Source organism: Bacteroides sp. AF25-38AC, assembly GCF_003602995.1.
Classification (GTDB): Bacteria; Bacteroidota; Bacteroidia; order Bacteroidales; family Bacteroidaceae; genus Bacteroides; species Bacteroides uniformis.
Map to the genome: position 1 here is coordinate 65,916 of NZ_QTMD01000013.1, position 57,671 is coordinate 123,586.

The 57,671-nt window shown below is 49.4% G+C and carries 40 protein-coding genes and 3 tRNA genes; 18 read left to right on the plus strand and 25 right to left on the minus strand.

Features of this window, described 5'->3' with window-relative positions; all coding sequences use genetic code 11:
• Positions 1-38 precede the first annotated feature (38 nt).
• The 5 genes from DWY55_RS10660 to DWY55_RS10685 form a co-directional block, all read right to left on the minus strand.
• Positions 39-122: transfer RNA gene (locus DWY55_RS10660), tRNA-Leu, on the minus strand.
• Between the two features lie 43 nt (positions 123-165).
• Positions 166-247: transfer RNA gene (locus DWY55_RS10665), tRNA-Leu, on the minus strand.
• Between the two features lie 28 nt (positions 248-275).
• Positions 276-348: transfer RNA gene (locus DWY55_RS10670), tRNA-Gly, on the minus strand.
• 111 nt (positions 349-459) lie between these two features.
• Positions 460-1,605, minus strand: a complete 1,146-nt coding sequence (gene nspC, locus DWY55_RS10680) for a carboxynorspermidine decarboxylase (RefSeq protein ID WP_117681539.1) — start codon at positions 1,603-1,605, stop codon at positions 460-462.
• A 141-nt stretch (positions 1,606-1,746) separates the two neighbouring features.
• Entirely contained in the window at positions 1,747-4,101 is a 2,355-nt protein-coding gene (locus DWY55_RS10685; protein WP_120172646.1) for an ATP-dependent helicase, read from the minus strand.
• Positions 4,102-4,245: 144 nt separating this feature from the next.
• Here DWY55_RS10685 and DWY55_RS10690 point away from each other — a divergent pair, with 144 nt between their 5' ends.
• Both DWY55_RS10690 and DWY55_RS10695 read left to right on the plus strand, forming a co-directional pair.
• Positions 4,246-4,866, plus strand: coding sequence for a superoxide dismutase (locus DWY55_RS10690; RefSeq protein ID WP_005828364.1), 621 nt, complete (start codon positions 4,246-4,248; stop codon positions 4,864-4,866).
• 166 nt (positions 4,867-5,032) lie between these two features.
• A complete protein-coding gene (locus DWY55_RS10695; RefSeq protein ID WP_117681537.1) occupies positions 5,033-5,641 on the plus strand; it encodes a thiamine phosphate synthase in 609 nt (202 codons plus the stop codon).
• A 21-nt stretch (positions 5,642-5,662) separates the two neighbouring features.
• Here DWY55_RS10695 and DWY55_RS10700 read toward each other — a convergent pair whose 3' ends face one another.
• Positions 5,663-6,547, minus strand: a complete 885-nt coding sequence (locus DWY55_RS10700) for a sensor histidine kinase (RefSeq protein WP_119992770.1) — start codon at positions 6,545-6,547, stop codon at positions 5,663-5,665.
• A 167-nt stretch (positions 6,548-6,714) separates the two neighbouring features.
• A complete protein-coding gene (gene ppdK / locus DWY55_RS10705) occupies positions 6,715-9,435 on the minus strand; it encodes a pyruvate, phosphate dikinase (protein WP_120178081.1) in 2,721 nt (906 codons plus the stop codon).
• A gap of 203 nt (positions 9,436-9,638) precedes the next feature.
• On the opposite strand from ppdK, the gene rlmD reads away from it, so the two are divergent.
• Together rlmD and DWY55_RS10715 are read left to right on the plus strand one after the other, a co-directional pair.
• Positions 9,639-11,060 carry a 23S rRNA (uracil(1939)-C(5))-methyltransferase RlmD gene (gene rlmD / locus DWY55_RS10710; protein ID WP_119992775.1) on the plus strand — a complete coding sequence of 474 codons (1,422 nt, stop codon included), beginning with the start codon at positions 9,639-9,641 and terminating at the stop codon, positions 11,058-11,060.
• Between the two features lie 60 nt (positions 11,061-11,120).
• Positions 11,121-12,032, plus strand: a complete 912-nt coding sequence (locus DWY55_RS10715) for an RluA family pseudouridine synthase (protein ID WP_008663283.1) — start codon at positions 11,121-11,123, stop codon at positions 12,030-12,032.
• Between the two features lie 65 nt (positions 12,033-12,097).
• Here the strand turns inward: DWY55_RS10715 and DWY55_RS10720 are convergent, their stop codons facing one another.
• The 6 genes from DWY55_RS10720 to DWY55_RS10745 all read right to left on the minus strand — a co-directional run bounded on the left by DWY55_RS10720 (position 12,098) and on the right by DWY55_RS10745 (position 16,652).
• A complete protein-coding gene (locus DWY55_RS10720) occupies positions 12,098-12,511 on the minus strand; it encodes a hypothetical protein (protein ID WP_005836471.1) in 414 nt (137 codons plus the stop codon).
• A gap of 10 nt (positions 12,512-12,521) precedes the next feature.
• The gene (locus tag DWY55_RS10725) at positions 12,522-12,956 is read right to left on the minus strand and encodes a hypothetical protein (RefSeq protein ID WP_117589043.1); all 435 of its coding nucleotides are present in this window, start codon (positions 12,954-12,956) and stop codon (positions 12,522-12,524) included.
• A 57-nt stretch (positions 12,957-13,013) separates the two neighbouring features.
• Positions 13,014-14,156: an MFS transporter AraJ gene (araJ, locus tag DWY55_RS10730; protein WP_120178082.1), complete on the minus strand. Its 1,143-nt coding sequence runs from the start codon at positions 14,154-14,156 to the stop codon at positions 13,014-13,016.
• Positions 14,157-14,260: 104 nt separating this feature from the next.
• Complete coding sequence (locus DWY55_RS10735) at positions 14,261-15,130, minus strand: aldose 1-epimerase family protein (protein ID WP_057098103.1); 870 nt, start codon at positions 15,128-15,130, stop codon at positions 14,261-14,263.
• A gap of 16 nt (positions 15,131-15,146) precedes the next feature.
• Positions 15,147-15,476 carry a PAS domain-containing protein gene (locus tag DWY55_RS10740; RefSeq protein ID WP_022401044.1) on the minus strand — a complete coding sequence of 110 codons (330 nt, stop codon included), beginning with the start codon at positions 15,474-15,476 and terminating at the stop codon, positions 15,147-15,149.
• 93 nt (positions 15,477-15,569) lie between these two features.
• Positions 15,570-16,652 carry a hypothetical protein gene (locus tag DWY55_RS10745; protein ID WP_120178083.1) on the minus strand — a complete coding sequence of 361 codons (1,083 nt, stop codon included), beginning with the start codon at positions 16,650-16,652 and terminating at the stop codon, positions 15,570-15,572.
• 270 nt (positions 16,653-16,922) lie between these two features.
• On the opposite strand from DWY55_RS10745, the gene DWY55_RS10750 reads away from it, so the two are divergent.
• The 5 genes from DWY55_RS10750 (at position 16,923) to DWY55_RS10770 (ending at position 24,439) form a co-directional block, all read left to right on the plus strand.
• Entirely contained in the window at positions 16,923-17,552 is a 630-nt protein-coding gene (locus tag DWY55_RS10750) for an HU family DNA-binding protein (RefSeq protein WP_120178084.1), read from the plus strand.
• A 27-nt stretch (positions 17,553-17,579) separates the two neighbouring features.
• Positions 17,580-18,791 carry an exonuclease SbcCD subunit D gene (locus DWY55_RS10755; RefSeq protein WP_120178085.1) on the plus strand — a complete coding sequence of 404 codons (1,212 nt, stop codon included), beginning with the start codon at positions 17,580-17,582 and terminating at the stop codon, positions 18,789-18,791.
• A gap of 15 nt (positions 18,792-18,806) precedes the next feature.
• Entirely contained in the window at positions 18,807-22,229 is a 3,423-nt protein-coding gene (locus DWY55_RS10760; protein ID WP_120178086.1) for an AAA family ATPase, read from the plus strand.
• Between the two features lie 101 nt (positions 22,230-22,330).
• On the plus strand, positions 22,331-23,185 hold the full coding sequence (map, locus tag DWY55_RS10765; protein WP_005828329.1) for a type I methionyl aminopeptidase: 855 nt from the start codon (positions 22,331-22,333) through the stop codon (positions 23,183-23,185).
• Positions 23,186-23,206: 21 nt separating this feature from the next.
• On the plus strand, positions 23,207-24,439 hold the full coding sequence (locus DWY55_RS10770) for a DNA recombination protein RmuC (RefSeq protein ID WP_022401050.1): 1,233 nt from the start codon (positions 23,207-23,209) through the stop codon (positions 24,437-24,439).
• A 263-nt stretch (positions 24,440-24,702) separates the two neighbouring features.
• On the opposite strand, the gene nqrF is transcribed toward DWY55_RS10770, so the two are convergent.
• From nqrF to DWY55_RS10805, 7 genes are all read right to left on the minus strand, one after another.
• Entirely contained in the window at positions 24,703-25,977 is a 1,275-nt protein-coding gene (gene nqrF, locus DWY55_RS10775) for an NADH:ubiquinone reductase (Na(+)-transporting) subunit F (protein ID WP_016272690.1), read from the minus strand.
• Positions 25,978-25,994: 17 nt separating this feature from the next.
• Positions 25,995-26,621, minus strand: a complete 627-nt coding sequence (gene nqrE / locus DWY55_RS10780; protein ID WP_005828321.1) for an NADH:ubiquinone reductase (Na(+)-transporting) subunit E — start codon at positions 26,619-26,621, stop codon at positions 25,995-25,997.
• 113 nt (positions 26,622-26,734) lie between these two features.
• Positions 26,735-27,373, minus strand: coding sequence for an NADH:ubiquinone reductase (Na(+)-transporting) subunit D (locus DWY55_RS10785; protein WP_005836455.1), 639 nt, complete (start codon positions 27,371-27,373; stop codon positions 26,735-26,737).
• Between the two features lie 4 nt (positions 27,374-27,377).
• Entirely contained in the window at positions 27,378-28,067 is a 690-nt protein-coding gene (locus tag DWY55_RS10790) for a Na(+)-translocating NADH-quinone reductase subunit C (protein ID WP_044468080.1), read from the minus strand.
• Between the two features lie 14 nt (positions 28,068-28,081).
• Positions 28,082-29,251 carry an NADH:ubiquinone reductase (Na(+)-transporting) subunit B gene (locus DWY55_RS10795; protein WP_005828314.1) on the minus strand — a complete coding sequence of 390 codons (1,170 nt, stop codon included), beginning with the start codon at positions 29,249-29,251 and terminating at the stop codon, positions 28,082-28,084.
• A 53-nt stretch (positions 29,252-29,304) separates the two neighbouring features.
• Positions 29,305-30,654: a Na(+)-translocating NADH-quinone reductase subunit A gene (locus DWY55_RS10800; protein ID WP_005828312.1), complete on the minus strand. Its 1,350-nt coding sequence runs from the start codon at positions 30,652-30,654 to the stop codon at positions 29,305-29,307.
• A 213-nt stretch (positions 30,655-30,867) separates the two neighbouring features.
• Positions 30,868-32,268, minus strand: coding sequence for a C1 family peptidase (locus DWY55_RS10805; protein WP_117680791.1), 1,401 nt, complete (start codon positions 32,266-32,268; stop codon positions 30,868-30,870).
• 159 nt (positions 32,269-32,427) lie between these two features.
• On the opposite strand from DWY55_RS10805, the gene DWY55_RS10810 reads away from it, so the two are divergent.
• The 3 genes from DWY55_RS10810 (at position 32,428) to DWY55_RS10820 (ending at position 37,775) form a co-directional block, all read left to right on the plus strand.
• Positions 32,428-33,630 carry a BamA/TamA family outer membrane protein gene (locus DWY55_RS10810; protein WP_117878203.1) on the plus strand — a complete coding sequence of 401 codons (1,203 nt, stop codon included), beginning with the start codon at positions 32,428-32,430 and terminating at the stop codon, positions 33,628-33,630.
• Between the two features lie 247 nt (positions 33,631-33,877).
• On the plus strand, positions 33,878-35,068 hold the full coding sequence (locus DWY55_RS10815) for a glycosyltransferase family 2 protein (RefSeq protein WP_005828306.1): 1,191 nt from the start codon (positions 33,878-33,880) through the stop codon (positions 35,066-35,068).
• Positions 35,069-35,084: 16 nt separating this feature from the next.
• Positions 35,085-37,775 carry an ATP-binding protein gene (locus tag DWY55_RS10820; protein WP_005828305.1) on the plus strand — a complete coding sequence of 897 codons (2,691 nt, stop codon included), beginning with the start codon at positions 35,085-35,087 and terminating at the stop codon, positions 37,773-37,775.
• A 23-nt stretch (positions 37,776-37,798) separates the two neighbouring features.
• On the opposite strand, the gene DWY55_RS10825 is transcribed toward DWY55_RS10820, so the two are convergent.
• Both DWY55_RS10825 and DWY55_RS10830 read right to left on the minus strand, forming a co-directional pair.
• Positions 37,799-39,574 carry a biotin/lipoyl-binding protein gene (locus tag DWY55_RS10825; RefSeq protein WP_025835515.1) on the minus strand — a complete coding sequence of 592 codons (1,776 nt, stop codon included), beginning with the start codon at positions 39,572-39,574 and terminating at the stop codon, positions 37,799-37,801.
• A 144-nt stretch (positions 39,575-39,718) separates the two neighbouring features.
• Entirely contained in the window at positions 39,719-40,222 is a 504-nt protein-coding gene (locus DWY55_RS10830) for an RNA polymerase sigma factor (RefSeq protein ID WP_005828302.1), read from the minus strand.
• A 272-nt stretch (positions 40,223-40,494) separates the two neighbouring features.
• On the opposite strand from DWY55_RS10830, the gene DWY55_RS10835 reads away from it, so the two are divergent.
• A complete protein-coding gene (locus DWY55_RS10835; protein ID WP_005828298.1) occupies positions 40,495-43,398 on the plus strand; it encodes a M16 family metallopeptidase in 2,904 nt (967 codons plus the stop codon).
• A 188-nt stretch (positions 43,399-43,586) separates the two neighbouring features.
• On the opposite strand, the gene DWY55_RS10840 is transcribed toward DWY55_RS10835, so the two are convergent.
• Entirely contained in the window at positions 43,587-44,213 is a 627-nt protein-coding gene (locus DWY55_RS10840) for a trimeric intracellular cation channel family protein (RefSeq protein ID WP_005836440.1), read from the minus strand.
• Between the two features lie 152 nt (positions 44,214-44,365).
• Between DWY55_RS10840 and DWY55_RS10845 the strand changes: the two genes are divergently transcribed.
• From DWY55_RS10845 to DWY55_RS10865, 5 genes are all read left to right on the plus strand, one after another.
• Positions 44,366-45,460 carry a UDP-N-acetyl glucosamine 2-epimerase gene (locus DWY55_RS10845; protein WP_022401058.1) on the plus strand — a complete coding sequence of 365 codons (1,095 nt, stop codon included), beginning with the start codon at positions 44,366-44,368 and terminating at the stop codon, positions 45,458-45,460.
• Positions 45,461-45,759: 299 nt separating this feature from the next.
• On the plus strand, positions 45,760-48,345 hold the full coding sequence (locus DWY55_RS10850) for a DUF5686 and carboxypeptidase-like regulatory domain-containing protein (RefSeq protein ID WP_117878205.1): 2,586 nt from the start codon (positions 45,760-45,762) through the stop codon (positions 48,343-48,345).
• Between the two features lie 12 nt (positions 48,346-48,357).
• Positions 48,358-49,629, plus strand: a complete 1,272-nt coding sequence (locus DWY55_RS10855) for a replication-associated recombination protein A (RefSeq protein WP_005828284.1) — start codon at positions 48,358-48,360, stop codon at positions 49,627-49,629.
• Positions 49,630-49,719: 90 nt separating this feature from the next.
• Positions 49,720-50,676 carry a D-2-hydroxyacid dehydrogenase gene (locus tag DWY55_RS10860; protein WP_061411854.1) on the plus strand — a complete coding sequence of 319 codons (957 nt, stop codon included), beginning with the start codon at positions 49,720-49,722 and terminating at the stop codon, positions 50,674-50,676.
• Between the two features lie 9 nt (positions 50,677-50,685).
• Positions 50,686-51,771 (plus strand): endonuclease/exonuclease/phosphatase family protein, encoded by a 1,086-nt coding sequence (locus DWY55_RS10865; protein ID WP_044467293.1) that lies wholly within the window; start codon positions 50,686-50,688, stop codon positions 51,769-51,771.
• 99 nt (positions 51,772-51,870) lie between these two features.
• On the opposite strand, the gene DWY55_RS10870 is transcribed toward DWY55_RS10865, so the two are convergent.
• Both DWY55_RS10870 and DWY55_RS10875 read right to left on the minus strand, forming a co-directional pair.
• A complete protein-coding gene (locus tag DWY55_RS10870) occupies positions 51,871-55,272 on the minus strand; it encodes a TonB-dependent receptor (RefSeq protein WP_055288401.1) in 3,402 nt (1,133 codons plus the stop codon).
• Positions 55,273-55,380: 108 nt separating this feature from the next.
• Positions 55,381-57,657, minus strand: a complete 2,277-nt coding sequence (locus DWY55_RS10875) for a PAS domain-containing sensor histidine kinase (RefSeq protein WP_044467298.1) — start codon at positions 57,655-57,657, stop codon at positions 55,381-55,383.
• Positions 57,658-57,671: the final 14 nt, after the last annotated feature.

Below are 57,671 nucleotides of genomic sequence, written 5' to 3' on the forward strand. Positions count from 1 at the left end.
CTCTACCAACTGAGCTATTTCCGCAATGTATAAAAGCGTGAAGAGAAGGAGACTCGAACTCCCACGACATAATTGTCACTACCCCCTCAAAGTAGCGCGTCTACCAATTCCGCCACCTCTCCAACTTACTTTCAACAATTCAAAGAACCGACTGCTTTACCTTTGTGCCCAGAACAGGACTCGAACCTGCATGCCTCTCGACACACGCACCTGAAACGTGCGCGTCTACCAATTCCGCCACCTGGGCATAGGTAATTGCAATCTAAACTGCGTTGAGCGGAAAACGAGACTCGAACTCGCGACCCTAACCTTGGCAAGGTTATGCTCTACCAACTGAGCTATTTCCGCGATTGCGGATGCAAAGGTAGATATTTTCCTTAAACCTGCAAACATTCCGCAGACTTTTTTCACACAGAAAAGTGTACATTTTCGCCAGGCATACAAGCAGACTTTTGATTATCAACTCATTCGCCCACGATAATCTTCATAAGAAAATTGCTTGAAAACTTCAGCTTTTCCTTCTTTTGTCCACATTGCAATGGCCGGATGGTGAATTCCATTGAACATATTCGTCTTTACAGTGGTGTAATGTATCATGTCCTCAAAGATGATTCTCTCCCCTATCTGCAGCTCATGGTCGAAACTCCACAGTCCCATATAGTCGCCGCTTAGGCAGGAGTTTCCTCCAAGACGATAGACATAAGGACCCGCATCACCCATCTCCGCTCCACGCACTGCAGGCTGATAGGGCATCTCCAGGCAATCCGGCATGTGGCACGTAAAGCTAACGTTGAGAATGGCAGTACGAATGCCGCGGTTTTCCACGATGTCCACTATCTCCGAGCTCAGCACACCGGTCTGCCAAGTGAAAGCGGAACCGGGCTCAAGAATGATTTGAAGATGCGAATAGCGCCCCTTCAAGCCTTGCAACAGACGGACAAGATGCTCTACATCATAATCCTTACGCGTCATCAGATGCCCGCCTCCTAAATTCAACCACTTAATCTGTGAGAACCAGCGGGAGAATTTTCCTTCCAAGTGCTCCAATGTGTGTTCCAGTTCGTAGGAAGAAGACTCGCAATGACAATGACAGTGAAAACCTTCAATACCCGCCGGAAGTTCTTCGGGAAGCTGGTCGGCCATTACACCGAAGCGGGTACCGGGTGCGCAGGGATTATAAAGCTCCGTTTCCACCTCAGAGTATTCGGGATTGATGCGGATACCGCAGGAAATGCCGCTTCCCTCCGCCACCACTACCGGATAAAAGCGGTGGAACTGCGAAAGCGAATTGAAAGTGATATGACTGCTGCACCGCATTATCTCCGGAAAATCGGCCTCGGTATAGGCCGGTGAGTACGTATGCGCCTTACTTCCGAACTCCTCCAATGCCAGACGGGCTTCGTAGACGGAACTTGCCGTAGAGTGGTCTATATACTCCCTGAAAATGGGAAAGGAACGCCACATGGCAAATGATTTGAAAGCGAGGATTATCTCCACACCTGCGCGGTCGGCCACACTTTTTATCAGTGCGAGGTTCTTTCTCAGCAATCCTTCTTCCATAATATAGCAGGGAGAAGGGAAAAGGGAAAAGTCTTTATTTGTCATTCTTCTATCTATATTTACTATTCTAAATTGTCCGTATGTATCGTTCTAACTGTCTTTTTTTAAGATACCACGGTCCTACACTTATGCCATCATCCTCTTACAAATATCCCGTTTCTGTGTGAGACAAAAGATGCGACTATCCTATGACAGCACTTTAAAACGCGCGAAGCGCAGCAAAAGTTGTTTGTCTCCCGCATTCTTGAAGCGGATGGTGGCTTTCGCATTGTCTCCTTCGCCCTCCACTTTCAAAACTTCACCCAGGCCGAAACGTTCGTGCTCTATCAGTTGTCCCTGCTGTACACGATTGGCAGACCCGCCGGCAGAAGGCGATGTACTTGCCGTATTTGCAGAAGGCGCCACCCGTTTCAGATTACGTGGAACGGTCGGCGCAATAATCTGCTGTTTCGGTCGTACAGACACACGCTCTTTTCCTCCATACGGAGCATCTTCCCTATCAGGCGCAAAACCTCTGGCGTTCTCCCTGCGGAAAGCGGCGGCTTCCTCCTCTACCCTGCGGAACATTCCCGCATCCTGAGGCAGACGCAGGAAACGTATATCTATATCCTTCAGGAAACGGCTGGGACTGCCAAACTCCATCTTGCCATATCGGAAACGCGTCTTTGCATACGATAGGAAACAGTGTTCTTCGGCACGTGTGATGGCTACATAGAACAGCCGCCGTTCTTCCTCCAATGCCCGGGGAGAGTCACCCACCATGCCGCTGGGAAAAAGATTCTCCTCCATCCCCACTACAAACACATTCTTGAACTCCAATCCCTTGGCCGAATGTACAGTCATCAGGGTTATCTTCTCATCGTCCCCATCCTTATCCGAATCCTGGTCGGTAAGAAGGGAAATTTCCGAAAGGAAGTCACCCAACAACACGTTCGGGTTTCCTTCCTCCTGCCGTTGGGCACAAAAATCACTCATACCGTTCACCAGCTCCTCTATATTCTCCTTACGGCTCAGATTCTCGGGAGAGTTGTCCTGACACACATCATTGATGATGCCCGATTGGCGAATAATGTCGGCACCGATCTCGTAGGCATTCTTCTCCGCAGCATCTGTGATAAAGGCGGATATAAGTTCGCGGAATGCCTGCAACTTTCCCACCGTACCTTTATTGAAGTTCAAGCCATACGCCAACGGCTCACAAAGCACGGTCCACAAACTTACATTGTGCCCGGTGGCGGCAGCAATGATTTTTCCCACTGTCGTATCTCCGATACCCCGTGCAGGATAATTGATAATACGTTTGAAAGCCTCTTCATCATTGGGATTCACTATCAGACGGAAGTAAGCAATAACATCTTTGATTTCCTTGCGTTGATAGAACGACAAGCCTCCGTAAATACGGTAAGGCATACTGCGTTTGCGCATGGCTTCCTCAAAGATACGGCTCTGCGCATTGGTACGGTAGAGTATCGCAAAATCAGAGTAGGCATAGCGCTTTTCACGCCGCAGTTCAGCTATCTTATTCACCACAATATCCCCTTCTTCCACATCACTGTATGCCTGGTACACACCAATGGCCTCTCCCTTCTCCTTTTCCGAGAACACTTCCTTGCGTATCTGCCACTGGTTCTTTTCTATCAGGCTGTTGGCCGCGCGGACAATGGTCTGGGTGGAACGGTAATTCTGCTCCAGCTTGAAGACCTTCGTATCGGGATATACTTTCGTAAAGTAGAGAATATTGTCAATATCGGCACCACGGAAGGAGTAGATACTCTGTGCATCATCCCCCACCACACAGACATGCTGATGGTTCTTGGCAAGTTGCAGCACGATGCTGTGCTGTGCAAAATTGGTATCCTGATACTCATCCACCAGAATGTAACGGAACTGCTCCTGATAACGCGCCAACACCTCGGGGTGGTCCCGGAACAGCAGGAATGTGTAGAACAGCAAATCGTCGAAGTCCATCGCATCTGCCTGCCGGCAACGCTCCCAATATCTCTGGTAGATGTCGCGAAGCGCCGGAACCTTGGCTGCACGGTCTCCTTCGTAAGCCTCCTTGTTGTTGGCATAGCCTGCCGGAGAAACCAGATGATTCTTGGCATTCGAGATACGCGCCTGCACCATCCCCGGCTTGTACACTTTCTCATCCAGCCCCATTTCCTTGATAATGGAACGTATCAAGCTTTTACTGTCTGCCGTATCGTAAATGGTAAACTGCGAAGTGAAGCCGATATGCCCGGCCTCGACATGCAGAATGCGCAGGAACATGGAGTGAAAGGTTCCCATCCACAGATGGCGCGCCCTCTCCGGCCCTACCTGACGGGCTATACGCTCCTTCATTTCGCGCGCCGCCTTGTTGGTAAAGGTCAATGCCAGAATGTTCCAAGGCTGGTAGCCATTCTCCAGCAGATAAGCAATCTTGTAGGTCAGCACGCGCGTCTTTCCCGAACCGGCACCGGCTATCACCAGTGACGGACCGTCATTGTATAACACCGCGTTCCGTTGTCCTTCGTTCAGTTCCTCTATATAATCGGGCATATCCGTATAATCTTAAAATGATGATATTTTTTCTTCCTTTGTTTTTACGGAGGCAAAGATAAAAAAAGCTTCGGAGACGTACGAACATTTCTATAGGTTATAGTGTTTATATAGTAAAGTTCCAAAATTAAATAATTGAAACTTATGAATACAATATTAACGATTTTAATGATAACAGTTATGACTTACGAAATGCCAAAACTTCCCTACACCAACAATGCACTGGAACCTGTAATCAGTCAGCAAACCATAGATTACCACTACGGTAAACATCTGCAAACCTACGTGAACAACCTCAACAACCTCGTTCCGGGAACGGAATTTGAAGGCAAAGACCTGGTAACCATTGTTGCCACAGCACCGGACGGTGCCATCTTCAACAATGCAGGACAAGTGTTGAACCACACATTATACTTCTTACAGTTTGCTCCGAAGCCTGCCCACAGCGAGCCTACCGGCAAGCTGGCAGAAGCCATCAAACGCGACTTCGGCAGCTTTGAGAATTTCAAGAAGGAATTCAACGCGGCAGCTGTCGGCTTGTTCGGCTCCGGATGGGCTTGGTTGTCTGCCGACAAGAACGGCAAACTCCACATCACCAAAGAAGCCAACGGTAGCAATCCGGTACGCGCCGGTCTTGTTCCGCTACTCGGATTCGACGTGTGGGAACATGCCTACTATCTTGATTACCAGAACCGCCGTGCCGACCATGTGAACGAACTGTGGAGCATCATCGACTGGGATGTAGTAGGTAAAAGACTGAAATAAGCAACAAGGTCCCACTAAACATGTTAATGACGCATTCTTGAGCAACTAAGGTTCAAGAATGCGTTTTCTTGTTTAAAATAGCCATCTAACATATTTTAAAGAAATTCTTTGGCTTCTACCATAAGTATTCATTAACTTTGCTAAACTTAAAAGTTAAACAAAAGAAATGAAACTCATCGTAGTAACAGCACCCACATTTTTTGTGGAAGAAGACAAGATTATCACGGCACTATTCGAAGAGGGGCTGGATATTCTACATCTGAGGAAGCCGGAAACTCCCGCCATGTATTCAGAACGGCTTTTAACGCTGATACCCGAAAAATACCATAAGCGCATCATTACCCATGAGCACTTCTACCTGCAGGAAGAGTTCAGCCTGATGGGGATTCATCTAAACACCCGCAATCCCAAAGAGCCCCACGACTATTCGGGCCACATCAGTTGCACCTGCCATTCACTGGACGAAGTGCAGAACAAGAAGCATTTCTATGACTATCTGTTCCTAAGCCCGATATATAATTGCATCACAAAGTCCGGAGTCACGTCCGGCTTCACAGCCGAAGAGTTGCGGCAAGCAGGAAAAAGTAAGGTCATAGACAGTAGAGTCATGGCTTTGGGAGGCATTACTCCCGACAACATACTGGAGATTAAGGATTACGGATTCGGTGGTGCCGTTGTAATGGGTGATTTATGGAATAAATTCAATGCCTGCACCGACCGCGATTATCTGGAAGTAATCTGCCACTTCAAGAAGTTAAAAAAAATGGCTGATTGAGCCTTGCCTTGGACTGGCAAATCAAAATTTACCGTACTCTTTGTATTCAATACCGGCAGGCAACGTGAAATAGAAGGTGGAGCCTTCCCCTTTCTTAGACTCCACACCGATACCTCCCCCATAGTGCTCCACAATAGATTTGGTGATGGAAAGCCCCAACCCCGTACCTTTGATATTGTAGTTCATCTTCACAAACCGTTCAAAGATGGCATGTCTTCCCACTTCATCGATACCACAGCCTGTATCTGCCACATAAAAATAGAAGTTATGGTTGCTCAATCTCCTGCAACCGATTTTCACACTGCCCATTTCCGTAAACTTCAAGGCATTCCTCACCAAGTTACCTATGACTTGGGCAAAACGCACACGGTCTACCACCAAACGGCATTGAGGCAACCGTTCTACAAACTCCACCTGAATGCCCGTGGGATGCGAGCGCATATTCTCCGTCGTGCAGACTTCATCAATCAGCGCGTTTACATCCACTTCTCCATCGTTATATTCCAGGGTATTTGCCTCAATCTTCGAATAGTCCAGCAAGTCATTGACCAGTTGCAGCAGCGAGTCCTTGTTATCATTAATCTCTTTCAGGAAAGCCATACGGGTTTCTCTGTCCAGATTATCCATTTCGGCAAGCATGGTTGTAAAGCCTACAATAGCATTCAAAGGAGTACGTATTTCGTGAGTCATATTAGCTATGAAAGCATTCTTCAGCTGATTGGATTCTTCGGCAACCTCATTGATGCGCTGCAACGTCTTCAACCTTTTGCTCTTGCTGATGGAAATGATTATCATGATGACCAAGAGCAGAATGACAATCATTCCAAAACTGTATATTAGTGCTTCATTCTTCTGATAGAGGTCGCTGGTCCAGACATCATATGCTGCCGTAATTGTTAATATCATCGTTTATTGCTTGCTTATTGGAAACTATAAAATTATAGGAAGCAAATATACTAAAGAAAACACAAATAAATTAATAGAAACTACAGTTTTTTCCAACAAAATGGGCCGCATGCCATTACCAAGTAAAGCATGCAGCCCATAAATGTCATTATTCAGTATTATTGATATCAGCCTTCAATGGCAGCCTGCGCCGCAGCCAGACGTGCAATAGGCACACGGAACGGAGAACAGCTGACATAATTCAAGCCAACTTTGTGGCAGAACTTCACAGAAGAAGGCTCACCGCCATGTTCGCCGCAGATACCGCACTTCAAATCCGGACGGATAGCACGTCCCTTTTCAGTAGCCATGCGCACCAACTGTCCTACACCATTCTGGTCGAGTACCTGGAACGGGTCTACTTTCAGAATCTTCTTCTCCAGATAAATCGGGAGGAAGGAAGCGATATCGTCGCGTGAATAACCAAATGTCATCTGAGTCAAGTCGTTCGTACCGAATGAGAAGAACTCGGCAGAGGAAGCAATGCGGTCGGCAGTCAAGGCGGCACGCGGAATCTCAATCATTGTACCTACCTTGAAGTCGATGCTGTCACCCACTTCTTCAAACAACTGGGCAGTCTCAGCACGAATCACTTCTTCCTGCTGCTTGAACTCATACAAGATACCGGTCAGAGGCACCATGATTTCAGGATGGGTTTCAACACCTTCCTTCTTCAATTCCAAAGCAGCACCCAGGATGGCACGCGTCTGCATCTGTGTAATTTCAGGATATGTATTTCCCAAACGGCAACCACGATGACCCAACATCGGATTATGCTCACAAAGTGCCTCAACACGTTGCTGGATATACTGGAGGCTTACGCCCATCGTATCTGCCATTTCCTGCTGTCCCTTCAGGTCATGGGGAACAAACTCATGCAAAGGAGGGTCGAGCAGACGTACAGTCACCGGACAACCGGCCATTGCTTTGAAGATGCCCTTGAAGTCAGCTTGCTGGTAAGGAAGAATCTTAGCCAGAGCCTTGCGACGTCCTTCGGCGTTTTCTGCCAGAATCATCTCGCGCATGGCTTTAATCTTCTCGCCTTCGAAGAACATGTGTTCCGTACGGCAAAGGCCGATACCCACCGCACCAAAATTGCGTGCCACTTCTGCATCGTGAGGAGTATCCGCATTGGTACGAACCTGCAGCTTCGTATATTTGTCTGCTAAATCCATCAGTTCCGCAAAGTCACCGGACAGCTCAGCCGCTTTTGTCTCCACCTTGTCTTTATATACTTCACCGGTGCTTCCGTTCAAGGAGATATAGTCACCTTCTTTCAACAGTACACCATCCACTTCCACTGTACGCGCCTTGTAGTCGATGTTCAAGGCACCTGCACCAGACACACAGCACTTACCCATACCACGAGCAACCACTGCCGCATGCGAAGTCATACCACCGCGGGCAGTCAGGATACCTTCGGCAACTGCCATACCTGCCAAATCTTCCGGAGAAGTCTCGATACGTACCATCACCACACGCTTGCCGGCAGCATGCCATTCGGCAGCATCATCGGCAAAGAATACGATTTGTCCCGTAGCGGCACCCGGAGAAGCGGGAAGACCACGAGTCAACACCTTAGCTTGTTTCAGAGCTGTCTTATCAAATACCGGGTGGAGCAGTTCGTCCAACTTATTGGGCTCACAACGCATCAATGCAGTCTTTTCGTCAATCATACCTTGATGGAGCAAGTCCATGGCAATCTTCACCATAGCGGCTCCGGTACGCTTACCGTTACGGGTCTGGAGGAACCAGAGTTTACCCTCTTGTACTGTAAACTCCATATCCTGCATATCACGGTAGTGATTTTCGAGTTTTGTCTGCAAAGCATCCAGTTCCTTATAGATTTCCGGCATAGCCTCCTCCATGGAAGGATATTTGCTGACACGTTCTTCTTCGCTTACACCGGCTAATTCAGCCCAACGTTGAGAACCGATTTTTGTAATCTGTTGCGGAGTACGGATACCGGCAACCACGTCTTCACCTTGTGCATTAATCAAATACTCGCCATTGAAAAGGTCCTCACCGGTAGCAGCATCGCGGCTGAAGCAAACACCCGTAGCAGAGCTCTCGCCCATATTACCGAATACCATAGCCTGAACGCTTACGGCAGTACCCCATTCGTCAGGAATTCCCTCCATCTTACGATACAAGATGGCGCGTTCGTTCATCCAGGAGTTGAATACGGCACAAACGGCACCCCACAACTGCTCGTAGGCACAAGTCGGGAAGTCTTTTCCGGTTTGTTCTTTCACCGCAGCCTTGAACTTCTTCACGAGTTCCTTAAGGTCTTCCACCTCAAGCTCGTTATCCAGCTTCACGCCTTTAGCATGTTTCACATCTTCTATAATAGCCTCGAACGGGTCTACATCTTCCTTGTTCACCGGCTTCATACCCAGCACCACGTCGCCATACATCTGCACGAAACGACGGTAAGAGTCCCATGCAAAGCGTGCATTGCCCGTCTTGCGCGTCAGGCCTTCCACCACTTCGTCATTCAAGCCAAGATTCAGGATAGTGTCCATCATGCCCGGCATGGAAGCGCGTGCACCCGAACGAACGGAAACCAGCAACGGATTCTCCACATCACCGAATTTGGAACGCATCAGCGTCTCCACATGGGCAATGGCCTGTTCAACTTCGTTCTTCAACAGAGCAACGACTTTATCCTGCCCCATTTCATAATATTCCGTACAAACTTCTGTCGTTATTGTAAAGCCCGGAGGAACCGGAACCCCTATAAGGTTCATTTCTGCAAGGTTGGCACCTTTCCCACCCAAAAGGTTTCTCATATCGGCCTTTCCTTCTGCCTGGCCGTTACCAAAGGTATAAACTCTTTTTTTGTCCATAATATAAATTTAAAGTTTTTGATAGTGATTTCTCTTTTCTGTTCGCAAATCTAAGTATATTTCGCAGACTAGAAAACTTTTTCAGAAAAAACTTTATGCTAAAATGCAATTTCGACATTGCAATCTTTAATATTTCATTTCATAGAGAGAAATCCCGAAAAAATGTCTATTTTTGCCGAAGAATTTATTAGATTGGTGTAAAAGTGGCAAGAAAGAGAAAAGAACTTCCCCTACTGGAGAAGGTGACAATTACGGATGTGGCTGCCGAAGGAAAAGCCATCGCAAAAGTCAATGATTTGGTGATTTTCGTACCATATGTCGTCCCCGGCGATGTAGTTGACCTGCAAATTAAGAGAAAAAAGCATCATTATGCTGAAGCCGAGGCTGTGAAATTCCATGAATATTCGGCAGTACGGGCAGTTCCATTCTGCCAACATTATGGTGTATGCGGCGGTTGTAAATGGCAGGTTCTCCCCTATTCCGAGCAAATCAAGTATAAGCAAAAACAAGTAACGGACAACCTCACCCGCATCGGCAAAATCGAATTGCCGGAAATCTCTCCGATATTAGGTTCAGAAAAAACTCAGTTCTACCGGAATAAACTGGAGTACACTTTTTCCAACAAACGTTGGCTGACGACAGAAGAGGTTCAGCAGAATGTAGTGTACGAACAGATGAATGCCGTAGGCTTCCATATTCCCAATGCTTTCGATAAAGTGCTTGCCATAGAGAAGTGCTGGTTGCAGGACGATATATCCAACCGCATCCGCAATGCGGTACGCGACTATGCCTACCAGCACAACTATTCCTTCATCAACCTGCGTACGCATGAAGGAATGCTACGCAATATGATTGTGCGTACCTCTACCACCGGCGAACTGATGGTAATCCTCATCTGCAAGATAGAGAAAGAGGAGGAAATGGCTCTGTTCAAGCAAATGCTGCAATACATAGCAGATACATTCCCCGAAATCACTTCCCTGCTATACATTATTAATAATAAGTGCAACGATACCATCACCGACCTCGAGGTACACACCTTCAAGGGGAAAGACCACATCTTCGAGGAAATGGAGGGACTGCGCTTCAAGGTAGGTCCCAAATCTTTCTATCAAACCAACTCCGAACAAGCCTACAACCTCTACAAAGTAGCGCGCAACTTTGCCGGACTGACCGGTAACGAGCTTGTTTATGACCTTTATACCGGCACGGGTACCATTGCCAATTTCGTATCCAAGCACGCACGCCAGGTAATCGGCATAGAATATGTGCCCGAAGCCATTGAAGACGCCAAGGTCAATGCCGAGATTAACGGAATTAAAAATACATTGTTCTTTGCCGGAGATATGAAAGACATGCTGACACAAGACTTCATCAACCAATACGGCCGTCCCGATGTCATCATCACCGACCCTCCCCGTGCCGGAATGCACCAGGATGTAGTGGATGTCATTCTGTTTGCCGAACCCAAACGCATCGTATACGTCAGCTGTAATCCGGCTACGCAGGCGCGCGACCTGCAACTGCTCGATGCGAAATATAAAGTGAAGGCCGTTCAACCGGTAGACATGTTCCCGCACACCCACCATGTGGAAAACGTAGTATTATTGGAATTAAAAAATTGAAAGTACAAGTAGTTTTCAATCGTAAATTGTAAATTGTCTAATCGTAAATTAAAACCAGTCGTGGCAAAAGAAAAAATTACAGCAAGAGCCCGCACACAATATACGGACTACATGGTGAAGGAACCGATGGAGCTCATGGAGTTTCTGGCAGCTAAAATGCCGGACGCCAGCCGCACCAAGCTGAAATCATTGCTGAGCAAACGCATTATATATGTGGACAGCGTTATCACTACACAATACAATTTTCCCCTAAAACCGGGTATGAAAGTACAAATCAGCCGTGAGAAGGGACGTAAAGAGTTCAACCATAAACTGATGAAGATTGTATACGAGGATGCCTATATCATCGTGATAGAGAAGATGCAGGGTTTGCTGTCCGTCAACACTGACCGGCAAAAGGAACGTACCGCCTATACCATCTTGAATGAATACGTGCAACGCTCGGGCAAGCAGCACCGTGTACACATCGTGCACCGCCTGGACCGTGACACCTCCGGCTTGATGATGTTTGCCAAAGACGAGAAAACCCAACGTACACTACGCGATAACTGGCATGACATTGTAACAGACCGGCGATACGTAGCCGTAGTGGTCGGCGAGATGGAAAAAGATGCAGGAACCGTGGTTTCTTGGTTGACAGACCGTAAGCTGTATGTATACTCCAGCCCGACAGATGACGGGGGACAAGAATCCATTACGCATTACCGTACCATCAAACGAGCCAATGGATACTCTCTCGTTGAACTGAACCTGGAAACGGGACGAAAAAACCAGATACGTGTACACATGCAGGATTTGGGGCATCCCATTATCGGCGACGGACGCTATGGACTGGAAGACGTAAATCCTATCGGACGCTTGGCCCTGCATGCTTTCAAACTCTGTTTCTATCATCCCGTCACGGGAGAGCTGATGCGGTTTGAAACACCTTATCCGGGAGAGTTCAAGAAATTGGTTTTGAAGAATAAGTAAAAAGCTGACATACAATAAAAAACGGAGCAATTGATTTGCTCCGTTTTTTATTGATAAGCATGTCGTCATTGCCGACGCATACGAAAAGGCTGTCCGTGAATATTATCTTGATATTCCCTCCAGCTATTATACCAAGTACCACTGAAAGAATAAGAATCAGCCATGGCTCCTTCAATGTAAGCCATGCTGCCATCATCATAGAATTCCAATTCCATCAGATTGTAAGCCCCACTAACCCAATTCCATCTGAAAAGCAAATAATTCGGGTCGCCATATGAACCAATAGTACCTTGGTTGCGCGCGTTAAAGGTCATAATCGTCCCCCTACCCCAAGTATATGCCCCGAAATCTATTTCTTCAGATGTATACCATTCACCGGGCAGATTATATTCCGTTTCTTCCTCACTATCACATGATGTCAATCCTAATACAAGGACAAACAACAATAACATTTTTGTGTATTTCAACATATTATTCATAAGCCATACTTTATTTATAATTAGCATCTACCATCATAACAACCGTTCCATCCAGTTTACCGGATAAATAATGTTCGCGCACCCATACATTATCAAAGTACTTGATTTCACCGGCACCATAATTCAGAGTCAACCCCTCCATAGACTTATCCATCCATTTCCAAGTAAAAGTACGTGAAGTCGTTTCATAGGGACGGGACTCGCCTCCGCGATAATACTCCCAGATTTCCTGTCCAGAATTATCAGCCTTGGCAAACTTCAGCTGATGACTGCATAACACTTCAACTCCATCTTTGTTTTCCGTCTGATATTCTTCTATCCACGTCTTCCCACACAATTTGTCGTCGCTATTCTGCATGGTATAATATACATCATCCCCACAAGACGCCAGCCCAATCGTAAATACACACAACAGCAATATCTTCACATAATTCAAAGTCTTCATAAGTTATCGAGTTTAGTTAATACTTGCGGACAAACATACACAAAAAAAATGAAACACTTAATACTTATCCTGGAATTTCTTGTAGAAGACAAGGAATAAAATAAATCCCATCAGTGCAAACGGTACGCCTGCCAATGCGGGATAACGGTATCCTCCACTCAAGGCAAGACCTCCGATATAGGCTCCGATAGCATTCCCCAAATTGAAGGCCATCTGCACACAAGCGCCTCCCAACATTTCTCCTCCAGGGGCCACACGAATCATCAACACCTGCTCCGGACTGGAGACGGCAAACAAACCTGCCGTACAGAGTATCATCAATATTGTCGAACACCACGGATGGGGCGAGAGTAAAAATATCAATAATAAAATAACACATATCATCCCTTGCACCACCGTACCTACCTTTCCCGGAGTGTACCGGTCGGACATGCGCCCACTGACCAGATTGCCGGCAACCATTCCGAATCCTGCCAGTACCATCAGCGCCGTAATGCTTTCCGCACTAAAACCGGAAACCTCGGTCAGCAACGGGGTGATGTAGCTATACCAGCAGAATACGCCACCGTTGCCCAAAGCCGTAGCTCCCAATATGAGCCACGGCGCCGGCTTCTTCAAAAAACGGAACTGTCCTTTAAATCCCGTGTCTTTCAGTCCTTCGACCTGCGGTACCCAACGCCAAATGTAGTACAATGTTATCAATCCCCAGGCACCTACCAGCAGAAACGTGGCACGCCAAGACAGTGTATGGCTCAACGAAGTACCCAACGGCACCCCAAACAGATTGGCCACAGTCATTCCCGCTATCATAATTGAAACCGCCTCCGAGCTTTTCCCCTTATCAGCCAATTTTCCCGCAACAATGGAAGCCACCCCAAAATAAGCGCCATGAGGAAGTCCGGAAACAAAACGTCCCAACAGCAAGACCCAATAATTGGGTGCCATAGACGCACAAATATTACCCACAATCATTAATGCCATCAAGACCAGCAGAATCTGCTTCAACGGGCGTTTACGGGCCAGGAGCAGCATGGGCGCACCAAAACAAACACCCAACGCATACGCAGAAATGAAATGACCGGCCACGGGAATGCTGATTCCCAAATCAGTAGCCACATAGGGCAAAATACCCATCATCGTAAATTCGGCAATCCCTAGCCCCAATGTGCCGAACGCCAATGCAATAAGACTCTTCTTCATACCTTAAAAAACAACCTATATTTTTTACCGGGCGCAAAGATAATGACATTGCATTCTCCAAATAAAAAGGATACCGAATTATTTTCAGTATCCTTCTTCATTTTTTATCTTATATCAATTGTATACCCACCTTTAAAGACTCCTCCCGGCGCCAAGTGCTGCATCCAGTCCTTATCCTTATATTCGCCCTTATAATGGGCACGGTCACAACGCCCGTACCACGGCTCGATGCAGACAAACGGAGCATTCTTGGCCGGAGGCGACCACAACCCCACCACCGGAGTGTCGAAATACAGACTGAGATAGGGCTTCTTCTCCTTATTATATAATGTAACTTCTTTCACTTGACTGTTTTCCAGAATCAGGGCATCTTTATCAAAGGAGTGTATGTCCAAAGGCAGCAGGCCATCTGTCAACTCAAGCAAATATTCCTTATCCGGAGCGGCACATCCTTTCTCGGAGATAAGGATATAGTGCAAACCTTCCGTCTTATCAAAGCCGAAATATCCACGGTCCGTTGTCTCCGCATCATAGTCCGGGTAATAGAAAGCCGGATGGGCCCCTATCTGGAAGTGCATTTCGCGTGTTCCGGTATTGATGACTTTCCAAAGCACCTCAATCTTCTTTCCCTCTATCCGATAGCCTATCTCAAGGCAAAACGGGAAAGGATATTTCTTGCGTGTTTCCTCACTGTCAACCAGTCGATAACGCACTTCATCTTCCAGTTCAAGCATCAATTCAAAATCCATATCGCGGGCAAAACCGTGTTGCGTCAATGCGTAGGAAACGCCTTCGTGACGGTATTCATTCTCCCAAACGCTGCCTACAATGGGAAAAAGCACCGGAGAATGCCGTTTCCAGAAAGCGGGGTCTGCCTGCCAAAGATATTCTTTTCCATCATGCAAGATACTGCATAACTCGGCCCCATGTGGGGAGACTTTAATTGTCAGTTCTGAATTAGAAAGTGTTTTCATATCATATATCATTTTGTTATTTTCTCATATAGTGTGGCATCTCTCCGGGTATTTCCATCGAAATCTCCACCAGGCCACCGACTACTCCGTCCTGTTTCCATGCCGTCTGATAAATCATTTTCTTGACACCGTTCTTCTCAATGGTGTAGGCATTCACTTCCCCCGTCTCCAGCAGTTCGCGTATCTTGGCCTGCGATTGCGGGTTGTGGCAATCAAAGAGATTCTTGCCTATCAGGTCACCGTGTTTGGCAAACGTACGGCATGCTTTCTCGTTCATATATAGGATGATTCCCTTTGTGTCGCATACAGTTACGGCACAGTTCATTTCATTGGCCCATTCGTACATAATTCTTTATTTTTAATTGGCTATTTTCTATGCACTTGAAATACATTTACAGAAAACTCTTCAAAGTCAAATGTCCTTTTCTCTATCGAATTATTATTGCATTAATCCTCCTTCTATGAAGAAAACGACTTCATTCAATCGTTCTTTATTCGATTCTTCATCTTTGAAAATAGCTGGAGTGAAGATTATCCTATCTTGAATCAGATTATCTACCAAATCCCACATGACTTCATGGTACAGCATCACCATTGCCACTTTTTCATTGTCAATACCATATTGGCTTGCTAAGGAGCCACAATTATTCTTTAGTTCCGCACTGATAGAGTTTACCAATTTTTCAGTTATTTGATGAAAGCGGTCTTGCCGTTTCTTTATAATAGGAAATAATACATCTCCATTATCATCTACCAGCCCATAAGGTTTTAACTGAGAAACGAGTTTGGCATCTGTTACTTTTCCAAATTGTGCTATTTCATCAGCACAATGGTCCATAATGTCGTTGTCAGGAGCAATGCCGCTATTGATGTAAGTCAAAATCAAATTCTGTTCTCCGAAACCATTCGTACCGCATGCAAAGCCATTTCTTGATTCGTATAATACCCAGTAACAGCCACTCCAGCTTGTATAATTGTCAACATCCTCAAACAAGACTAACTTTGTCCACATTTTTCCATCCAGAAGGTATGAAAAAACAAGTGAGAGTACATTGTTCTTGAATCCCATTTCACTGATAGTTTGTACCAATGATATAAAGTCTGCCTTTGTTTTGACATACATGGATTCAGCAATCTCCTTACTTAAGCTTCTTAGAGAATTGGTCTGTTCTTTGTCGAGAATGGGTATAGTAGTTTCCCATTTCCCTTTTGTTTTACTGACAAGTCCACCTACTTCCAATAACAATAATTGGCTATCAGAGCATTTAATACCCATTTCACGAAGTTCGGCTTGAGTACGTGGAGTCCGTAAATTGTATAGTATTTCCCAATTATTATCTGGCGTTACATAGTCTTCGGGCTGATGTCCGTTCACTGCAACAAACTGGGTTGCTTCCCATTCGCTATAAGGTCTTATCGATATTTGTGCTTTAATCATTGTGGTAACGGACAATAAGGTAAACAACAATAATAAGTCCGGATAATGTTTCATATATCGCTTAATTTTAGTTTTGTTCATCATTCATGCACTTCTCTTATGTAACAAAGATAACGTTTTTTTCAATTCCTCTCTCAAACCTATAACAAAAAACTTCCCGACTACCAATAAAAAACTTCCTAACTACTAATAGTAAAGTTTGCAAGTATAGAGATAAAGAATTACCTTCGCCCTTGGTTTGTCTATCCCAAGCCTTGGGATAGAAATCCCCAACCTTGGCATACACATCCGCAACCTTGGGACAAACTCTGTAAGCCCTAATAAACAAACGAACCTCATAACAACGCTACCATCATGGCAGAATACAACATGCAGGAACTGAACCTGCCGGGAGAAGACGGCAAACGCATTCTCTACCCACGAATGAAACTATACGGGCAGGTGGACTTGGAAACCATCACCGAAAAGATAGCATACGCCTCATCCTTCACACGAGGAGACATCATCGGACTGGTGCAAGCCATCACCGACGAAATAGCCTACCAAATGGGGCAAGGTTACTCCGTGAAGATTGACAACTTAGGAGTATTCACCCCTGCCCTCGGTCTGCGGCAAGACCGTGAACGGGAGACGGGCGAAGAAGGAGACACCAAGCGAAACGCCGTCAGCATCTGCCTGAAGGACATACATTTCAAGGTGGACAAGGAACTACTGTACCGTACTGCTCGCCATTGCCACCTGAAACGTTCCACCGACAAATTCCAACGCTCCTCACAAATGTTTTCTCCGCAGGAACGGCTGGAACGGGCAAAAAAATACCTGGAGAAGAACAGCTTCATGACCCAAGCCGACTATTGCCAACTGACCGGCTTATTGAAGTCCGCCGCCTCCCGCGAGTTGCGCGAATGGATAGCCAATCCCGAATCGGGCATCGACTACAAAGGACGAGGAACACACAAGATTTATATTCTAAGGAAACCATAACCCACATCCATTGAAGTAACAAAAACAATGAAAATACTACATACCAGCGACTGGCACCTGGGACACACCCTCTACAACTACGACCGCACCGCCGAGCAGCAATCCTTCCTACGGCAACTCACCCGCATAGTAACCGAAGAGCAGCCCGACGCCATGGTGGTAAGCGGAGATATCTACCACTACTCCTCTCCCGCTGCCGCCACGCAGAAGATGTACACCGACGCCATGCTGAACATTCACCAAGCCTGCCCCGGAATGGCCATCGTAGTCACCGCCGGAAACCACGACAGCAGCTCCAAATTGGAGATAGACAGCAGCCTCTGGCAGCACTTCGGCTTGAACGTTGTGGGAAACATCGAACGTACAGCCGAGGAAGTGAATCTGAACAAGCATATCATCGAGATAAACAATGAAAAAAAGACAATAGGCTACGTCATTGCCGTGCCCCACGTCTATCCGCAAAACTTCCCCCTGCTGGACACTGAAACACCGCGCGACCAACGGCAGGCACGCTTCTTCCAGGCACTGCTGGACGAAGTGAAGAAACGGAATACGGCACAGCTTCCCGTCGTCCTCATGGCCCATCTCTCCATTGAAGGCAGCGACCGTAGCGGGCACGATGAGAGTATCGGCGGAATAGAGTATGTTCCCCTCAGCGCTATGGGAGAAGGGTACGACTACCTCGCCCTCGGGCACATCCACTGCCCGCAGGACATCAAAGGCAGTCATCACCACGCACGCTATTGCGGCACTCCCCTCCCCGTCAGCTTCGACGAAACCTATCCGCACTCCATCTCCATCATCGAGTTGGAGAAAGGGGCAGAGCCACAAATCAGTACAAGGGAAATTGAAAATCCGATTCCGCTCGTCACACTTCCCCATGACCCGACACCTTTCGAGGACGCCTTGAAACTGCTGGAAGAATATCCGGAAGAGAAACCTGCATACCTCCGTCTGAATGTGCTGACAAAAGGCTACCTGCCCCCCGACTGCAACGAAAAAGCCTCGAACGCCGCCAAAGGCAAGGCATGCAAATATTGCTACATCAAGACGACCCGAGAGCGGCAGACCGACACTGACGAGAGCAAGCCTATCTCCATCCAAGAGATGCAGGAAATGTCTCCCCTGGAAATAGCCAGACTCTACTACCGCGAAACCGAAGGAGAAGAGATGGACCCAGAACTTTGCCAGCTGATGGAGACTGTCATGCAAAAAGTGAAAAGCAAGAACAACTCCTAATCATTTGTCCGGAACATGAAACTCCAGAAACTGACCATAAAGAACCTTGCCTCCATAGAAGATGCCGTCATCGACTTTGAGAACGGACCGCTAAGCGAGGAATCCCTTTTCCTTATCTGCGGCGAGACGGGTGCAGGGAAGACAACCATTCTCGACGCCATCTGCCTGGCACTCTACAACGAAACGCCCCGCATGGACCATGCCGAGAACGAAAAATACAAAGACCTGAACCAGACTTTCTCTGCCAAAAAGGAAGATGTTGCCATCAACGACAGCCGGCAACTGATGCGCCGTAACACCAGTGAAGCATGGACGGAGCTGGAGTTTACCGGCTCGAACGAAACGCCCTACACCGCCCGATGGTACGTGGCACGGGCACACCGCAAGATTTCAGGAGCCGTGCAAGATGTGCGCTGGACACTGGAAAACAAGAAAAGCGGCGCACAGCTCAACAAAAAGAATGAGATAAAGGCAGAAATACAAGCTGCAGTGGGGTTGACCTTCGAACAATTCTGCCGCACCACCATGCTGGCGCAAGGCGACTTCACCAAGTTCCTGCAAAGCAAGGAAAGCGAAAAATCGGATATTCTGGAAAAGCTGACCGGTACAAGTATCTACTCCGAAATAGGTGCCGAAATATATGCCGCCACCAAGGAAAGACGGACGGAATACGAAAACCAGAACCGGAAGCTGGAAGGCATCCACATCCTGGCAGAAGAAGAAATCTCCACAATCAAGGAAGCCATAGCCACGCAAAATGCCGGAGTCAAGGAAGCCTATGAGCAGAAAACCATCGCCCTCGCAAAAAGGGACTGGCTGAAAAAATACTCCGAACTCCTCCTCACCCGTGAACAGCAAAAGAAGATGTGGGAAGGGAAGCAAGCGCAACTGCAATCGGACGAATTCAAACAGAAAGAACTCCTGATTAAAGAATGGAATGCCACCGCCGACGCCCGCAACTGGCTCTCTACCTTGAAACAGCAGCAACAGCAGCAACAACAGAACCATGCACAAGCCGGAATGCTAAGAGCATCCTTTGCCCTGCTGGACGGAGGAAGCAAGTGGCTATGCGGTTTCCTGGAAGAGCAAGAAGACAAGCTGCATCGTGCCGAGAAGTACTTGCAAGAGCATTCGCCCTTACTGCCCATGTTCGAGCAAAGCCAATCCATCATTACCGGCCTAAAATCCGCACTCGATGCCCAAACACGCATCGACACCTACAACGCGCACCTTGAAAGACTTGCCGCGCAACAACCCGTAAAAGTCAAGGAGCGTACCGACAAGGAAGCTGCCCTCACCCGGAAAGAACAAGAGAACCATACATTGCAAAACGAAATAAACCTCCGGAACAAGCAGCTTGAAACCATGGACCGCCCTGCCCTGCAAGACAAGAAAAACAAACTCGATGCCGGACGGGAGAACCTGCTGCAAGCCTTGAGCGCCTTGTCTTTACTGGCTGAAACGGAAAGGACACTGAACGAGGCAAAGGAAAACGAAAAGGCTTTGAACGCCAAAGTGGAGGCGTGCCAAAAGCAATACGTCCTCCTGCAAACGGCATTCGACAGCAGGAAAACAAGTTATGATGACATCCGCACCCTCTACGACAAGCAAAAGGAAGCCGTAGAAGAGTGGGCAAAGGAAGCACGTTCCCGGCTTGCCGTCGGGGATACTTGCCCCGTGTGCGGACAAGAAATAAAATCGCTTTGCAAAGATGAAGATTTCCAGTCTGTCCTTGCTCCCATACGCACCTCCCTGGAAACAAAAGAGAAAGAATACAAGGAAGCCGAGCAGGCATTGAACAACAACCGGACAGAATCCAAGACCTACGGAACGCTGGCAGAGAATGCCCGTCAGTCCACAGCAAGAGCGCTCCGGAGCTACAACCTTGCCCGTACTGACGCACAAGCCAAATGCGCCCAATGCAACGGCATCGGCCTCTCCACAACCACCGGCGAAACCCTGAAGAAGCTACTGGAAGAGAACAAGCTGGAAGCAGACAAACTGAACGAAAAGCTCACTGAAGTTCAAAAGCTCAGCGCACAAATCATAGCTCTGCAACGGCAAAAGGACGAATGCCAAAAACATGTGGACGCTGCACGCCAAGCCTTCAACTCTGCCGACAGAGTGCTGAATGAGCTGAAAAACAGCATCGTCAATTACAAGTCGCTCACCGCCAACGAAAAGGAGAACATACGTGCCACCATGGACCGCGTCACTCCCCACATCCTCTGGGAAGGATGGAACACGGAATGGAAGAACTCCCCCCTCTCCTTTATTGACCGCCTGACGCAAGCTACGCGCAACTACCGTCTGGCGCAGGAAAAACAAAGAGAACTGAAATCCGCCATTGCCCTTATCCACAAAGAGCTGGAAGGGATAAACATCAACAAGGAAAGCATCGATGCCGCATTCCCCGACTGGCGCAACGCACCTGCAGCAACACAGGAAATGGAAATCAAGGACCTGGGGATTGCCTGGAATAATCTGAATACACAAGCAAGCGGACTGAAACAAAGCATATCCTCCACCGCAGACCAAATGGCGAGGCTGCAAAAGGATTTAACCGGGTTCTATGCCGCCAACCCCACTCTCGACGAGGAGCGTATCACCGTCCTATCCGCTTGGTCCGGCTCCCGGATAGAAGCATTGCGTGCCTCACTGCAGACACTTAAAGAGGAAGAAGTAGCTGCATCGACCTCCTTTCATCTGGCCACCGGACAAGTGGAAGAGCACATCAACCGGAAGCCCGAAATAGAAGAAAACGAAAACCTCGAAACCCTGGATGCACTCATCGCGAATCTCGAAGAAAAGATAACCGCCGGCAACCAATCCATCGGCCAGCAGAAGTTACGCCTGGAAGAAAACACCCGCAACATCGACCGGATAAAGGAAGAAAAGGAACGTGCCGACCGGCTGCGCGAAGAGTATCTGAAGTGGGACCGCCTCTGCCGCCACTTCGGTGACGAACGGGGAAAGAACTTCCGCAACATAGCCCAGAGCTTCGTCTTGAAAGAACTGCTGGCAGGCGCCAATTTCTATCTGCAACGCTTGACCGACCGCTACGAACTGGAGTGCCAGGCCGGTTCGCTCACCATCCTGCTGCGCGACTTCCATCAAGGAGGCTCGGCACGTCCGGCATGCACCTTGTCGGGCGGCGAAAGCTTCCTGGTATCTCTGTCACTTGCCCTCGGACTTTCTTCCCTCAGCCGCCAGAGCCTCTCGGTAGACACACTGTTCATCGACGAAGGTTTCGGCACACTGAGCAGCGACTATCTGAACACCGTTATGGACACATTGGAAAAACTGCACCAGATGGGTGGCAAGAAGGTAGGCATCATCAGTCACGTGGAAGGACTGAAAGAGCGCATAAAGACCCAGATACAAGTACGGAGGATAGACAGTTCAAGAAGCGAAATAGAAGTGGTGAATACCCTCTAAGCTGGTATCGGGATAAAGAAAACGAATGTTTTTTCGGCTCTTGATAGTACAAGCACCTGCATTATTGTGTATTTTTGCAGTCTCATAAAAAAGAAAAGACAATGAAAAAGTTCATGAAAGGAGTCCGGTTTACTCCTAAAAACTATTCCGACGAAGTAGAAGCCAAAATTCAACATTATAAGAAAGAAGGATATAAACTGCCGATGCGAAGCGCACTCCGCACCGAGGAGCAGTTGGCCGGTATCCGCGCAAGCGCCAAAATCAACACGGCCCTGCTGGATTATCTCTCCGAGAACATTCGCGAAGGTATGTCCACAGCTGAAATTGACCATATGGTGTATTGCTTCACCACAGACCACGACGCCATCCCCGCCCCCTTCATGTACGAAGGCTTCCCCAAAAGTGTGTGTACCAGCATCAACGATGTAGTGTGCCACGGCATTCCCAGCACCAGGGAATTCCTGAAAAGCGGTGACATTGTAAATGTCGATGTATCCACCATTTACAAAGGTTACTTTGCCGACGCATCACGCATGTTCATGATTGGCGAAGTCAGCCCCGACATGCAGAGACTGGTACAGGTCACCAAAGAATGCCGTGACATAGGCATACAGACCGCACAGCCCTGGGCACGCCTCGGTGACGTAGGCGCCGCCATCCAGGAGCATGCGGAAAAGAACGGATACAGCGTGGTACGCGACCTCTGCGGACATGGCTGCGGCGTCAAGTTCCACGAAGAACCGGATGTGGAACACTTCGGCAAACGTGGTACGGGCATGCTGATAGTGCCGGGCATGACGTTCACCATCGAACCGATGATTAACATGGGAAGCTACGAAGTCTTTATCGACGAAGCCGACGGATGGACCGTCTGCACAGACGACGGACTGCCTTCTGCCCAATGGGAAAGCCAAATCCTGATTACTGAAGACGGAAACGAAATATTGACACAATAAGGCGGACACTTCAAAACACCTATGGAGATAGTATTACTGATTATAGGGATAATCATCGGAACCGTAGTCGGCTATCTGGCGGCAGACCGCAAGTCTGCCGCACTGAGGGCAGAAATCAGCGGGACAAAGAAGGAAATAGAATTATTGAAGCTGCAGAAGGAAGAAGCCGAAGCGTTGCACAAGCGCATGAACACCGAGTTCGAGAATCTCTCCAACCGTATCTTCCAGAGCAAAGCCGAAGACTTTACCAGGCTGAATACCGAACACCTGGGCAATCTGCTCCGCCCGCTGGGCGATAACCTGAAGGACTTCCGCCAAAAGGTGGAACAAGTATACAGCACCGAAGCCAAAGAACGCTTCTCGCTGGGTGAACGCATCAAGGAACTGGTGGAACTGAACAACCGCCTCAGCGAAGATGCCAACAACCTGACCCGTGCCCTGAAAGGAGACTCCAAAATGCAAGGCAACTGGGGCGAAATGATTCTGGAACGTTTGTTGCAAGCCTCCGGACTGATTGAAGGCAAACACTACTTCCGCCAGGAGTTTCTAAAAGACGAACGGGGCGAAGCCATCATCAACGAGGAAAGCGGGCAGAAGATGCAGCCCGACATCATCGTGAAATACCCCGACGAACGGGAAATGATTATCGACTCCAAAGTGTCGCTGACTGCCTATGCTGCCTACACCTCTGCCGAAAGCAAGGAGGAGCAGGCACACTTCCTGAAAGCACACCTGCAATCTGTCCGCTCCCACATCGACGAGCTCAGCCATAAAGACTACTCGCATTACGACGCCCAATCACCGGATTTCGTTATGATGTTCATCCCCACCGAAGGTGCCTACCTCCTCGCCATCCAAAGCGATGCCCACCTCTGGGAATATGCCTACAACAAAAAGGTGGTACTAATGAGCCCCACCAACCTGATTAGCGCCCTGCGCCTCTCGCTCGACCTTTGGAAGAAGGAGAACCAGGTAAAGAATGTGCAGGCCATCATCAAGCGCGGCACCATCTTATATGAAAAAATCGCAGGCTTTACCGACACCTTCCTCGGTATCGGCGACCGGCTGGCCAGCCTGCAAAGGGATTACGATAAAGCCTTCAACCAGCTCTCGGACGGTAACGGCAGTGTAGTACGCCAGGCCGAAATGCTGAAAGGCATGAGCCTCACTCCCAAGAAACGCATTTCTCCAAGATTGCTGCCCAAAGACACCATTCAAGAAGAAACAGAAGAGGAAAACGATAACATTCAATAAAACATCCAACATGAAAACTCTGAAAGACCGCATTCTCCTTCACCAAGAACCATTCATACGAGGTCTGTGTCAACAGGAATTACCACCGGAGAAATAACAGCCATTCTGGCAAATGCACTGATTCATATCAAGGAATAAAGAAAAAGCGACGAAGAATCCACTCCACTTTCTTTCAATAGAGAAGAAATGCCCCGAACAAAAAACTCCGGCAAAGCCCTGAAGGCCACGCCGGAGTTTTTTTATCTCAAGACGGACAAGGAAGATTATCCACCGAAGTTATCGAACATCAGGTTCTGAGCCGGAACGCCGAGGTCGTCGAGCATCTTCTCAACAGCCTTCGACATCGGGCCGGGACCACACATGTAGTATTCGATGTCTTCGGGAGCTTCGTGGTCTTTCAAGTAAGTCTCGTAAATTACGTTGTGTACGAAGCCCGGAGTGTACTTCACGCCCGCTGCATCGGCTGCCGGATCGGGACGGTCCAGTGCAAGATGGAACTTGAAGTTGGGGAAATCCTTTTCAATCTGCAGGAAGTCTTCCAGATAGAACACTTCATTCAATGCACGTGCACCGTAGAAGTAATTCATCACGCGGTCTGTAGTGTGCAGTGTCTTCGTCATGTGCATAATCTGTGCACGCAACGGAGCCATACCAGCACCACCACCGACCCACATCATCTCCTTCTTGGAGTCGAATATCGGATGGAAGTCTCCGTAAGGGCCACTCATGGTTACCTTATCACCCGGTTTCAGGGTAAAGATATAAGAAGAAGCGATACCCGGCATTACATCCATGAAGCCCGGGCCCTGGTCTTTCGGCTTGAACGGAGGCGTGGCGATACGTACCGTCAGCATAATGCGGTCGCCTTCGGCAGGATAGTTGGCCATAGAATAGGCACGGATGGTTTCTTCGTCATTGCGGCACTTCAAGCCCAGCAGACCGAATTTCTCCCATGCAGGCAGATACTCATCACCGATAAGGCTCTTGTCGATGTCCTTATCATAATCCATCGAATATTTAGGAATCTTAATCTGCGCATAAGAACCCGGAACGAAATCCATGTGCTCGCCTTTGGGCAATGCAACGATGAACTCTTTGATGAACGTAGCCACATTCTTGTTGGAGATAACCTCGCACTCCCACTCTTTTACGCCCAGTACGCTTTCGGGAACCTTGATGGCCATATCGCCTTTCACTTTCACCTGGCAACCCAGACGCCAGTGATCTTGTATTTGCTTACGGCTGAAGTGCGGAGTCTCAGAAGGCAAGATTTCACCCCCACCTTCCATTACCTGGCATTTGCACTGTCCGCAGGAACCTTTACCACCGCAAGCGGAGGAAAGGAACACACCGTTTACAGACAGCGTATTCAGCAATGTAGAACCGGAAGCTACGTCCAGTTCCTTATCACCATTGATAGTCAGTTTTACATTACCCGAAGGCACCAAGAAATTCTTGGCAACCAGCAGGATAACAACAAGCAGGATGACAACCACGAGGAATACTCCAATGCTTGCTAATATCATATTCATATCCATTGTTTTATTCCTTTCTTTTAGATGTTCAAACCAGAGAAACACATAAATGCCATTGCCATCAGACCTACAGTGATAAACGTGATGCCCAGCCCTTTCAACGGAGCAGGAACGTCAGAATAGGCCATTTTCTCACGGATGGCAGCCAAGCCTACGATAGCCAGCAACCAACCGATACCGGAGCCCAACGCATAAGAGACAGCATCAGCAATGCCACCGATGAATTTCGGGTCGCTCTCACCCAGCGTGATGCGCTGCTGCATGAAAAGGGAAGCACCCATGATGGCACAGTTTACAGCAATCAGCGGCAGGAAGATACCCAGTGAAGCATACAGCGAAGGGCTGAAACGCTCTACAATCATTTCCACCAACTGAACGATAGCTGCGATTACAGCAATAAAAAGAATAAAGCTCAGGAAGCTGAGGTCAACGCCTTCAATGATTGCGTTGGCAGCCAGCACCTTGGTCTGCAATAAATAGTTGACCGGAAGCGTAACCACCAACACGAAAGTTACGGCGATACCCAGTCCTACGGCAGTCTTCACATTCTTCGATACGGCAAGGTAAGAACACATACCGAGGAAGAACGCGAATATCATGTTGTCCACAAAAATAGAGCGGACGAATAAACTTATTAAATGTTCCATATCTCTTCGATAAATTAAGAATTAAAGAATTAAAGAATTAAAGCAATGAGAACTTGTACTGCAGCAGAGCAGCCCATTTTTCATTCTTTCATTTTTCATTCTTCATTTATTTATTACTGCTTTTCCTGCAATTCTTTGTGACGTGCACGCTGATACCAGATGATGCAAGCGCAGAGAATCAACGCCATTGGCGGCATCAGCATCAAGCCGTTGTTCACATAGCCCAACTTCTGCAGAGGTTCATAGTTCAAGATGTTGAAACCGAGCAGCGTTCCCGAACCCAGAAGCTCGCGGAAGAAGGCTACGATTACCAGAATCTTGGCATATCCCAAACCATTACCCACACCGTCAAGGAAAGATTCCCAGGGACCGTTCTGCATGGCAAATGCTTCCAAGCGTCCCATCAGGATACAGTTGGTAATAATCAGACCTACATATACAGAAAGCTGCACACTTACATCGTAAGCAAAAGCTTTCAGAATCTCACTTACAATAGTTACCAACGCGGCAACAACCACCAGCTGAACGATGATACGGATACGGTTGGGTATCGTCTTGCGCAGCAGTGAAATCACTACATTGGAGAATGCTGTAATCACCGTCACTGAAAGACCCATCACAATGGCAGGCTCCAGTTTGGCAGTAACAGCCAAAGCAGAACAGATACCCAATACCTGCACGGTAACGGGGTTGTTCAGTCCCAGCGGAGTAGAGAATACTTCTTTATTCTTCTTTGAAAACAATTGTCCCATATTCTTATTCCTCCTCATTATTATTAGTTAAAAAGTTCTTGTAGCTGCTCAGACAAGCCTTCAACATGGCATCCACACCTACAGAAGTGATGGTACCACCGGAAATGCCGTCCACCTGATAGTCAGGTTTCTCTACCTTGCCGTTCTTCACAACACCGAGGACTACCTCGCCGTTCTCCAACGTTTTCTTGCCGGGGAACTCTCCCTGGAAGTGCGCACTGGCAATTTCGGCACCCAGACCCGGAGTCTCACTGGCATGGGAGAAGTAAACACCGTAAACGGTATCCTTGTCGCTGTTCAGTGCAACATATCCCCAAATAGCGCCCCAAAGACCGGCACCGTAAACGGGAAATACATATTTCTTCTCACCGTCAACCTCTGCCACGAATACGTGCAGACGGTTATTTTCTTTGGCTTCCTTCTCGTAAGCGGTAGCAAATGCACCGGTATTCTCTGTCAGAGTACCGTCAACGTTCATCAGCATATCGCCCTTTACATATTTATTATATTCAGCTTCGGCATCCTTCACGTCCTTGATGTTGAGTGCAGCAAGAATCTGCTTCTTCGTGTCAAGTTCCACATTCTTGTTCTGCGTCTCGCGCAAGGAAGAACTTACGAATGCCAGCAGGAATGCAACGATAACAACCATTACCGAAGCATAAATGATAGTATAACTATTACTATTGGTATTCATTTCTTTTCCGGTATTTAATTGTTAGACTTGATTGCACGTTTCTCGCGACGGCTGATGTTGCCCTGTACCACACAATAGTCAATCAGCGGAGCGAAGATATTCATCAGCAGGATGGCAAGCATCATACCTTCGGGGTAACCGGGGTTGAGCACACGGATAATGATAGCCATGGCACCAATCAGGAATCCGAAGATATACTTACCGGTCTCTGTACGTGCCGATGTAACGGGGTCGGTAGCCATGAACACGGCACCGAAGCAGAAACCACCCAGCACGAGGTGTTCGTACCAAGGCATCTGTGCCATCGGAGTGTCGGGACCGATTGCATTGAACACCCATGCCATGAAGGCACCGCCTACGAATACGGAGAACATCGTCTTCCAGCTTGCAATACCCGTCCACAACAGCAGAATGGCACCCAGAGCGATGGCGATAACGCTTGTCTCACCGATAGAACCCGGAATAAGGCCGGTCACCATGTCCCAGGAGAACTCCGGAACGGCGCCCGAGGTAGCGGCTGCACCCAACGGAGTAGCTACCGTCAGACCATCTACCGACTGTCCCAGACCGAAGATACTGTCGCCCGATACCCAAACGGCATCACCGGACATCTTCGTAGGATAAGCAAAGAATAAGAATGCACGGGTAATCAAAGCTACGTTGAACACGTTCATACCCGTACCACCGAATACTTCCTTAGCAAAAATTACAGAAAATGCAGTAGCCACCGCCAGAATCCACAGCGGGCAATCTACCGGAACAATCATCGGAATCAAGATACCGGAAACCAGGAAACCTTCCTGAATCTCCTCCTTCTTCCACTGAGCCACTACGAACTCAATGCCGAGACCTACTACATAAGATACAATGATTTTTGGCAATACAGCCAGAAAACCGTAGATGAACATTTCCCAGAAGCCTCCGGCAGCACCGGTAGCGTGGAAATGCTGGTAACCTACGTTATACATACCGAACAGCAGTGCCGGTACTAACGCAATGACCACCATCGACATGATGCGTTTGCTGTCAATGGAGTCGTGAATATGCGTTCCCGATTTCGAAGTGGCATTGGGCACGAACAGGAATGTTTCGAAGCCATCAAACACCGAACGAAATGCGTGGAATTTGCCGCCTTCCTCAAAGTTCGGCTTTATCTTGTCGAGATAATTTCTTAACGCTTTCATTAATATATTTACGATTTTACGATTTACATTTTACGATTTGCCATATGCCCCGATTATGCCATTTCGGCACGAAGCATATCGAGTCCTGCACGTACGATGCGCTGCACTTCCACCTTGGAAGAACATACGAATTCGCAGAGAGCGAAGTCTTCAGGAGCTACTTCGTAGATACCCAGAGCCTCCATACGGTCGATATCACCTGCAATGATTGCTTTCACCAGATATTCGGGGAAGATGTCCATCGGGAACACACGGTCGTATTCGTTGGACATAATCATGTGACGTTCGCCACCCTTGATACGGGCATCTATCACATATTCCTTCTTGCCCATCAACCAACTGAAGTAAGAGCGGTTGACGCTGAACTGATTGAAACGCGGCATAATCCAACCCAACATTTCATGGATTTCATCTCCTTCGGGAATAACGGTCAGCTGGCTGTCGAAAGAGCCGAGGAAGCCGTTCGGAGAAACTTTCTTACCGGTCAGCACGTTGCCGCTGATGTAGCGGAGGTCTTTGTCGGTAGTCACGTTACCTTTGAAAACGTTCGTCAACAGAGCGCCGACTTTCAGCTTGCAATAAGCGGGTTTCAACACTTCGGAACCCGTTACAGCCACCGTACGGGTCATGTCCACACGACCGGTATTCATCAGACGTCCGATGAAGAGTACGGCTTCGGCACTGATGGTCCAGACCGTTTCACCCTTCACTACCGGAGAGATGTGGTTAATCTGTACACCCACGTTGCCTGCCGGATGTGGTCCGTCGAAAGCTGTTACGGTAACGTTCTTTGCCTGCACAAGAGCAGCAGACTTTTGTTTTACACTAATACCCAGATACGTCTTTGCCATCTTTGACAAAGCGTCGAGTCCCGTCTGGAAGTTTGCTTCTTCTCCCTTCAGCGCGAATTCAAAATCGGGAGCCAGCGGATTGCTGTCGAAAGCCGAAATGAAGATAGCTTTCGGAGTTACCGTCGGATCAGCGATAACGTCGTACGGACGTTGGCGGATGAAAGCGAACATACCTGCTTGCAAAAGAGCTTCTTTTACTTGCTGGCCGCTCATCTTGGACGGGTCCATCTTGCCGAATTCCTCATAGTCTTGCTCAGTGGCAGCCTCTACGACGATGTTCAGCACCTTGCGGCGTGCACCACGCTCCACGCTTGTCACTACGCCGCTAACGGGCGAAACAAATTTCAATTCAGGATGATTCTTGTCGATAAACAAGGGTCCCCCGGCCATCACATATTCCTGCTCTTTGACCACCACTTTCGGAGTGATGCCTGTATAGTCATCGGGAACCAGCGAATAGAATCCCGGTTCCTTAACAGACACAAGTTCCTGGGCAGCAGCGCCTTTCAGGTTGATGTCAAGGCCTTTACGTAACTTAATTACATTTGCCATGCGTTTATTTAAAATAATGGTTTCATTAATTTGCCGCAAAAGTAGCAAAAAAGAACGTGAATAAAGAGTAAAAAAGAAAGGAATTACGGAGAAATTTCCGTAATCCCTTTCGTTAACGAACACGAGAACAAGGATTAGGGGTTAAGGATTAGGGATTAATACCCTGCGGAATCATAGTGCAGCCCACTAATCCTTAATCCCTAATCCTTATCATCACTTTTCTTCAGCGAACATCGGGTCCCATGCCGGCAGGCGGACGGGCTTTTGTTTAAACAGTTCCATCACTTTGGCGGGAACATACTTTGTCTCCACTACCAGACGGAACATGTATTCATTGAACCACTCGTCGGTCATGATGAGATGTCCCTGATAACCGGAAGCGGCTCCCCAACTGTTCTCTACCATCCACTTTACGGGCTTTCCGTCTTTGTTCAAGTCAACGGCCATCAAGGTCATGGCGTGGGAAGAGCCACTGGAGAAAGTCTGGATACGTTGCTTCTTGTCCATCCCGAAGGTGGTGCCCATCAGTGATTCGTAGTCATAGTTTTTCACATCGAGCAGACCGCGTTCGGAGTTCAGGAACTTGCCCACATCGCAAGAGAAGTACATCATGGTGCTGTCCTTCAAGGAGGCAATGGCCATCTCTTTGATGTCCTCTACGGGCAGGTTGACATAAGTCCAGTTCTTGCCGTCGTAACGGTGGCGGTCATAGTCTATTTCATAGCACTTGTAATACTCGCGACTGGGGTCGTTCATCAGCATTACGTAGTTGGTCAGCAGTTGTTTGTCTCCATATTTCTCAAGGAAAGACATGGGAGTGTGATGCTCTGTCTCCACAGGATTACCCTTGGCATCGTGGCGGACATAGTCGAACTCCGTGGGAGGTACACCGAGGTTCAGCACCAGCATGCGGTAGATGGTTCCGAGCATCGTAGTTTTCTCCTTCTCCAGAGCTTCGGGCTTGGCACCGGCGGCAGCCATGTCACGCAGTTGCAGACCATACTCTTTCAGCTTCAGAGAGATGAGGTTGGCCATGCGGGAGGTATTTTCACTGCTGTTTGTTTCGGGCATGGCATCTTTGGGAACAAGGCCGTATTTGGAAACAATGTCGGCCACACCAGTAAAGGTACCCCCATCGCTCAGCGGATGCTGGAAGAGCCATTCTACGGTCTTATCAGTCAGGGGACTCTTGGAGGTGTCGATGATGCCTTGCAAGAAGAGGTTTGCCTTCTCCAACTGGTCCCAGAAGAAGGGATAGACTTCGGAGAACTCGAAAGACTGGAAACCGTATTCGGCAAGGGTCTTGGCACGCATCACATTCAGCCCCGTAAACAGCCAGCAGCGGCCAGACGACTTCTGGTCGGTGATGCCTTTGGATTCTACCTTGATGGAGAAGTGGGTATCCATGCCCTGCATATTCTCCTGGTTGAGTGCCAGTTTACGGATGTCATTATTGCCTATGGCATTGCGGAGCGCCTTGTCGGCAGCCGTGCCTTGATAACTTTGCTTGATTTGTCCAAGCATTTCGGGGCTGATACCCCCTTTTCCCTCTTGTGCCTGCACAGAGAACAGTGCGGCACTCAGAACAATTACAGATAAAAATCGTTTCTTCATTCAGATTATGTGTTTTTAGTTATTGATGTCTTGCTTCGTGAAGCAGACAAAAGTAATGTCTTTTTTGATAATTTTAGTGACATCTTTAGATTTATTATCTATTACAGTGAAAACTATTCGGGATAAAATAGTTTCCTTTGCACCCACATTTCGTACGACATGAAAAGATATATACTAAGCATTATCGCACTGGTGCTGTTCGCCACCACCTTTTATGCCCAGGAACAGACTGCGGCCGCCACAAACGACAACGTTCCTGCACTGACCAAAAAAGAACTACGCAAGCAAAAGGTAGCGCGTCGGAATCTGCATTACAATATTCTGGGCGGACCCAGCTACACCCCCGACTTCGGTGCCGTGCTGGGAGGAAGCGCCCTAATGACCTTCCGCATGAACCCCAGCGACACCACGCAGCTGCGCTCCGTAGTGCCCATGGCCATCGCCTTCATGTTCAACGGTGGCATCAATCTCTTCTCCAAACCGCAACTCTTCTTTAAGGGCGACCGTTTCCGTATCTTCGGAAAGTTCAGCTATAAAAATACGGAAGAAAACTTTTACGGCATCGGCTATAATACCAATAAAGATTATGTACGAAGCGACAGTACCAGCAAATACCGGTACAGCGGCGTGCAAATCAACCCCTGGTTCCTTTTCCGACTGGGCAACAGCAATATCTTTGCCGGACCTCAAATCGACATCAATTACGACCACTTGACGGAGCCCGGCAAGTTCTTGGTGGACGAACCTTCGTACAAAGAAGCAGGCGGTACGGCTAATGGCTATAACAACTTCAACTCCGGCCTCGGTTTCCTGCTGACATACGACAGCCGTGACGTCCCTGCCAACGCCTACCGTGGCATGTATCTGGATTTCCGCGGCATGATGTACGCCAAGTTCATCGGCAGCGACCAGACCTTCTACCGCCTAGAGATAGACTACCGCCAATACAAGTCACTGGGCAAGCGCAGGGTACTCGCGTGGACGGCACAGACCAAGAACGTGTTCGGTGACGTCCCTCTGACGCAATATGCCCTCACCGGAACGCCTTTCGATCTGCGCGGCTACTACATGGGGCAGTATCGCGACAAGTCCTCGCACGTGGTCATGGCAGAATACCGGCAGATGCTCAATACCGACCGCAGCACTTGGGTGAAGCGGATGCTCAACCACATAGGTTTTGTAGCCTGGACCGGCTGCGGCTTCATGGGCCCCACTCCCGGCAAGATAGAGGGTGTACTGCCCAACTATGGTGTAGGTCTACGCATTGAGGTACAGCCACGCATGAACGTCCGCCTGGATTTAGGCAAAAACACGGTAAACAACCAGATGTTGTTTTACTTCAATATGACAGAAGCGTTTTGAGTAACGCCCTGCCTACCTGCCCATCCCTTTCCTATGGAGAATGATGATTGAAAGCCTTTAATCGCCTCTCACTCACAAGGTTATTCAAGCTCACCTCTATAGGAAGCCCACTTCCTTATAACATCGGAACACCTTGAGAAACAAACATTTTATTTTTCTTTTCTTTTTCTTGCATCGGTAAAAGATTATCCATACTTTTGGCAATCACATTTCTTTTTATCAAAAAAGAAAGCAAACGAGCGGATACATGAAAGCCCTTGAAGTACTCTTCTGGATAAGTTTATTCATAGTGTTCTATACTTATATAGGATATGGTATACTATTATATATCCTGGTCAAGATAAAAGAATGTTTCCGTAAGCCTGCGCCCCGTCCGATGCCTGCCGACGATGCTTTACCCCCATTGACGCTATTTATCGCCGCCTACAACGAAGAAGATGTAGTGGATGAAAAAATGCACAACTGCCTGGAGCTGGATTATCCCGCCGACAAGCTACGCATCCTCTGGGTGACCGACGGCAGCAACGACCATACCAACGAACGCCTCTCCCACTGGCCGCAAGCCATCGTCCTCCACCAACCCCAACGCCAAGGCAAGACAGCCGCCCTGAACCGCGGTATACATTTCGTAGAAACGCCCCTTGTCGTGTTCACCGATGCCAATACTCACCTCAACCGCGAAGCCCTGCGGGAGATAGTGCACGCCTTCACCGACCCTAAAGTGGGATGCGTGGCAGGCGAAAAACGTATCGCCGTGCAAAGCAAGGACAATGCTGCCTCGGGGGGAGAAGGGCTATACTGGAAATACGAATCCACCCTCAAAGCGCTCGACGCACGCCTCTATTCGGCAGTAGGCGCAGCGGGTGAACTGTTTGCCGTGCGCCGCGAGCTGTTCGAGGAAATGCAGACAGATACGCTGCTCGACGACTTCATACTCTCCCTGCGCATCGTCATGCAGGGACACACCATTGCCTATTGTGCCAATGCCTATGCCGTAGAAAGCGGCTCGGCAGACATGCGCGAAGAAGAAAAGCGCAAGGTGCGCATCGCTGCCGGGGGCTTGCAATCCATCTGGCGGCTGCGTCCGCTGCTCAACCCATTCCGTTACGGCACATTCTGTTTCCAATATATTTCCCACCGGGTGCTGCGCTGGTCGCTCACTCCTATCCTATTGTTCCTATTGCTTCCCCTCAACACAATTCTCATCTTTACGACAAGCACGCCATTACTGTATGCCATCATCTGGCTGTTACAAGCTCTTTTCTACCTCATGGGAAGTTGGGGGTACTACCTTTCAATGAAGCATATAAAAAACAAGATACTTTTCATCCCCTACTATTTCCTCTTCATGAACGTCAACGTCATACGAGGATTCAACTACCTGCACAAGCGCACAGGCAATGCAAGCGGCGCATGGGAGAAGGCCAGAAGGGCATGAAACTAATACTGTAAGAATGAAAAACATTTTGAAACAAGCTGAAAACGCTGAGAGACTGTTGAAGCTGACGTCCGACACCATGATTCTTCTGGACAAAGACGGTATTTGTGTGGATATTGCAGTTTACAACATCAATCTCTGGTTCTTGAAGGAAGACCAGTTGCTGGGCAAGAATCTGTTCCAACTAATGCCCTTATCCACTTATAACCAAATCTATCCGGACTTTAAAAAAGTACTGACGCACAAAATACGCTCTATCCATAACTACGAAATGGCCCTAAACGGTACCAATTATTTTTTCAAGTGCATCATGTCCCCTTTTGACGGAATGGTACTCTGCCAATACCGCGACATCACGGAACGCAGCCAGCGCAAGCTGGAACTCGAAAGAAAAAACCAAGAGCTGAATGAAATCCAAAAAGCTGCGCTTATCGGAAACTGGCAATACGATTCAGACACCAAGAACTTCAAATATGCCGGACACACCAATATCCTATGCACAGAGGAGACACAAGAAATCAATCTGAACGACTATCTGAAACTGATACTTCCCGAAGACCGGAAATCTTTCACCAACTGGCTGAAAGAAAACCTGAAAGGGAAAATGGAAAACAGTGTGGACTATCGCATCCTGCTCCAGGAAAAGATTTTCTATATACGTCTCAAGGCCTTTGCACGCGAATATCATAAAGACAAAAATACCATTCTGGAAGGATATATACAGAATATCACCGACATTCAGCAACGGCGCAACGACATCAACCTGCTGACGCATGCCATCGACAACTCCACCGAAGATATTTACTCGGCACACGAAGACGGTACACTGATATTCGGCAACCGCTGCTTCAAGGAGCGGCATGGCATCGGCAATACCCAAGACATCACGAAACTGAAAATATACGACTTGCCTTCGTATGGAAGAGACAAAAAATCGTGGAAAGAATTTGCAGAATGTGTCAAACGCGGAGAAACCTCCCAAGGCTATATTGTTCACAATCCGTTGCCACTGCGTCCGGAAGTACTCGCCATAGAAGGAAACGCCTATTGGGTGACGAGTGACAAAGGCGAAGGGACGGTCTGGACTTTCGGAAGGGATGTATCCACACGCATCCGGCATGAGCAACAAATCAAACAGTTCTACCTGATTTTGGACAAAATCATCGAAAACCTCCCGGCAGGCATTGTTGTGAAGGACATCAACAACAACTTCAAGTACCTCTACCGCAACCGCGAATCGTATAACCGCGAAATCCCCATACAAGAGGCATTGGGAAAGGACGACTTCGATTTTTATCCTCTGGAGACTGCTCAGGAAAAGAGGGCGCAAGACATCGAAATAGCCAGAACCGGCAAAGAGATGCACTGGATTGCGGAAGAACGCGACGGAAACGGAAATCCCATCTATCTGGACAAACGGAAGATGAAGATTGAAAGCAACGACTTCTCCCCCATCCTGCTGAACATCGAATGGGACATCACGGAAATGGAACAGATGAAACGGGAACTGCTCGTAGCCAAGGAGAAAGCCGAGACCTCCGACCGGCTCAAATCTGCCTTTCTCGCCAACATGAGCCACGAGATACGCACACCGCTCAATGCCATTGTAGGCTTCTCACGAATTATTGCCGAAAGTACCGACGAGGAAGAACGGCTAGGCTATTACGAAATAGTGGAATCGAACAACGAACGCCTGCTCCAGCTCATTAACGAAATCCTCGACTTATCAAAAATAGAATCGGGCATCGTGGAGTTCACCATCACGCCCGTACGCCTCCATCCACTCTGCAAGGAGATACACGACGCACATATTTTCCGCTGTCCCGAAGGAGTGGAACTGATATACGAACCCTCTGACGAGAATATCGTGATTGACGGAGACAAGAACCGGATTTTCCAGGTCATTTCCAATCTGATAGGCAATGCCTTCAAGTTCACCACCAGCGGGCACATCAGTTACGGGTATCGCCGGGAAGGCAAGTATGTAGCATTCCACGTCACCGATACGGGTATGGGCATTGCACCGGACAAGGTGGACCGGGTATTCGAACGTTTCGTCAAGGTGAACAACTTTGCCCAGGGCACCGGATTGGGACTTTCTATCTGCAAAACCATCATCGAACGTCTGGGTGGCAACATATCCGTCACTTCAGAGGTGGGTAAAGGCACCACATTTACTTTTGTTCTCCCGCTGGAATCCACCAGCAAAACAGAGGCGGAAAAGAAAGAAGAGGACAACCAGGAAACGACAGCAGAGACACACTCCACAGAGCAGAGGGGCAAAAATGCAGCCCCCGGAGATTCCCCGAAGAATGAAGAGGTCGGAGCACTCCCTACCCCTCCTTTCAAGACCATCCTGATTGCCGAAGATACAGAAAGCAACTTCATCCTAATTAACGCCATTTTAGGCCGACTCTATCGGCTGAAACATGCCAAAGACGGCATGGAAGCCGTAACGATGTTCGAGGAAGTCCACCCCGACCTCATCTTGATGGACATGAAAATGCCCAACCTTGGCGGAATCGACGCCACTCGCATCATCCGTGAACTGGTACCGGACGTCCCCATCATCGCCCTTACAGCCTATGCCTACGAGCACGACAAGCAAGCTGCCCTGGAAGCAGGTTGCAACGACTTCCTTACCAAACCCTTCACTCAAGAAGTGCTGAAGGAAACCATCAAGAAATGGCTGGATGATAAAGGATGACTGAAAAACAGTCATCCTCCACTTTATGCAAAAATATCACTTCGCTGGATATAAGCAATCACATCCCCTTTATTGACCACATCCCCTTGCTTGGCACAGACTTCCACCACACGTCCGGTAAATCCGGTCCATATCTTCTCGTATTCGCCCCACGGCGTAGAGATGTAGCAGAACACCTCATCATGCTGGTACTTGCGTCCGATGAAAGGAGCAGAAGAAGGACCTTCGACGGAAACCTCCCAAAGCACTTGCCCCTTGGAAGGCGCGATTATCGGGTCTGCCTTGGCACGCTTCAGCTTCTTGATTTCTTCTTCCGAGTATCCGTTTTTGGCCATTGCCGCATCCTTGGCACGCTGCAGGTCATCCTCAAAACGTTTCTTGGCAACGCCGGATTTATAGTCGCGATACTGTCGGTCGTGCATGGCAAGCTCGAAGAGTTCCTCGTCATCATCGCCATATTCCCAACCGTTTTCGTCCATCTCTTTCCGGTATGTATCCAGAGCATCCGGGTAGTTCAGCTGCGGGTCCGTATCCACGAACTCAAAGCCTTTGGACTTGGCCAGTTCCACTATCTCGGGCGCTAAAGTACCGGGGAGGCGTCCGCTCTTGCCCAAAATCATGTCCCACGTATGGTTGTCTATCATCGTCCAACGCTCCTCTCCCTTTACCTGCTGCATGAGGTTCATCAAAGCCACATTCTTCACATACTGGCTGAAAGGAGTCACCAAAGGAGGATAACCCAGCTTGGGCCATACATATTCCACTTCGTCGAACAGCATGACGAGCAGGTCGTCCAGACTGAGTTCCGGCTCGTTCTTACCGCGCAGTATCATGTTGATGCCGGAATGCACTCCCTTCAAGTCGGCCATCATGGAGCCCATCATGCCACCCGGCAAACCGCACTTCAGCAAGAGTGAGGACATATGTTTATTGGTGGGGTCCATGAAATAACCCAAGAACTCGTCAATGAACTCCTGCGTCATGGCACGGGCTTTCATGTAGGCTTTCATGTTTATGTCGGGCACTTGGAAACCCAGGTCTTTCAGCATGGCCTGCACGGAGATGATGTCCGGATGAACCTTGCCCCACGACATGGGTTCCATCGCCACATCGATGATGTCGGCACCGTTCTCACAGACTTCGAGAATGGAAGCCATGGAAAGTCCGGGACCGCTATGCCCGTGGTATTGTATCAGCACATCGGGGTGCTTCTCCTTAATGGTTCTGACAAGCTGTCCCAGCATACCCGGACGTCCGATGCCCGCCATATCCTTCAAGCAGATTTCAGGTGCCCCGGCTTCAATCAACCGGTCGGCAATACTGGCATAGTATTCCACCGTATGGACGGGAGAATACGTGATGCAGAGCGTAGCCTGCGGTATCATGCCCGCTTCCAGAGCATATTTGATAGAAGGAATTATATTCCGCGTCTCGTTCAATCCGCAGAAGATACGGGTAATGTCCACACCCTGGGCATGCTTCACCTTGTACATCAGCCGGCGCACATCTGCCGGAACGGGATACATGCGCAGTGCATTTAGCCCGCGGTCGAGCATATGCGTCTGTATGCCTGCTTCCCTAAAAGGTGCGGTAAAGGCGCGTACAGCCTTGTTGGGATTTTCACCATACAGAAGGTTTACCTGCTCAAAAGCTCCTCCGTTTGTTTCAACGCGTGCAAAACAACCCATTTCAACTATCAACGGAGCAATACGTACCAACTGGTCTACCCGGGGTTGATACTTACCGGACGACTGCCACATGTCCCGGTAAACAAGACTGAATTTAATTTCCTTTTTCATCATAGTCAATAATAAGAGATTTTCCTTCGGTTAACTTAACATATACAAATATAAAGGATTATTCTGACATATAGTCAAGAACAACCCTTAAAAATTCATCATAAGCAATATGTTATATATCATATTGCTACTATCAAATTATTATCAGATGAAATCTTTCAATTCATCCTGCAACTTCTGGCGCGTAAAGAAGATGCGGCTTTTCACCGTTCCGAGCGGAAGGCCGAGGCGTTCGGCAATCTCGCGGTACTTGAAACCGGACACATGCATGGAGAAAGGGACTTTATAGTCGCGTGGAAGGGCATTGACGATGCGATGCATTTCTTTCAGGTCGTAGGCACCCTCGGTACTGGCAAAACCAGAGTCCTGGGGCATGCTGAGGTGATACTGATTGTCCGTCTGGTCCACAAAAGTCTGTTCGCGAACTATTTTCCGGTAATTATTGATAAAGATGTTGCGCATAATGGTATACATCCAACCTCTGAAATTGGTGTCGGGTTCAAATTTGTCTTCGTTATCCAAAGCCTTGAGAGATGTCTCTTGCAACAAATCATTCGCTTCTTCCCGGTCGGCTGTCAACTTGTATGCAAAGCGAAGCAGTTCTTCTTGCACTGCAAGTAAATCTTTTCTAAAACTGTAAGTATTCATACTTTGCTCAATTTTTAAATAGTTAATAATGGTTTAGGTTTTACGATTGCAAGTATAAGGAAGATTTGAAGCCCCGGGGGACGGAATACGATTTTTATTAGGGGTGAAAACTATCATTTGACAGTTTACACCCCCCTCTCTGATAGTTTGCGGGTGATATTATATACTGAAAACCATCATTTTTCCGAAGATTTCGTAAATGTTACGTGATTTTTTTATAGCTTTGCCTACATATAGGAAAACACTTTTATTACATAAAAACACTTTATTTTATGAAATCATTTCAATTTAAGTCACTTCTTCTGCTGGCTGCCCTTATCATTTCCCTGCCCTCCTTTGGACAAGGACTGAAGGCTTTCAAGCTGAAGAACGGTCTTTCCGTATATATATGGGAAGATGAATCCAAATCGGACGTGTTCGGACTGGTAGGCGTACGTGCCGGTTCCATCAACGACCCCGAAGAGTACACGGGACTTGCACACTACCTGGAGCACGTCATGTTTAAAGGAACAGACAAGATAGGCGCGCTGAACTGGACGGAAGAAGAACCGATCTACAAGGAAATCATCGCCAAGTACGACCAGATGGCCGAAGAAGCCGACCCGGCAAAAAAAGAAGCCATCAGCAAGGAAATCAATGAGCTGACCGTCAAAGCTGGAAAATTGGGACTTCCCAACGAATACTCCAACCTGATGGAAAGCATGGGTGCCAAAGGGGTGAATGCAGGCACCTACTATGACTGGACCTTCTATCACAGCTCCTTCCCTGCCTATCAGATAAACAAATGGCTGGAAATCTCCTCACAACGTTTCCTGCATCCCGTATTCCGTTCCTTCCAGTCGGAGCTGGAAAACGTGTACGAAGAATATAACCGTTCACAAGATGACCAGGGACGTGCACAGAACCAGTTCGTGATGGAGAAAGCTTTTGAGGGACATCCTTACTCCCGTTCCATCATCGGCCTGCCCGAACATCTGAAGAATCCCCGCTTGAGCAAGCTGATTGAATTTTACGAACAATGGTATGTCCCCGAAAACATGGTACTGGTACTCGTAGGAAACATCAAAGCCCAACAAATCAGCGGACGCATCAATGCCGCCTTCGGACGTCTGGCTGCTAAGCCCGCACCCGAACGCAAGGTCTACCAGAACCTCGAAATAAAGGGCCGCAAACAGTATTCGGCTAAAGTAGGATTCTACCCGCAAGTGGCAATGGTATTCAATGGAGTACCTGCCGGACATCCCGACGAAGACGCTCTGGACATCGCTCTGGCACTGCTGAACAACAACAGTCAGACCGGAACTATGGACAAGCTGGTACTGGACGGTGAACTGACCAGCGCCGGAGCCTACACCCGTACTTTCCGCGAACAAGGACGCGCCATCGTAGCGGCCATTCCCCTCTACGACGAAAACCAGCGCCGTTTCGAGTCTACCAAGAGCGCCGAAAAGAAAGCCTTGAAAGCCATCCAGCAAATCGCCAACGGAGAATTCGAGGACTGGAAAATTGATGCCATCAAAGCCGAGAAATGCCGCCAGTTCGACCTGGAAATGGAGTCGAACGAGGACAAGGCCATGATACTGATGAACGCCTTCTACAACGAGCAGGACTTGGGCGACATACTCAATTACAAGGACAAGATTATGGCCATCACCACTGACGACATCAAGCGAGTAGCCAAGAAATATCTGTCAGACAATTACCTGGCCCTATATATCGAAAAAGGAAAGCCTGACAAGAACGCCAAGATTGAGAAGCCGGGTTACAAACCCGTAGAACCTCCGATAGGAAAAGAATCGCTCTATGCAACACAATTCAAAAACCTGCCCATCGGACAGATGGAGGAGAAATTCGCAGACTACGGCGAAGTGCAAATCAAGCAACTGAACGACCGTTCAAAGATGTACTACACACCCAACAAGGAGAATAACGTATTCCAGTTGGTTGTACAATACGGAGCCGGTGAACGCGAATTCCCAAAACTTGGCTATGCCGCCCAGTTGATGAACAACGCAGGCATCATGGGGGCCTACGAACCGCAAGAGTTGAAAGAAGAACTCAGCAAGCTGAACGCAACCTGCCACGTGACAGCCGATGATGACAACCTCTACATCATCATGGAGGGCTACGAAGCCACCCTGCCGCAAGCCTGCCAGCTACTTTCACGCCAGATTTTGATGCCAAAACTGGACGAAAAGCAACTGGCACGTCTGAAAGGTTCGGCAATGGGTATGCGCCAGCAGCGCAAAGACAACGTCAGCATCCTGAACGAAGCACTGCGGCAGTACATGCTCTACGGAGAGAAATCAGACTACATCAAGGAACTGACCGACAAGGAGATTTACGAATTACAGATTTCAGAACTGACGGGCGACATCAACCGCGCCTCCAACTACGAGGCAAAGGTGTTCTTCACCGGAACACTCCCCTTCGACCAAGTATACGATATCCTGAGCAAGAACCTCCCATTGGTGGCCAACGAACGCCCGTCCAACTCCCCACAGGCAAAGGACATGATGCCGGTGACCGAAAACACCGTCTACTTCCTGCCTAACAACGATGCAGAACAAGCCCAAATCCACCTCTACATCCCGATGCAGAAGGCTGACAAAAAGGACGACGTGCTGCGTAGCGCATTCAACCAATACTTCGGTCTTGACTTCACCGGCATCGTTCTGAACGAAATCCGCGAAAAACGCTCCATGGCCTATACAGCCTACGCATTCGTCGGCACGCAAGGCATAGCCGGAAAAGCAAGTTATCTGCGCGGCTACATCGGTACCCAGAACGACAAGGCAAACGATGCATTGGACGTACTGATGGGTCTCGTCAACGACATGCCGAAAAATCCGGAACGTATCGACAACATCAAGAGCTACCTCCGCCAAGCCATGCTGACCAGTCACCCCAGCTTCCGCAACAAAGCCATGGAACTGGTAGACTTGGGCTACAGAGGCTACACAGACGACCCAGCAAAGGAAAACCTGCCGAAAGTAGATGCACTGACCTTTGACGACATCGTGAAATTCTACGAAGAGAACATCAAAGACAAACCTTACTGCATTTCCATCATGGGCAACCCAAAGAACATTGACCTGAAGCGACTGGAAAAATTCGGCAAGGTAGTGAAACTGAACGAACGCAAACTTTTCAACACGAAGGATGCATTGTTCTAACCTTGTTTTATCCCTTTAGCAATCCCATCCTCCTTCCCCCTTATCAGGGGAACGAGGAATATGAAAGATTCCCCGACATTTCGGTTCCAAATGCCGAGGAATCTTATTTTTAACACCTGAAGTTCTTTTGCACATTGCCCGGAATTTCACCGGAAAATCCCTGAGATTCTCAGACAGCAGATAACGGACTACCCTTCCTGCTCCTCTTCATTGCCCGAAAGGATAGGCAGGCAAATCCTATACTTCACCGCCAGTATGCGGGTAACGAACACCGTCACACCGCCCACAATCTGACACACGAAAGACTCCATCCCCAGAAGATGGCACATCCAGTAGAAGGTTCCTCCCACCACACAAGCCATCGCATAAATCTCCTTCCGGAATATCAGCGGAATTTCGTTAATGAATACGTCACGTATCACACCTCCCGCAGCCCCGGTGATGCTGCCCATAATGATGGCCACCCAGAAGGGATAGCCCAGCGCGATGCTCTTGCCCACGCCGACCACCGTGAACAGTGCCAGGCCGATACTGTCGAATATGAAGAACGTATTGTGCAGATGGATGAGATGTTTACCGAAGAGGATGACCCACAACAAGGCCAGTCCGGTACAAATCAAGTAAATGGGATCCGTCATCCAGCCCGGGGTGACGTCCAGCAACAGGTCGCGTATCGTACCGCCACCAATGGCCGTCACAAAACCCACCACATACGCTCCAAACCAGTCGAACCGCTTGGCCGAGGCCAGGCGTATGCCACTGATGGCAAAGGCAAATGTGCCAATGAAATCGAGTATCTGAACAAATGTTGGCATTATCACTTTGAGAATTAAAAATTATAAATTATAAATTAAACATTGAATAAGTGTGTATTTTCAACAGACACTCTGAAAATAATAGGCAAAGTAACAAATAATTTCCCTAAGAAAACGTATTTTTGTCGTATCATTTTTCACCAACTACGACAATGAGAATAACAATCGTATCGGGCGCACGCCCCAACTTCATGAAAATAGCCCCCATCTGCCGCGCCATCGACGCCGCCAGAGAGGCAGGAAAGAACATCTCCTACCGCATCGTCTACACCGGTCCGCAGGATGACACCAGCCTGGATGCCTCGCTCTTCTCCGACCTTTCCATGAGGAAACCGGATGCCTACCTCGGTGTCACCGGACACAACCACTCGCAGGTGGCAGCCTCCATCATGCTCGCCTTCGAGCGGGAGTTGGACGGGCATCCGGCACAAGTCGTACTGGTGGTAGATGACATGACCGCCACTATGAGCTGCTCCATCGTCGCCAAGAAGCGCGGACTGAAGGTGGCGCACGTCATAGCCGGCACACGCTCTTTCGACATGAACATGCCCCGCGAGGTGAACCGCACCATCGTGGACGCCATTTCCGACTATCTCTTCACCGCCGGCATGGTGGCCAACCGCAACCTCAACCAGGAGGGCATGATACCCGAATATATCCACTACGTGGGCAACATACTGATTGACACCATCCGTTTCAACCGCCACCGCCTGGTGCAGCCCATGTGGTTCTCCAGCCTCGGCCTGCGGAAAGGGAACTACCTGCTGCTCACCCTCAACCGCCGCGACCTGCTGGAGAAGAAAGCCGTACTGCACTCCCTGCTCCAGACCGTCATCGAGAAGGCCGGCGGCATGCCTATCGTCGCCCCGCTACACCCCTACGTGCAAAAGGCGGTGAAGTCGCTGGAAGTGAATGCTCCCAACCTGCACATCCTGCCTCCGCAGAGTTACCTGCACTTCGGATTCCTCATCAACCAGGCACGGGGCATCGTCACCGACTCGGGAAACATCGCCGAAGAAGCTACCTTCCTCGACGTCCCCTGCATCACCCTCAATACCTATGCCGAGCATCCCGAAACCTGGCGCATCGGTACCAACGAGCTGGTAGGCGAAAATTCCTTCGCTCTCTCCGCCTCGCTCGACAAGCTGCTGCACGGAGAATGGAAGCACACCACCCTGCCCGACCGCTGGGACGGACGAACGGCGGAACGCATCGTACAGACACTACTGAACGGCAACAATTCATAATCCTCCATAAATTCTATCCCAAGCTTGCAAACGTCTATCCCAAACCTACGGACGCTTATCCCAAGCTTGGGTCTTTCTATCCCAAGGCTTGGGATAGAACTTTCTCCATACGTTGTGCAACTTTATCCTTTATATCCGGCAACTTTTCTATAAGGATTCTGTACGTTTTTTATCTGTATCCGGCAAACAAGACATACGACTTTCACGTTCATTTAACCATATCTCCCGTTTCTTTAGTCTATATTTGCTTCTTGATTAACCTTAATTTGTTAACTTTGCGCCCGAATTATCTGTAACTTATGAAGCAAAGATATACAATTTACGCCCTTTTCCTGCTGTCACTGTTCGTCTCCATCAGCGCATCCGCCCAGATAAAGGGTGTCATCACAGACTCCCTCACGAACGAACCGCTGATGTACATCACCGTACAGTATGAAGGGAAAGGTGTAGGCGGCATCTCCAACGCAAACGGTGAATACCAGGTGGAAACCCGCAAAGGCTGGGATGAGCTGACATTCTCCGCTGTAGGTTATATCACCAAGAAAGTGAAACTGAATCCCGGTACCCGGGTGCTGAACGTCAAGTTGCAACCGGACGACATCATGCTCTCCGAGGTCGTCGTGAAGCCCAAGAAGGAGAAATATTCCCGCAAGAACAACCCCGCCGTGGAGTTTATGAAGAAGGTCATCGAGAACAAGAAGGCCCTGAAACTGGAAGAGAACGACTACTATCAGTATCAGAAATATGAAAAGATGAAGATGTCGCTCAACGATGTCACCCCCGACAAAATGGAGAAAGGTATTTACAAGAAATTCTCCTTCTTCAAAGACCAGGTGGAGGTATCGCCCAAGACCAACAAGATGATTCTACCCATCTCCATCAAGGAGACGGCGAGCAAGACCATTTTCCGTAAAAGCCCCAAGAGCGAAAAGACCATCATCGAAGGCATGAACTCCACTGGTATCGAAGAGTTCTTCAACACCGGAGACATGCTGGGGACCATCCTTACGGACGTATTCTCCGACATCAACATCTACGACGACGACATCCGCCTGCTGCAACGCCGCTTCGTCAGCCCCATCGGCCGCGGAGCCATCAGCTTCTACAAATACTACTTGATGGACACGCTCATGGTGGATAGGCAGGAGTGCGTGCACCTCACCTTCGTTCCCCAGAACCCGCAGGACTTCGGTTTCACGGGGCACCTCTACGTGGTGAAGGACTCCACCTATGCCGTGAAGAAATGTACCATGAACCTGCCCAAGAAGACGGGTGTCAACTTCGTGGAAAACCTCGACATCGTGCAGCAGTTCGAACAACTGCCCGACGGAAACTGGGTGCTGACCGATGACGACATGACCGTGGAACTGCACTTTGTGAAAGGCATCCAAGGCCTGGAAGTACAGCGGACCACCAAGTACAGCGACTATCAGTTCACAGAGATAGAACCCCGCCTCTTCCGCCTGAAAGGAAATGTCATCAAGGAGGCGAACATGCTTGCCAAGAGCGACGAGTATTGGGCGAAAGTGCGCCAAGTGCCTCTCACCAAGAAGGAGAGCACGATGGACGTATTCATGAACCGTATCGAACAGATTCCCGGCTTCAAGTACGTCATCTTCGGAGCGAAAGCCTTGATTGAGAACTTCGTGGAAACGGGCAGCAAGAAACATCCCAGTAAGTTCGACTTCGGTCCTATCAATACAATGATAACCAGCAACTACGTCAACGGCACCCGTTTCCGTCTGAGCGGTATGACAACCGGTAACCTCGACCCGCATTGGAGCCTGAGCGGTTACGGCGCCTACGGAACCAAGGACAAGAAATGGTTCTACTCCGGGCAGGTGGCCTACTCCTTCAACAAACGCGAATACGTATTGTGGGAGTTCCCGAAGCACTACATCGCCTTCAAGTACACCTACGACGTGATGTCTCCCATGGACAAGTACCTCGCCACGGACAAGGACAACTTATTTGTCGGCTGGAAATGGACCACGGTAGACCAGATGTCCTACATGCGCGATGCCACGCTGACCTACGAGCTGGAAACCAATACCGGCTTCTCCGTACAGGCCATGGCACGCCACCGCAACGACCAGCCTGCGGGGCAACTGCAATACTGGAAGAACAACGGAGAAACACCCGGACAGTGGGATGAAAAGAATACGCTGGTGCACGACATCACCACTACCGAGCTGGGTGTGACCCTGCGTTACGCTCCCGGCGAAACCTTCGTCAACACCAAACAGCGCCGCGTGCCCGTATCGTTGGATGCGCCCACCTTCACCCTCTCCCACACCGCCGGATTCAAGGGCGTGCTGGGTGGAGAGTACAACTTCAACCTGACGGAAGCCAGCATCCGGAAGCGCTTCTGGCTCGGCTCGTGGGGCAAGCTGGACGTAACGGCACGTGCCGGTGCGCAATGGAACACCGTTCCCTTCCCCCTGCTGAACCTACCGATGGCAAACCTCTCGTACATCACGCAGAACAACGAGTCCTTCAACCTCATCAACAACATGGAGTTCCTGAACGACCGTTACGCCTCCCTCAACCTAAGCTATGACATGAACGGAAAACTCTTCAACCGCATCCCGCTCATCAAGAAGCTGAAGTGGCGTGAGATGTTCCGCATCCGTGGTCTGTGGGGCACGCTGACGGACAAGAACAACCCATACAAGAGCAACAATCCCGACTTGTTCCTCTTCCCCATGCGCGACGGTGTACCCACCAGCCACGTCATGGGCAAGACTCCCTATGTGGAAGCCAGTGTAGGTATCTACAATATCTTCAAGCTGCTCCACATAGAATATGTACGCCGACTGACCTATACGGATATACCGGGAGTGAAGAAGGGCGGTATACGCTTCATGATATTAATGATTTTTTAAGAGTTACATACTATGCAACCATTAGCAGAACGGCTTAGACCAAGAACATTAGATGAATATATCGGTCAGAAACATTTAGTGGGACCGGGTGCAGTGCTGCGTAAGATGATTGATGCAGGACGTATCTCTTCGTTTATCTTATGGGGCCCTCCGGGAGTGGGAAAGACAACCCTGGCACAGATTATCGCCAACAAGCTGGAAACCCCTTTCTATACACTTAGTGCCGTGACCAGCGGTGTGAAGGATGTACGCGACGTGATAGAGCGTGCCAAGAGCAACCGCTTCTTCTCGCAAGCCAGTCCCATCCTCTTCATCGACGAGATACACCGTTTCAGCAAGTCGCAGCAAGACTCGCTGTTGGGAGCCGTGGAGCAAGGCACCGTGACGCTGATAGGCGCCACCACGGAGAACCCTTCGTTCGAGGTCATCCGCCCGCTACTATCCCGCTGCCAGCTCTATACCCTGAAGTCACTGGAGAAGGACGACCTGCTGGAACTGCTGCAACGCGCCATCACCACGGACACCGTGCTGAAGGAACGGAAAATAGAACTGAAAGAAACCACTGCCATGCTCCGCTTCAGCGGAGGAGACGCCCGCAAGCTGCTCAACATCCTCGAACTGGTGATAGATTCCGAAGCCACCGACCCTGTCCTCATCACGGATGACATGGTGACCGAACGCCTTCAACAGAACCCTCTTGCTTACGACAAGGACGGCGAGATGCACTACGACATCATCTCCGCTTTCATCAAATCCATTCGCGGCAGCGACCCGGATGGCGCCATCTACTGGCTGGCACGCATGGTAGAAGGCGGTGAAGACCCTGCCTTCATAGCCCGCCGCCTCGTCATCTCTGCCTCCGAAGACATCGGACTGGCCAACCCCAACGCGCTGCTGCTTGCCAACGCCTGCTTCGACACGCTGATGAAAGTGGGATGGCCCGAAGGACGTATCCCCCTGGCAGAAGCCACCATATACCTCGCCACCAGTCCTAAGAGCAATTCAGCCTATATGGCCATCAACAATGCCCTGGAACTGGTACGCGAAACGGGCAACCTCCCCGTCCCCCTGCACCTACGCAATGCGCCCACCAAGCTGATGAAGCAGTTGGGCTACGGCGAGAAGTATAAGTACGCCCACGACTACCCCGGCAACTTCGTCAAGCAGCAATTCCTGCCCGACGAACTGAAAGACCGCCGCATCTGGGAACCACAACTCAACCCTGCCGAGCAAAAGCATAAGGAACGGATGCAGCAACTCTGGGGAGAGGAAAAGAAATGGTAAACTATCAATTCAAATTAAAAATTGAAAATTAGAGATTAAAAGTCGGATACAGAAAATCCCCACAACAAATAACTCATAACTCATAACTCCATGAATATAGTAGTATTAGACGGCTATGCCGCCAACCCCGGCGACCTCTGCTGGGACGAATTGCAAGCCTTGGGCGAGTGCACCATCTACGACCGCACCGCCCCTGCGGAAGTATTGGAACGCGCTGCTGGTGCAGAAATCCTGCTGACCAACAAAACTGTACTCACCGCTGAACACATGGCGGCACTGCCCGAACTGAAGTATATCGGTGTGCTGGCCACCGGATATAACATCGTAGACACCACTGCCGCCAAAGAACGCGGAATCATCGTCACCAATATTCCCGCCTACAGCACCGACTCCGTAGCCCAAATGGTCTTTGCCCACATCCTAAACATCACCCAGCAAGTGCAACACCACTCCGAAGAGGTGCACCGGGGCCGCTGGACAGCAAGCAAGGACTTCTGTTTCTGGGACACGCCGCTCATCGAACTGCGCGAAAAGAAGCTCGGAATCGTAGGCCTGGGCCACACCGGTTTCACCACCGCCCGCATCGCCATCGGCTTCGGTATGAAGGTATGTGCCTACACCTCCAAGACCAACTTCCAGCTTCCTCCCGAAATCCGCAAGATGGAGCTGGACGAGCTGTTCCGCGAATGTGACATCATCAGCCTGCACTGTCCCCTCACCGACTCCACCCGCGAGATGGTAAATGCAGAACGGCTCCGACTGATGAAGCCCACCGCCATCCTCATCAATACCGGACGCGGCCCGCTCATCAACGAACAAGACCTTGCCGACGCACTTAACAACGGTACCATCTATGCCGCCGGCGTAGACGTACTCTCGCAAGAACCTCCCCGTGCCGACAATCCGTTGCTCTCCGCCCGCAACTGCTACATCACTCCGCACATTGCCTGGGCAAGCACCGCCGCGCGCGAACGCCTCATGCAGATTATGCTCGGGAACATCAAGGCCTACCAAGACGGCAAGCCGGTGAACGTAGTGAATAAATAAGCAAACAACATGGGAAAGTCCGCCGTAAAAGGTCTGTTCTACATCTGTCTGATAGCAGCGACATTCGTCTTGGCCACCATCACCATAATGGCAGCCTTCTCAGGAAATGTAGCTCCGGTCGATTCCGTCATCATGCCATTACTGGGGCTGGCAGTGCCCGTACTCCTGATTGTCAATCTGATAACGGCACTCTGCTGGGCATTGGCCCGTAAGCGCTGGGCACTGATTCCGCTGGTGGCATTCTTCTGCAACTGGGGATATCTGACGTCTGTCTTCCAGCTCAACCTGCCGAAAGACAAGACCCCGGCAGGCAAGTATCTGAAGATAGCCACCTACAACATACACAACTTTGGAGGTGAGATTACCGGTTATTCCTGCAAGGAGATAGCCCGGTACATGCAGCAGGAGGGCGTGGATGTGCTGTGCTTCCAGGAGTTCGGAGACAACAGTGACTTCCCCACAGACAGCATACGGCGCGTACTCTCGCATTGGTCACACGCGCTCATCCCTTCTGAAGACTCCGTCAAGGGCGTACTGCCTATCGCCGTATTCAGCCGCTATCCATTGGCGAACCACCGTTTCATCACTTACCAGCACAGCTCCAACTGTAGCATGATGTGCGATGTAGTGATGGGTACGGATACCATACGTCTGATAAACAACCACCTGCAGACCACCAGCGTTAGCCAGAAGCGCAGGAAGTGGGAACGCGAGCTGGCCACCGACGACACCCGCCGCGAAGTCCAGGCAGCCAAAGATGCCGCAGGCACCCTGCACGAAAACTTCATGAAGCGGGCCACGCAGACTTACGTCATCAGCCACTACGCTAAGACCAGCCCCTATCCCGTGCTGCTATGCGGCGACTTCAACTCAATACCTTCCTCCTACACCTACCATCATTTGAGGAAAACCCTCAAAGACGGATTCCGCACTGCCGGAAACGGATACATGTACACCTACCGCTATGCCAAACGCATGTTGCGTATTGACTACATCTTCCACTCCCCCAGCCTGAAGGGTATTGCATACTACTCTCCAGACCTGGATTTGTGCAGCGACCACAATCCAGTGATTATGGAGGTTGAAATACAATAAAGTAAAGAAAGCCAAAAACAATAAGGGCTGTCCCGGAAATCCCGGAACAGCCCTTGCCTTATCATATTCCGCCATTCAACGGAGGTTATCTGCACCCGATTAGTTGAACACGTAACGGATACCGACTTGCAGTTTCCAGCATTCGCTGTAGTTCTGATAGGTGTCGTAAGTCTTGGTAGGATATTCACCGTTCACCTTATACATGGAGAATACCGGAGTCAGGTCAGTGGCGCTCTTCACCCCTTCATACTTCAGGATTCGGTTGCTGTTGGAAACGGTGTTGGTCTTGGAGATACCCCATTTGGAGTTGATGAGGTTACCCACGTTCATGATGTCGAAACTCAACTGGAAGCAATGCTTAGTCTTGCCAATCTTGAATTCGAAGTCCTCCAGCAGACGGAAATCGAAACGGTGTACCCACGGAGCGCGAGCGGCATAAGCCTCAGCATACTGTCCTTTGTGATTCTTCAGGTACGAATCCTGCTCTACGAATTTCCAGAAAGCAACGCGGTCTTCCTCTGTCTTGAAGTTGATTTCACTATCATCCTTCGGAATATACATCAGGTCGTTGTTGATGCCGTCGCCGTTCATGTCGTTGGTGTAGCAAAAGCTGTAACCACCGGAAGAATAACCGGAATAGAACAGATTCAGGTGTGTGCCGCGAAGCAGGCCTTTGTGTCTGAAGGGAATGTAGTAGCCCACAGAAGCAATCACCTTGTCGGGAACCACATACTGTGAACGTTGTGCATCCACATAATTGGAACCGTCAATCGTGTTCAGTCCCTGCCAAGTAGAGATGGGGTCGCTGCCCGGAAGACCGGAAACTTCTTTGGACTCCGTGTGCGTATAGGCCAGCATCAGCATCAGGTCGTCCACCGGCTGGGCATTCACCGTGATGTTTGCCGTATAGCCGTAGCCTTTGGATGTATTGTCGAGTACCACGGCATTCTTGCCATTGTAATGCACGAAGTCGCCTGCATATTTCACATTCTTGTCGGGGTTGTCATAAAGAGAATAAGAGTACACCATACGGTTATCCGCACCATTGAAACGTTGCATACCCGTATGCAGCAGTTCCGTAGTTGTCACGTCTTTTCCATCAGCGCCCTTGACGGTGGTCAGCTTATTGTACTTCCATTCGTCGGGGTTCTTGATATTGATGTTGTTGATGGTAACGGCATTCACATTCTTCGTGAACATGAACTCTCCCGTCACGGTCAAGGGGAAAGATACGGGTACCTGATAGTCCACCGCGATAGACGACTTCCACACCTGCGGCATCTTGAAGTCCTGAGCCACACCGGAAATCTTGCTTCCCGCCACGTGTTTCTCAATCGTGGTGGGGAGGTTGAACTTGTCGATTATCTGGTTCATGTCCGTAATCATGCCGCCTGCCAACTGGTCCAGACGGGAATCATGGCCCACCACCTTTCCATTGTCATATTGGGTCTTAAAGGTAACGGAGTTCTGTACCATAGAAGCATTGGTCGGCATATTGGTGAAGAAAACCAACGGCAGACGTCCGGTAAACACACCCGTACCTCCACGTACTTTCAGCGACTTGTCCTTGAACACGTCCCAAACGAAACCTATACGGGGAGAAATCTGCCATCTGGAATCCGGCCACTTGCCAGTGTCGATGTGCTGCCCGTCGAAGTCAAGCTCATAGATGGCATCGTTTCTCTGGAGGTCGTCGTTGTCGAACATCAAGTTGTCGAAACGGATACCGTAGGTCAGTTTCAGACTGTTGCCGAGGTTCCATTCATCCTGGGCATAGAAACCAAGCTGGTTGAAGGTAACCTGAGCATTGGGGTTGGCCACACCGTTGAAGCCATAAGTCAAAGCGAATGATTCGGGAGCTGCGCCACTCAGGAAATCTTCCAGACTGTTATAGCGGTAATATCCCGTACCGTTACGCATATAGGCGTTGTTGGCAAACTGGTGCTCATAGCTAAGACCTGCCGTCAGCTTGTGGTTACCGGTGAAGAAGGTGAAGTTATCGGTAATGTTCGTAATCTTGTTCTTCACACCGTTGTTGTAGGTGAACAACTCGTAACCGGCGCTCATGTACGGTTCCAGAATCTGGTTTCCATTCTCGTCCTTGCCTGCCATGATGTCGATGAAGGGGAAAGGAGAAGAATTGGTGCCGCGCATGTCCTCTATATTGGTGTAGGTGAACAGCAACTGATTGGAAATCTTATCGGTGAAGCGGCTGTTCAAATCTGCCGCCCAAGACTGCACCTTGTTGTCCATGGAATACATGCTGTTGGCAAACGCCATAGACTGTGTACCTACGCGGTAAGTATTGTTCAGGCGATATCCCGTATCGGAAGAGTTGCCGTTCGGGGCATTCCAAGCCGTATTCTTCGTATTGTTGTAGCGGAGGCTCAAGCGATGGCGGTCCGTGATGTTCCAGTCGATGCGGGCCAGCAGCTTGGTGTTCTCCTCGTCGGCAGGGAAATTGGTGTAGGAGCCTGCATCATAGCCGTATTTGTCCTTCAGATGGTTGTACACCTTCTCCATGTCCGACTTCAGTGTACGGGACACCATACCTTTCGCATCTTCACCGTCCTCGCGCGCGCGATACTTTATAACCTCTCCCGGAGTCTTCTCTTTTTCGTAGTTCACAAAGAAGAACAACTTGTTCTTGATGATGGGACCACCCAGCGTGAAGCCGTAGGTAGTCTTGGACTCATCGGAACGTGCTCCCAGGTCCTCGCCGTTGATGCGGTTACCGCGCATGTCCTGGTTGCGGTAATAGGTATAGGCAGTACCTCTGAATGTGTTCGTACCACTCTTGGTGATGGCATTGATGCCGCCACCGATGAAGTTCGTCTGGCGTACGTCGAACGGGGCGACAACTACCTGCACTTCTTCGATGGCATCCATCGAGATGGGATTTCCGCCACCGGGAAGGTTGGAACTCAGTCCGAAGTTGTTGTTGAAGTTGGCACCGTCGATGGTGAAGTTCGTGGAACGTCCGTCACCTCCGGCAAAGCTCATGCCGTTGGCGTAGGGAGAAAGGCGGGCGATGTCGCTGATACTGCGGTTCACGGTAGGGAGCTGCGTTATCTGTGCAGAAGAGATGTTGGTAGTGGCACCCGTCTTTTCGGCGGTAAACTTGGTCTTGGCAGCCGTCACAATCACTTCGTTCAGCAGCTCGGAAGATTCGCTCATCTCTACGTTCAGGTTATACACCTCGCCCAGTTGGAGAGTGATGTCCTTATAAATAACTGTCTGATAGCCGATATAGGAAATCTCTACCCGATAGGGACCACCGGTGCGCATACCCTGGATGGAATAGCGTCCGTCGACATTGGTCACGGTTCCGTAGCGCGAACCGGAAGGCTGGTGCACCGCCTGGACAGTGGCACCAATAATGGGCTCATTACTTGCATCCGTCACCTTACCCGCCATAGAAGCTGTGGTGACCTGCGCATCTACACCCACGGTGGCCAGTAACAGCAGCACCGTCAGTATAATTCTTACTCTCTTTAACATAATGTCTTTTAAATTAGTTTCTTAAAACGTTATATTTCTTAAAACATTGGCAAAGATACGCAAAATTATATATAAAGGCATTACAACGCGATTACATTTTTTAAGGATTTATTCAATACAAGGCAGTACCACTGTGAAACGGCTTCCACGGCCTTCCTCGGACTGGAGTTCGATGCGTCCTCCCATCTTTTCGACAATGAGCACACAGATGGACAAGCCTAGCCCGACGCCTTGGGAAAACTCGCTACGCTTGTAGAAACGCTCAAAAATCATCTTCTGCTCGCTGTGCGGAATGCCTATGCCGGTATCTTCCACATAAAGATGTACCTCGCTCATGCCGGACGGACAGCAATACCCCAGCCGGATGCTGCCTCCTTTCGTAAACTTGTTGGCATTGTTCAGGAAGTTGGTGAGTACCTGTGTCAGTCGCATGGGGTCTACATTCACCTGCACATCTTCGGGAGGGAAATCCTTGAGGAACTGCAACGGCGGCCGGATAAGCAGGCTATGCGTCTGATAGACGTCATCGAGCAACCGGCACACGCTCTCCCGCTGAAAGGTGAACGAGAGGTTACCCGACTCGATGCGCGACAGTTCCAGCACATCGCCCACCAGCTTCAGCAGCAGTTTGGTATTGGTGTTGATAATGTCCACAAACTCCTGCCGCTCTTCGTTTGAAAACTCCGGCTCATTGGCCAGCATGTCCGAGAAGCCGACAATGGCATTGAGCGGAGTGCGGATCTCGTGGCTCATGTTGTTGAGGAACGACTGTTTCAGTTCGGCCTGCTCCGCCAGCTCGCGGGATTCTATCAGCTCCTGCTCGTGATCTTTCAGTTCCTGGATATTCTGCAGCAATCCGGCTATGATGGGTGCGTGTCCGGGGGTGTGGATGGTATTGTAGCTGAACTCCCACCACTGGAACTCACCGGTGAAGTTACAGCGATACTGCCCCTTGTGGTGCGTGCGTTCATGCCTTGCCGCTATGTTCTTGCGGAAGGCGGGTAAGTCGTCGGGATGGATGTAGGGAGTGATTTCATCGAGCAGAAGACGGCCAGGGCGATGATGAATAAGCTCGCAAAACTGCGAGTCGCAGGACACGGAATCTCCCTCCAGTCGCCAGGCGTAGGTAGAATTTCCTTCGATGGCCAGGCAGAGGGTCTCATGCTCGTAGAGGAGGTTTCGCAATGCCTCACGCTTGCGCCTGCGTTCGCGCAGCAGGCTGAAGGAGAGCAAGACTATCACCGTCAGCACGAAGACTGCGCCCAAGATGGAACCGATAAGTATAGGATAGCGGTAGCGCTCCGAAAAAGGGATATACATCACAGTGTACTCTGCCGGAATGCTCTCGAGCGGGATGCCATACTTCTGCAGCACATGCCAGTTCAGCACGTACTGCTTGGCGCATTCCGTCACCTGCTGCCGGGGCATCCGCCCTTCGAGGCGTTCCTTGATACCGGTCGCCATGTATCTTATCTGGCTTTCCAGTGGAGTGAAATATCCTCCCAGCAAGTAGTCGGCAAAGCCGAAGCCCTCGTTGATGGTCTGAAACGTGGGATTGTCGAAGAGCATGCCCACACGCTTGGTGGTATAGTCTCGCTTGGTGTAGAGCAGCAACGTATTGTCGCCGCGTCCCAGCCACATCAGATGGCGTATCGCTATGGAGTCGCTCGTCATGCGCACAATCTTCGTGGTGTCCAGCAACACGTCTATGTTCTGCCGTTTCAGTATAGGGCTGATAGTCTCCCTCTCGCGCACACGGTGATAGGAGGAACCGGCAAAGTAAGCACCCTCGGTAGAGGTCACGATGGCGAACCCCTGCCCACGACACTGCTCATTCAACGCATGCCATATCTTGCGGTCCAGAAACACTTGTCCGTTCATCAGGCAGATGCGCGACTTTCCCATGATACTCTCTATCATGCGTATGGTACGCAAGTAATCGGGCGTGTCGGCATAGCCCGTGATGTTGGGGTATTGCAGGAGCAGAGATATGTTGGGATAGTTCACACCGCTGAACACAACGGGTATTTCATGCGCCAACGGGTGTCTGCATGCCATCAGCGCATAGGCAGCCTGGTCGTCGAGCACGGCTATCAACTCGGCTCCCCAGGCAGAGAGGTCGTCCACGAAACCGGCCATACGGAGGTTTTCTGCCTCCTCCATGTAGCGGTCGCAGTCCAGATAGTATTCGCGTACATCGCAGTCCAAGCCGAGAAGGCTGAACTCTTTTTGCAACAGTTCCAGAGCCTTCGCAGCAGGCGGATAGCCCGGCTCGAAAGAGTGTATCAGCGCAATACGCCGTGTTTCCGCATGGGCAGGGTGTGCACACACGAGGCAGAGAGAAAGAATCAATATGTATCCGGCAACTGCCTTTATGTGCTTCATATCCGGAAGGTCCT

Excerpts from the sequence above, each read along its gene's own strand:
- DWY55_RS10820 (WP_005828305.1), top strand. The coding sequence starts at position 35,085 with ATGAAAAACATTTTGAAACAAGCTGAAAACGCTGAGAGACTGTTGAAG.
- nspC (WP_117681539.1), bottom strand. The coding sequence starts at position 1,605 with ATGACAAATAAAGACTTTTCCCTTTTCCCTTCTCCCTGCTATATTATG.
- DWY55_RS10760 (WP_120178086.1), top strand. The coding sequence starts at position 18,807 with ATGAAACTCCAGAAACTGACCATAAAGAACCTTGCCTCCATAGAAGAT.
- DWY55_RS10810 (WP_117878203.1), top strand. The coding sequence starts at position 32,428 with ATGAAAAGATATATACTAAGCATTATCGCACTGGTGCTGTTCGCCACC.
- DWY55_RS10740 (WP_022401044.1), bottom strand. The coding sequence starts at position 15,476 with ATGTACGAATGGGCCAATGAAATGAACTGTGCCGTAACTGTATGCGAC.
- DWY55_RS10685 (WP_120172646.1), bottom strand. The coding sequence starts at position 4,101 with ATGCCCGATTATATAGAGGAACTGAACGAAGGACAACGGAACGCGGTG.
- ppdK (WP_120178081.1), bottom strand. The coding sequence starts at position 9,435 with ATGGACAAAAAAAGAGTTTATACCTTTGGTAACGGCCAGGCAGAAGGA.
- DWY55_RS10745 (WP_120178083.1), bottom strand. The coding sequence starts at position 16,652 with ATGATGAACAAAACTAAAATTAAGCGATATATGAAACATTATCCGGAC.
- DWY55_RS10875 (WP_044467298.1), bottom strand. The coding sequence starts at position 57,657 with ATGAAGCACATAAAGGCAGTTGCCGGATACATATTGATTCTTTCTCTC.
- DWY55_RS10830 (WP_005828302.1), bottom strand. The coding sequence starts at position 40,222 with ATGAATACTTACAGTTTTAGAAAAGATTTACTTGCAGTGCAAGAAGAA.
- DWY55_RS10785 (WP_005836455.1), bottom strand. The coding sequence starts at position 27,373 with ATGGGACAATTGTTTTCAAAGAAGAATAAAGAAGTATTCTCTACTCCG.
- DWY55_RS10865 (WP_044467293.1), top strand. The coding sequence starts at position 50,686 with ATGGGAAAGTCCGCCGTAAAAGGTCTGTTCTACATCTGTCTGATAGCA.
- DWY55_RS10770 (WP_022401050.1), top strand. The coding sequence starts at position 23,207 with ATGGAGATAGTATTACTGATTATAGGGATAATCATCGGAACCGTAGTC.
- DWY55_RS10805 (WP_117680791.1), bottom strand. The coding sequence starts at position 32,268 with ATGAAGAAACGATTTTTATCTGTAATTGTTCTGAGTGCCGCACTGTTC.
- DWY55_RS10750 (WP_120178084.1), top strand. The coding sequence starts at position 16,923 with ATGGCAGAATACAACATGCAGGAACTGAACCTGCCGGGAGAAGACGGC.
- DWY55_RS10850 (WP_117878205.1), top strand. The coding sequence starts at position 45,760 with ATGAAGCAAAGATATACAATTTACGCCCTTTTCCTGCTGTCACTGTTC.
- DWY55_RS10725 (WP_117589043.1), bottom strand. The coding sequence starts at position 12,956 with ATGAAGACTTTGAATTATGTGAAGATATTGCTGTTGTGTGTATTTACG.
- DWY55_RS10825 (WP_025835515.1), bottom strand. The coding sequence starts at position 39,574 with ATGAAAAAGGAAATTAAATTCAGTCTTGTTTACCGGGACATGTGGCAG.
- DWY55_RS10800 (WP_005828312.1), bottom strand. The coding sequence starts at position 30,654 with ATGGCAAATGTAATTAAGTTACGTAAAGGCCTTGACATCAACCTGAAA.
- DWY55_RS10690 (WP_005828364.1), top strand. The coding sequence starts at position 4,246 with ATGAATACAATATTAACGATTTTAATGATAACAGTTATGACTTACGAA.
- DWY55_RS10840 (WP_005836440.1), bottom strand. The coding sequence starts at position 44,213 with ATGCCAACATTTGTTCAGATACTCGATTTCATTGGCACATTTGCCTTT.
- map (WP_005828329.1), top strand. The coding sequence starts at position 22,331 with ATGAAAAAGTTCATGAAAGGAGTCCGGTTTACTCCTAAAAACTATTCC.
- nqrF (WP_016272690.1), bottom strand. The coding sequence starts at position 25,977 with ATGGATATGAATATGATATTAGCAAGCATTGGAGTATTCCTCGTGGTT.
- DWY55_RS10735 (WP_057098103.1), bottom strand. The coding sequence starts at position 15,130 with ATGAAAACACTTTCTAATTCAGAACTGACAATTAAAGTCTCCCCACAT.
- DWY55_RS10700 (WP_119992770.1), bottom strand. The coding sequence starts at position 6,547 with ATGATATTAACAATTACGGCAGCATATGATGTCTGGACCAGCGACCTC.
- DWY55_RS10860 (WP_061411854.1), top strand. The coding sequence starts at position 49,720 with ATGAATATAGTAGTATTAGACGGCTATGCCGCCAACCCCGGCGACCTC.
- DWY55_RS10855 (WP_005828284.1), top strand. The coding sequence starts at position 48,358 with ATGCAACCATTAGCAGAACGGCTTAGACCAAGAACATTAGATGAATAT.
- DWY55_RS10790 (WP_044468080.1), bottom strand. The coding sequence starts at position 28,067 with ATGAATACCAATAGTAATAGTTATACTATCATTTATGCTTCGGTAATG.
- DWY55_RS10695 (WP_117681537.1), top strand. The coding sequence starts at position 5,033 with ATGAAACTCATCGTAGTAACAGCACCCACATTTTTTGTGGAAGAAGAC.
- DWY55_RS10845 (WP_022401058.1), top strand. The coding sequence starts at position 44,366 with ATGAGAATAACAATCGTATCGGGCGCACGCCCCAACTTCATGAAAATA.
- DWY55_RS10795 (WP_005828314.1), bottom strand. The coding sequence starts at position 29,251 with ATGAAAGCGTTAAGAAATTATCTCGACAAGATAAAGCCGAACTTTGAG.
- DWY55_RS10835 (WP_005828298.1), top strand. The coding sequence starts at position 40,495 with ATGAAATCATTTCAATTTAAGTCACTTCTTCTGCTGGCTGCCCTTATC.
- DWY55_RS10815 (WP_005828306.1), top strand. The coding sequence starts at position 33,878 with ATGAAAGCCCTTGAAGTACTCTTCTGGATAAGTTTATTCATAGTGTTC.
- nqrE (WP_005828321.1), bottom strand. The coding sequence starts at position 26,621 with ATGGAACATTTAATAAGTTTATTCGTCCGCTCTATTTTTGTGGACAAC.
- DWY55_RS10870 (WP_055288401.1), bottom strand. The coding sequence starts at position 55,272 with ATGTTAAAGAGAGTAAGAATTATACTGACGGTGCTGCTGTTACTGGCC.
- DWY55_RS10720 (WP_005836471.1), bottom strand. The coding sequence starts at position 12,511 with ATGAATAATATGTTGAAATACACAAAAATGTTATTGTTGTTTGTCCTT.
- araJ (WP_120178082.1), bottom strand. The coding sequence starts at position 14,156 with ATGAAGAAGAGTCTTATTGCATTGGCGTTCGGCACATTGGGGCTAGGG.
- DWY55_RS10755 (WP_120178085.1), top strand. The coding sequence starts at position 17,580 with ATGAAAATACTACATACCAGCGACTGGCACCTGGGACACACCCTCTAC.